This is a genomic window from Gemmobacter nanjingensis, from assembly GCF_014652195.1.
Classification (GTDB): Bacteria; Pseudomonadota; Alphaproteobacteria; order Rhodobacterales; family Rhodobacteraceae; genus Gemmobacter; species Gemmobacter caeni.
In genome coordinates this window covers 1-50675 of record NZ_BMYI01000016.1, presented here as the reverse complement: position 1 = coordinate 50675, position 50675 = coordinate 1, and the positions used below count along the sequence as shown (strand labels likewise).

At 62.0% G+C, this 50675-nt stretch carries 45 protein-coding genes and 2 pseudogenes; 24 read left to right on the top strand and 23 right to left on the bottom strand.

The window, feature by feature from the left end:
- Window positions 1-151: 151 nt before the first annotated feature.
- The 10 genes from IE126_RS19920 to IE126_RS19875 all read right to left on the bottom strand — a co-directional run bounded on the left by IE126_RS19920 (window position 152) and on the right by IE126_RS19875 (window position 12141).
- Window positions 152-1189 carry a DUF7146 domain-containing protein gene (locus IE126_RS19920; RefSeq protein ID WP_015740137.1) on the bottom strand — a complete coding sequence of 346 codons (1038 nt, stop codon included), beginning with the start codon at window positions 1187-1189 and terminating at the stop codon, window positions 152-154.
- Window positions 1189-5511 (bottom strand): strawberry notch-like NTP hydrolase domain-containing protein, encoded by a 4323-nt coding sequence (locus IE126_RS19915; protein WP_189381961.1) that lies wholly within the window; start codon window positions 5509-5511, stop codon window positions 1189-1191. Before IE126_RS19915 ends, IE126_RS19920 begins: the two co-directional genes overlap by 1 nt.
- A 159-nt stretch (window positions 5512-5670) precedes the next feature.
- Window positions 5671-6315 (bottom strand): antitoxin of toxin-antitoxin stability system, encoded by a 645-nt coding sequence (locus IE126_RS19910; RefSeq protein WP_066704137.1) that lies wholly within the window; start codon window positions 6313-6315, stop codon window positions 5671-5673.
- Window positions 6308-6724, bottom strand: coding sequence for a hypothetical protein (locus tag IE126_RS19905; RefSeq protein ID WP_066704139.1), 417 nt, complete (start codon window positions 6722-6724; stop codon window positions 6308-6310). Before IE126_RS19905 ends, IE126_RS19910 begins: the two co-directional genes overlap by 8 nt.
- 65 nt (window positions 6725-6789) lie before the next feature.
- Complete coding sequence (locus IE126_RS19900) at window positions 6790-7338, bottom strand: hypothetical protein (protein ID WP_066704141.1); 549 nt, start codon at window positions 7336-7338, stop codon at window positions 6790-6792.
- A 199-nt stretch (window positions 7339-7537) separates the two neighbouring features.
- Complete coding sequence (locus IE126_RS19895; RefSeq protein WP_009450567.1) at window positions 7538-7702, bottom strand: hypothetical protein; 165 nt, start codon at window positions 7700-7702, stop codon at window positions 7538-7540.
- A 417-nt stretch (window positions 7703-8119) separates the two neighbouring features.
- Window positions 8120-8425: a hypothetical protein gene (locus tag IE126_RS19890; protein WP_009450568.1), complete on the bottom strand. Its 306-nt coding sequence runs from the start codon at window positions 8423-8425 to the stop codon at window positions 8120-8122.
- A gap of 97 nt (window positions 8426-8522) precedes the next feature.
- Window positions 8523-10661, bottom strand: coding sequence for a ParB/RepB/Spo0J family partition protein (locus IE126_RS19885; RefSeq protein WP_066704144.1), 2139 nt, complete (start codon window positions 10659-10661; stop codon window positions 8523-8525).
- Between the two features lie 124 nt (window positions 10662-10785).
- Window positions 10786-11139 (bottom strand): DUF2958 domain-containing protein, encoded by a 354-nt coding sequence (locus IE126_RS19880; RefSeq protein WP_229825710.1) that lies wholly within the window; start codon window positions 11137-11139, stop codon window positions 10786-10788.
- Between the two features lie 39 nt (window positions 11140-11178).
- Entirely contained in the window at window positions 11179-12141 is a 963-nt protein-coding gene (locus IE126_RS19875; RefSeq protein WP_089220814.1) for an ArdC family protein, read from the bottom strand.
- A gap of 235 nt (window positions 12142-12376) precedes the next feature.
- Here IE126_RS19875 and IE126_RS19870 point away from each other — a divergent pair, with 235 nt between their 5' ends.
- Genes IE126_RS19870 through IE126_RS19850 form a run of 5 tightly spaced genes read left to right on the top strand, consistent with a single transcriptional unit; the run spans window position 12377 to window position 18232 of the window.
- A complete protein-coding gene (locus tag IE126_RS19870; RefSeq protein WP_066703993.1) occupies window positions 12377-12970 on the top strand; it encodes a DUF6088 family protein in 594 nt (197 codons plus the stop codon).
- Window positions 12963-13979: a nucleotidyl transferase AbiEii/AbiGii toxin family protein gene (locus IE126_RS19865; protein ID WP_066703996.1), complete on the top strand. Its 1017-nt coding sequence runs from the start codon at window positions 12963-12965 to the stop codon at window positions 13977-13979. Before IE126_RS19870 ends, IE126_RS19865 begins: the two co-directional genes overlap by 8 nt.
- Window positions 13980-14002: 23 nt before the next feature.
- Window positions 14003-15325, top strand: coding sequence for an SIR2 family protein (locus IE126_RS19860; protein WP_066704000.1), 1323 nt, complete (start codon window positions 14003-14005; stop codon window positions 15323-15325).
- Entirely contained in the window at window positions 15322-17352 is a 2031-nt protein-coding gene (locus IE126_RS19855) for an ATP-binding protein (protein WP_066704003.1), read from the top strand. The genes IE126_RS19860 and IE126_RS19855 overlap by 4 nt, the downstream gene beginning before the upstream one ends.
- A complete protein-coding gene (locus tag IE126_RS19850) occupies window positions 17339-18232 on the top strand; it encodes a 3'-5' exonuclease (RefSeq protein ID WP_066704005.1) in 894 nt (297 codons plus the stop codon). The genes IE126_RS19855 and IE126_RS19850 overlap by 14 nt, the downstream gene beginning before the upstream one ends.
- 275 nt (window positions 18233-18507) lie before the next feature.
- Here the strand turns inward: IE126_RS19850 and IE126_RS19845 are convergent, their stop codons facing one another.
- Complete coding sequence (locus IE126_RS19845; RefSeq protein WP_015740123.1) at window positions 18508-19017, bottom strand: GNAT family N-acetyltransferase; 510 nt, start codon at window positions 19015-19017, stop codon at window positions 18508-18510.
- Between the two features lie 4 nt (window positions 19018-19021).
- Entirely contained in the window at window positions 19022-19321 is a 300-nt protein-coding gene (locus IE126_RS19840; RefSeq protein WP_066478980.1) for a type II toxin-antitoxin system TacA family antitoxin, read from the bottom strand.
- 257 nt (window positions 19322-19578) lie between these two features.
- Here IE126_RS19840 and IE126_RS19835 point away from each other — a divergent pair, with 257 nt between their 5' ends.
- A complete protein-coding gene (locus IE126_RS19835; RefSeq protein WP_229825708.1) occupies window positions 19579-19815 on the top strand; it encodes a hypothetical protein in 237 nt (78 codons plus the stop codon).
- 19 nt (window positions 19816-19834) lie between these two features.
- Window positions 19835-21487: a recombinase family protein gene (locus IE126_RS19830; RefSeq protein ID WP_189381960.1), complete on the top strand. Its 1653-nt coding sequence runs from the start codon at window positions 19835-19837 to the stop codon at window positions 21485-21487.
- A gap of 200 nt (window positions 21488-21687) precedes the next feature.
- Here IE126_RS19830 and IE126_RS19825 read toward each other — a convergent pair whose 3' ends face one another.
- The 3 genes from IE126_RS19825 to IE126_RS19815 form a co-directional block, all read right to left on the bottom strand.
- Window positions 21688-22293: an SLOG domain-containing protein gene (locus IE126_RS19825; RefSeq protein ID WP_189381959.1), complete on the bottom strand. Its 606-nt coding sequence runs from the start codon at window positions 22291-22293 to the stop codon at window positions 21688-21690.
- The gene (locus IE126_RS19820) at window positions 22290-23447 is read right to left on the bottom strand and encodes a toll/interleukin-1 receptor domain-containing protein (RefSeq protein WP_189381958.1); all 1158 of its coding nucleotides are present in this window, start codon (window positions 23445-23447) and stop codon (window positions 22290-22292) included. The genes IE126_RS19825 and IE126_RS19820 overlap by 4 nt, the downstream gene beginning before the upstream one ends.
- Window positions 23448-23709: 262 nt before the next feature.
- Window positions 23710-24225: a TIR domain-containing protein gene (locus IE126_RS19815; RefSeq protein WP_229825706.1), complete on the bottom strand. Its 516-nt coding sequence runs from the start codon at window positions 24223-24225 to the stop codon at window positions 23710-23712.
- Between the two features lie 285 nt (window positions 24226-24510).
- On the opposite strand from IE126_RS19815, the gene IE126_RS19810 reads away from it, so the two are divergent.
- The gene (locus IE126_RS19810) at window positions 24511-25782 is read left to right on the top strand and encodes a tyrosine-type recombinase/integrase (protein ID WP_189381957.1); all 1272 of its coding nucleotides are present in this window, start codon (window positions 24511-24513) and stop codon (window positions 25780-25782) included.
- 3 nt (window positions 25783-25785) lie between these two features.
- On the opposite strand, the gene IE126_RS19805 is transcribed toward IE126_RS19810, so the two are convergent.
- Window positions 25786-26388, bottom strand: a complete 603-nt coding sequence (locus tag IE126_RS19805; RefSeq protein ID WP_189381956.1) for a hypothetical protein — start codon at window positions 26386-26388, stop codon at window positions 25786-25788.
- 624 nt (window positions 26389-27012) lie between these two features.
- Between IE126_RS19805 and IE126_RS19800 the strand changes: the two genes are divergently transcribed.
- From IE126_RS19800 to IE126_RS19730, 15 genes and pseudogenes are all read left to right on the top strand, one after another.
- A complete protein-coding gene (locus tag IE126_RS19800; protein ID WP_052176218.1) occupies window positions 27013-27261 on the top strand; it encodes a helix-turn-helix transcriptional regulator in 249 nt (82 codons plus the stop codon).
- A 2-nt stretch (window positions 27262-27263) separates the two neighbouring features.
- Complete coding sequence (locus IE126_RS19795; RefSeq protein WP_189381963.1) at window positions 27264-27497, top strand: hypothetical protein; 234 nt, start codon at window positions 27264-27266, stop codon at window positions 27495-27497.
- Window positions 27494-27889 carry a VRR-NUC domain-containing protein gene (locus tag IE126_RS19790; protein ID WP_189381955.1) on the top strand — a complete coding sequence of 132 codons (396 nt, stop codon included), beginning with the start codon at window positions 27494-27496 and terminating at the stop codon, window positions 27887-27889. Before IE126_RS19795 ends, IE126_RS19790 begins: the two co-directional genes overlap by 4 nt.
- On the top strand, window positions 27886-28893 hold the full coding sequence (locus IE126_RS19785) for a helix-turn-helix domain-containing protein (RefSeq protein WP_189381954.1): 1008 nt from the start codon (window positions 27886-27888) through the stop codon (window positions 28891-28893). Before IE126_RS19790 ends, IE126_RS19785 begins: the two co-directional genes overlap by 4 nt.
- A 5-nt stretch (window positions 28894-28898) precedes the next feature.
- Window positions 28899-29360 (top strand): annotated as a pseudogene (locus IE126_RS26400) (DNA cytosine methyltransferase); the annotation flags it as partial.
- Window positions 29361-29409: 49 nt separating this feature from the next.
- Window positions 29410-29982, top strand: coding sequence for a DNA methyltransferase (locus IE126_RS26035; protein WP_229825699.1), 573 nt, complete (start codon window positions 29410-29412; stop codon window positions 29980-29982).
- The gene (locus tag IE126_RS19775; RefSeq protein ID WP_189381952.1) at window positions 29979-30641 is read left to right on the top strand and encodes a hypothetical protein; all 663 of its coding nucleotides are present in this window, start codon (window positions 29979-29981) and stop codon (window positions 30639-30641) included. The genes IE126_RS26035 and IE126_RS19775 overlap by 4 nt, the downstream gene beginning before the upstream one ends.
- Window positions 30642-30761: 120 nt before the next feature.
- Window positions 30762-30971 carry a methylation-associated defense system helix-turn-helix domain-containing protein MAD1 gene (gene mads1 / locus IE126_RS19770; protein ID WP_101922923.1) on the top strand — a complete coding sequence of 70 codons (210 nt, stop codon included), beginning with the start codon at window positions 30762-30764 and terminating at the stop codon, window positions 30969-30971.
- Entirely contained in the window at window positions 30964-34029 is a 3066-nt protein-coding gene (locus IE126_RS19765) for a BPTD_3080 family restriction endonuclease (protein ID WP_189381951.1), read from the top strand. Before mads1 ends, IE126_RS19765 begins: the two co-directional genes overlap by 8 nt.
- Complete coding sequence (locus IE126_RS19760; RefSeq protein ID WP_189381950.1) at window positions 34026-34445, top strand: hypothetical protein; 420 nt, start codon at window positions 34026-34028, stop codon at window positions 34443-34445. Before IE126_RS19765 ends, IE126_RS19760 begins: the two co-directional genes overlap by 4 nt.
- 4 nt (window positions 34446-34449) lie before the next feature.
- On the top strand, window positions 34450-37383 hold the full coding sequence (locus IE126_RS19755) for a site-specific DNA-methyltransferase (RefSeq protein ID WP_189381949.1): 2934 nt from the start codon (window positions 34450-34452) through the stop codon (window positions 37381-37383).
- A 4-nt stretch (window positions 37384-37387) separates the two neighbouring features.
- Window positions 37388-37879, top strand: a complete 492-nt coding sequence (locus IE126_RS19750) for a GIY-YIG nuclease family protein (protein ID WP_143710478.1) — start codon at window positions 37388-37390, stop codon at window positions 37877-37879.
- A gap of 215 nt (window positions 37880-38094) precedes the next feature.
- Complete coding sequence (locus IE126_RS19745; protein WP_229825697.1) at window positions 38095-39966, top strand: 3'-5' exonuclease; 1872 nt, start codon at window positions 38095-38097, stop codon at window positions 39964-39966.
- 410 nt (window positions 39967-40376) lie between these two features.
- Entirely contained in the window at window positions 40377-41639 is a 1263-nt protein-coding gene (locus IE126_RS19740) for a site-specific DNA-methyltransferase (protein WP_036700968.1), read from the top strand.
- 219 nt (window positions 41640-41858) lie between these two features.
- Entirely contained in the window at window positions 41859-42941 is a 1083-nt protein-coding gene (locus IE126_RS19730; protein WP_081972910.1) for an HNH endonuclease signature motif containing protein, read from the top strand.
- Window positions 42942-42954: 13 nt separating this feature from the next.
- Here the strand turns inward: IE126_RS19730 and IE126_RS19725 are convergent, their stop codons facing one another.
- Window positions 42955-43515 carry a DUF3489 domain-containing protein gene (locus IE126_RS19725; protein WP_036700986.1) on the bottom strand — a complete coding sequence of 187 codons (561 nt, stop codon included), beginning with the start codon at window positions 43513-43515 and terminating at the stop codon, window positions 42955-42957.
- 116 nt (window positions 43516-43631) lie between these two features.
- On the opposite strand from IE126_RS19725, the pseudogene IE126_RS19720 reads away from it, so the two are divergent.
- A pseudogene (locus IE126_RS19720) lies at window positions 43632-43889 on the top strand (hypothetical protein); the annotation flags it as partial.
- Window positions 43890-44144: 255 nt separating this feature from the next.
- On the opposite strand, the gene phbB reads toward IE126_RS19720, so the two are convergent.
- The 6 genes from phbB to IE126_RS26030 form a co-directional block, all read right to left on the bottom strand.
- A complete protein-coding gene (phbB, locus tag IE126_RS19715; protein WP_036700970.1) occupies window positions 44145-44870 on the bottom strand; it encodes an acetoacetyl-CoA reductase in 726 nt (241 codons plus the stop codon).
- 23 nt (window positions 44871-44893) lie between these two features.
- Window positions 44894-45658 (bottom strand): enoyl-ACP reductase FabI, encoded by a 765-nt coding sequence (gene fabI, locus IE126_RS19710; protein ID WP_036700972.1) that lies wholly within the window; start codon window positions 45656-45658, stop codon window positions 44894-44896.
- Window positions 45655-46824, bottom strand: a complete 1170-nt coding sequence (locus IE126_RS19705; RefSeq protein ID WP_189381947.1) for an acetate/propionate family kinase — start codon at window positions 46822-46824, stop codon at window positions 45655-45657. Before IE126_RS19705 ends, fabI begins: the two co-directional genes overlap by 4 nt.
- Window positions 46821-48224, bottom strand: a complete 1404-nt coding sequence (locus tag IE126_RS19700; RefSeq protein ID WP_189381946.1) for a bifunctional enoyl-CoA hydratase/phosphate acetyltransferase — start codon at window positions 48222-48224, stop codon at window positions 46821-46823. The genes IE126_RS19705 and IE126_RS19700 overlap by 4 nt, the downstream gene beginning before the upstream one ends.
- A gap of 4 nt (window positions 48225-48228) precedes the next feature.
- Window positions 48229-49995 carry a PHA/PHB synthase family protein gene (locus IE126_RS19695; RefSeq protein WP_189381945.1) on the bottom strand — a complete coding sequence of 589 codons (1767 nt, stop codon included), beginning with the start codon at window positions 49993-49995 and terminating at the stop codon, window positions 48229-48231.
- Window positions 49996-50425: 430 nt separating this feature from the next.
- Window positions 50426-50675 (bottom strand): hypothetical protein (locus tag IE126_RS26030; RefSeq protein ID WP_229825695.1); only part of this gene is annotated, 250 nt, incomplete at its 5' end.

The window sequence follows — 50675 nt, the reverse complement described above, 5'->3', positions numbered from 1 at the left end:
CGGAAATCAGTCGGGCGCCGCCATTGCCTGACCGGAGCGTTTGTGGGCCGATCGCCCTCTCGGAAGGCCAAGGCGCGGTCCTCTGCTGATGACAGGATGCAGCCTATGCGCATGACAGGATCGGTACGCCCCGATCACGGTCTCGTGCCGGCTATTCTATTGAAGCCATGAAGCGGCTGACGTCCTCGGGAGCGATTTGCACCCGGATCTCTGCCCGAACGGCATCCAGCCCGTGAGTTGTGAGATCTTCGTTGAAGTCCCCCATCATGGGCGAGAGCGTGATGGTCTCGATCCCGACCTCGTGCGCCCGGTCCACCAGGCTATCGCGGGCGCTGTCACCTGCCGGATCGTTGTCGCGGACGATATAGAGCCTGCGCAGTTGCTGCGGGAACAGGATGGCAGCGAGATGCCCGGCCGAGAGTGCGGAAACCATTGGCATGGTGGGCAGAGCCTGACGCAACGACAGGATGGTTTCGATACCTTCCCCCGCTGCCATGACATCCTGCGCATCCCCGTAACGAACTGCATGTCCGAGCAGGTCGCCCATTGCCTTCCTCGGTGGATCGACGGGTGCCTTGCCGGAACCGTCAGGGGCCAGCCATGTGCGGTGTGCGCCGGTAATCCTGCCATCGAGGTCGGTGACGGCGGCGATCATGGCGGGCCAGGCTTGCGTCGGGCCATCGTCCTCGGGCCGCCAGTAGCAGTTGGGATGAAAGCGCAGATTTGCGGTCTGGCGTAAATCCGTAATGCCGCGTCCGCGTAAATACGCTTCTGCGGTGCTGCCGATCAGCGGCTGTGTCATGCGCCAGAGTCGGCGTGCGGCCTCCGATGATCCCGATGGTGCTGGCGGACGGGACTGACGGGGTGGCGGCTGTGGTTCAGGATGCGGCAGGCTGAGGAAGCGCCGGGCCTCTTCGGCAACGTCGGCGAAGTCGATCAGACCGAGCGAATCCCGGATGACATCGAGCAGATCGCCATATTCACCCGTGGCCGAGTCCTGCCATTTACCGGCAATGCCTTTCACGCTGTCGTGCAGCCGGACGAACATGGAGCGGCCAGCCGTGTTTCGGACATCGCCAACCTGCCAGTAATTGCCCTGTTTGCGACCATTCGACAGATAGTGACGGCACACCGCCTCGGCCTGTCGGCCGAGGCGGTGTGCCAGTTCGGAAGCGTTGAGACGCGCCATTATGCGGCCTCCCGCTCACCGATGCGCTCAACCGGGAAGCGGTCAAGCAGTTTACCGGTGATCTCCGGTCCCGTTGCATCGACAGGCACGAAGAAGCGCAGTTTCCACGAGATGATCTCGCTGAAGAGGCCATAGGCCCGCAACCGGTCGCGCATCGCGTCAGTAAAGCCGGTCAGTTCGATCCGGTTGGCGCCCATGACCCGGACGCGGCGCAGTTGCAGCCCCTCGGCGAGATCAAGGATCGTGCGACCTTCGATCAGCGCGGCATAGGCGGCATCGGGTGTCAGGCTGCTGGTAACGCCACTGGTCGAGGCATTGGCAGCCCATGCCGGCGATACCCGGCGACCGATGATGCGTTCGCCCTCGTCGGTCTGCAGCCGATAGACGCGGGAGGAGTCCTGCGGCAGCCGTTTCCAGATCGGCAGAAGCAGCCCAGTCACCATATGCAGAATGCTGTCGGTAAACTCCGGCACCTCGGCCAGTTCTGCCTTCCAGGCCACGGTGAAGTCGGCACGGTCGGCCTCGATCCAGTGGGTCTCGCCCATCGCCCGAACCGGAATGTTCATCGCCTCCATGGGCCGGATCAGCCGCACGCGCCGTTCGATCTCGCCATCATCCAGCATGACGCTGGTGGTCGGGATCTGCACGGCGGCACGACCGGATCGCTCGTTGATGAGCAGTTTGGCACGCGGATCATCCAGTTCAGCGACGGCCGCATCGAGCGTGACCGGCTGATTGCGTTTGCGCTCGGTGAGCGTCAGGAGCCGGGTTTCCGCGCCGGTGCCCGGATGGGTGTGGATCACTTGCCGGTCGGTGACGATGAAACTTTCGGCCTTCAGCGTTTCCAGCCCCATATCATAGGTGCCGGATGCAATCGCCCCGTCGATACGCGCCTGCAGAAGCTGCTCGAAGGCGGCGAACAGGATGCCCTGCAATTCGATGGTCAATGCTAGCAGGCGGTTGAGGAAGGTGGTGATCGGCGGCAGTTCGTCCTTCACACCATTGCTGTCCATCAGCTTCAGGCCGGTTGCGGATTCAAACCGTTCGAGCGAGCATCCCTCGACCTTGCCGCGCACAATCAGCAGATAGAGCTGGCGCAACGCATCGCGAGCATAGGCGGATTCCAGATTATCTTCGGGACGGAACAGCCCCTGACCGCCGGTCTGGCGCTGGCCGCGTGTGATCGCGCCCAGCGTGTCGAGGCGGCGGGCGATGGTCGAGAGAAAGCGCTTCTCGGCTTTGACATCCGTGGCGATGGGTCTGAACAGCGGCGGCTGCGCCTGATTGGTGCGATTGGTGCGGCCCAGCCCCTGAATGGCGGCATCGGCCTTCCAGCCAGGTTCCAGCAGGTAATGCACGCGCAGCCGCTGGTTTTTCGCAGAGAGTTCGGCGTGATAGCTGCGCCCCGTGCCACCGGCATCAGAGAAGACCAGAACGCGCTTCTGGTCATCCATGAAGGCCGAGGTCTCGGCAAGGTTGGCAGAAGGCGCACGGTTCTCGACCGCAAGACGTGCCGATACCCCGTCACCCTTGCGCACGATCCGGCGTGAGCGGCCTGTGACCTCGGCCACCATATCCGTGCCGAAGCGCTGCACGATCTGGTCGAGCGCTCCGGGGACAGGCGGAAGCGAACCCAGCTGCTCCAGCATCTCGTCGCGCCGCGCCACGGCTTCGCGGCATTCCACCGGCTGACCATCGCGGAAGACGGGGCGTGACGACAGGTTGCCCTCGCCATCGGTGAAGGGTTCATAGAGCTGCACCGGGAAGGAATGCTGCAAATACGAGCCGACATACTCCCTCGGCGTGACATCGACGGAAATATCGTTCCATTCCTCGGTCGGGATCTCGGACAGCCGCCGTTCCATCAGGGCTTCGCCAGTCGAGACGATCTGGATGACGGCGGCATGGCCCGCTTCCAGATCGGCCTCGATGGACCGGATCAGGGTCGGGGTTTTCATGGAGGTCAGCAGATGGCCAAAGAAGCGCTGCTTGGTGCTTTCAAAGGCCGAACGGGCGGCGGATTTGGCCTGCCGGTTCAGCGTCCCATCGCTGCCGGTGATGTTGGCGGCTTCCATCGCCGCGTCCAGGTTTCCATGAATGACAGCGAAGGCGGCAGCATATGAGTCGTAAATGTGCCGCTGTTCGTCCGTGAGCTGATGCTCGATCAGTTCATATTCGACGCCATCATAGGAGAGTGAGCGGGCGGTATAGAGGCCGAGAGATCGCAGGTCGCGGGCCAGGACCTCCATGGCCGCAACGCCACCGGATTCGATCGCCTCGACGAACTCGGCGCGGGTCTGGAACGGAAAGTCCTCACCGCCCCAGAGGCCGAGGCGCTGAGCATAGGCGAGATTATGGACGGTGGTGGCGCCAGTCGCCGAGACATAGACGACGCGGGCGTCGGGCAGCGCGTGCTGAAGCCGCAGGCCCGCACGTCCCTGCTGCGAGGCGGCGACATCACCGCGTTCACCTTTTCCGCCACCGGCATTCTGCATGGAATGGCTCTCGTCGAAGATAATGGCTCCATCGAAATCGGACCCCAACCATTCGACGATCTGCTTGACGCGGGAAACCTTCTCGCCCCGGTCGTCGGAGCGTAGCGTGGCATAGGTGGTAAAAAGGATGCCTTCCGACAGCGTGATCGGCTTGCCCTGCGGGAAGCGTGACAGAGGCGTGACCAGCAGCCGTTCCATGCCGAGCGCCGACCAGTCGCGTTGCGCGTCCTCGATCAGCTTGTCGGATTTGGAGATCCAGATCGCCTTGCGCCGACCGCGAAGCCAGTTGTCGAGAATGATGGCGGCGGACTGGCGACCCTTGCCAGCGCCGGTTCCATCCCCGAGCATGAAGCCCCGGCGAAAGCGGATCGATCCGGCAGCATCCTCGGGCGCGGCACTCACATTGTCGAAATGCTCGTCCACGGTCCAGGCGCCGGCGAGATGATCGGCGTGGGCTTCACCTGCATAGATCACCGTTTCAAGCTGGGCGTCCGACAGACGCGCGCAGATGTCGGGCGGCAGCATGGGCCGGTAGGACGGCTTGGGCGGTGCGACCGAGGCCATGGCGGCGGATTGCACCAGCTTGGTCGGATGCGGCTGTGCACCAGCGATACGCAGCGATTGCAGCGCATATTCCTCATAGATCGCGTCGGACAGGCGAGCGCCTTCCGGTGGCGTCCAGTCCACGGTCTCATAGGCGAGTTCGACGCCATCAGGATCATTGGCCGAAGCAGCGACAGATCGCGTAACCGCCGAGCGTGCGAGATAGCCCCGCACGGTCTTCGGCGCGGTGGCCGAAGCGGAAACCACGATCTTCGGCAATGACACTGGCAGGCGCGGCGGAACCTGTTCCTCGATCCATCTGATCAGCGTGGCAACATCAGGCGCGATCCCCGGCGAAGCCGGCAAACTGGCGGGATCGTCGGCGGGCAGTTTGTCGATCACGGTCAGCCGCGTGTCGATCGTGGTGCCGTGCTTTGCATAGACCGCGCCATCGACGGCAGCGCTGAACACCACGCGGCCACGGGCCTGCAAGCGGATGAAGGCGTCCCGCCATGCCGGAGCTTCGGGGCCAAAGCCAGCGCCGGTGATCGTCACCAACCGCCCGCCGGGAGCAAGACGGGCCAGTGCCGCGGCAACATGGCGATAGGCCGCATCCGCGACACGCCCGCTGACATTGGCCATGACCGAGAATGGCGGGTTCATCAGCACCACGGACGGGACAGCATCCGGAGCCAGATGATCATCGATCTGGGCGGCGTCGAAGCGGGTGACGGCAAAAGCCGGAAAGATCTGGGCAAGCAGATCGGCGCGGGTCTCGGCCAGTTCGTTGAGGATCAGCGAGCCACCGATGGTCTGCGCCAGGATCGCCAGAAGGCCGGTGCCCGCCGATGGTTCCAGCACCCTGTCATCGGGCGTAATCGCGGCAGCCGTCAGAGCGGTAAGGCCGAGCGGGATCGGCGTCGAAAATTGCTGGAGGTTTTGGCTTTCCTCGGAACGCCGGGTCTGCGTGGGCAACAGCGCCGCGATCTTTGCCAGCACGGAAATGCGTGCCGCCGGAGACGCGGCTTTACGGAAAAGCGCCTTTCCGTATTTGCGTAAGAAAAGGACGGTAGCGACTTCGCACGCCTCATAGGCCAGCTTCCAGTCCCAGACGCCAGTAGCGTCGGACGCGCCGAAGGCCGTTTCCATAGCACGGCGCAAGGTGGCGGCATCGATGCGTTCACCGCGTTCGAGAGACGGAAGCAAAAGATTAGCCGCAGCCAGAATCGCGGGCGCAGCCGCCAGTGGTGTGACCGGATCGGCCACGGGAAACACCATGTTCATGTCGGAAACCTCAGGAGAGCAGAAATGGAAGAGTCCGAACAGCGCTCTCTCTCGACCGCCCGGACTTAACCCCTTCCGGCCCGCCTCTGACTCTCAAAGCGCAGCATAAAAAAAGCGCCCCGACCGGACGGTGGGGCGCTTGTCAGTGTCTTCTCGGGATCATCCGAAGCGGCGACCAGCTGCGGTGAAGGTGTATTCATTGGCGGCAATGGTTTCATCGACAGCCTCGTCCGAGGACAGATAATCATACTCGCGCTCAAGCTGGCGGTAGAGCCAGCGGGCCAGATCGCGCAGCGCCTCGATGACCGCCTCCTCGGCATCAGCGGTCATGTCCTGCCAGGTCGGGCTGTCGCGCTCGACCGTGATCGACATGCAGTATTCGTGATAATAATGGCCGCGATGGCTGGCATCGGCGCGAAGCTGATAGAAGTTGCGGCGCTGGACCGCCTGAAGGGCATCGGCGATACGATGCAATTCGGTGTCCTGCGGTGCGTGCTCCCGGATAAGGCGCGGAGCATGTTTCCGGTAGGAATACCACGATTCAAAGCACGCACCGTCACCTTGTGAACAGAAGCCGCGGAACCAGATGCAGGGTTCCTGCCGGGTGCCGCCGCCCATCAATCGGACGGTGCGGGTCTTGAGGTTCAACCCGAGGATTTCCGCGATGCGCTGGAAATCCTCATAGACGGCATCGTACCAGTCATAGTCGAAGCCGCCCTCACGATACCAAGCACGGGCCTTGTCCTTTGCCGCATCAGACAATTCGTTGAGGCGATAGACGGTGGTTTCGATGACCTCAGGCATAGGGGGCTCTCCCTTCCAGAACCGAGGAAAGCCAGCCATCGGTATAGATCCAGTCCACTGTCTCGCCGGTGGCGAGATCAAGGACATGCGCCCCACCACCAAATCCGTCGATGCGCGGTTTCGAGCAGCTATTTGCGTACTGGAAACCCCACAATCCGCTCAGGCCAAATTCGGCAGCGCAGCGTTTGACGAATTGGATGACATGCTCAGGGTCACCCGTGACATCATCGCGCATCCAGAGTTGCGTACCGCCATGCTCTGGCTGGATGGAGAGCAGGAAGCCATCCGAGGGCGGATCCTCAGCGGCATTGTCATCTGCCAGAGCGTTGTAGAGATCGAGCGCGCGGGCGGCGTTTGCGGGGGTGCCTACGTCGAGCAGGCAGGAAAAGTGCATGTAATAGTCGGCCATGACGGTCTCCGGACATGACATGGCTCGGCGTATGGCCGAGCCGAATGGGATGAAATGGGTGAAGCTCAGGCGGCCTGTGGCAGGCGGAGTAGATCGGCCGAGGTTTCGCGCCAGAAGGGATCGACCAATCGGGCCTCCAGCGCAGCGGCGCGGTAACGCAGCCGTCTCGCATCACCGGGGTCCGAGGCCCGGAATGCCATACTGCGCAGGCGGCTGGCCTCGGTCACGATCCTGCGTGCCTCGGCATCGGATGCGACTGGCTGTTGCCAGAGGATAATGCCGGCGCGGATTTCACCGGCGAGGACCAGGCGCTGATCTCGGTCCTGAATGAGCATGATGCGCGGCTGAAAATACGGAAAGCTGTCCGGCCCCGTGCGAATATCACCGCGCGACAGGCGCAAGGCTGCGGCCTGGATGGCCTCTTCCGGTGACGGGCATTCGCCAAGCGGGATCACGCGGTCAAAACCGTTCGCCGCGTCACTGGCGTCATAACTGGCCACGCCAAGGCATGAGATACGCAGCGGCAGCTTTTGCGACCGATAAAGCGCGGGCAGAACATCGGCAGCCAGAATCTGGCCGATGGAACGGAAGGTTTCGGAACGGGCAAAGGTCATCGGGATCACTCCATGACGGGCGCCGGTGAGCCTCTCTCTCCGACCCTCAACCCGTCACGGCCGAACGGCCCGCACTCTTCCTCTCTGACCGGGCTCGTTCCCGGTTCCGCTGCCGGCGATGGGAACCATCGCGAGGCGCTGAAGGCCCGAAGCGCGGGCTGCCGCGCTCGGGCCGTCGGGGATGAGGCGCTTTCGCGCCTTATTCCCACGGGTCCAGCTCCAGCTTCACCATGTCGTCGTCGCCGTCGAACTCGGCGGCAGGGCACGCGGCGTGGGTGCCGTCTCCGGCCTGGAACACAACGATCGAAACCATCAGCGTGGCGGCAAGGCTGGCGGCGAAGGCGGTGGCATCTGCATAGGACATGGGTTCCGGCTCCTGTCTTTGGGAGGCGGGGGACCATCCCCCGCGCGACAGGCGCCCGAAGTGTCTGACCGGATCTGCAATCACCCGAGGGCGTTCGGACTTTTCCCGAATCCCCGAGGGCGGCACGCGCGCGTAAGCCGACCCCTTTGGGGTTGAATGTCAAAGAGACGGATCGGACCAAGGTTTGCGAATGGAAGCGGGGGTGGTTTTTCGCATCTGACAGGATGCCGGATACCCGTCGCAGATGCTCTGCCGCGTCAGCCTTGCCACCATGCTGGCATCAGGATCGTGTTCCTTCAGGCCAGAGATGGCTGCCGCTTGTCCTGATCGGGATGGCGGATTGCATGGTGAAGCCGGATTGGGCCCGTCCGGTGCAGACATCCCATCCTCACGGCCAGAGACCCTGCGATCGGGTCTTCAGCTCCAAAGCCCATCGGCAATTTCGCGGGCAACCATCGCGCGGGCTTTCATCATCAGATCGTCGCCCGATGTATCGATGTGACCATAGAAGCGCGCACGGCCGCCATGGGCAGTCCATTCGGCATAGCGGCAGTATTCACGGGCATCGAGCCGGAAAACGCGCATATCTTCGGCCCAATGGGGCTTTGGCTCCACAACAACGGTCATGCCGTCGCGGCTTTCCTCCCAGGGCAGTGTACGCTCCAGCGGACGGTTTTCCCGATCCTGAGCAAATATTTCATCAACGTCGATGCTGGCAGCCATGGCGGCTCTCCAAAGAAAAAGCCCGATCACGAGGATCGGGCGAGTTACGGAAACGGAGCGGTTAGAACGGGGCGACCGAAGCCGCCCCGCATGAGTGCTATTCAGCAGCGACCATATGCTGTTCTTCCTCATCGTCAGCGGGGTCGTCCTCGCCATCGCCGGAGAGGAAATCGGGCAGATTGTCGGCTTCCGCCGCAATGCCCGATGCCGGGTCGACTTCGATACCCTCGTCCGCCATGCGCAGCGGCTCAGGCAGCCAGCCGGTTTCCGCCAGCAGGCGTTCGGCTTCCTTGGCCATGTCGCCCTTCTTGAGATGTCCGATCAACTCGGCGGCCCGGTCTCCGGCCCCTTCACGTACAGCTTCAAGGATACGCGGCTTGGTCACGCGGCCGAGATAATTGCCGACCGTCGGCCGCCAGCCCACGGCCACCATGTCGAGGCCGGTCGAACGGGCCAGCCGGTCAGCCTGCGACAGGCGGATGTCCAGCCCGTGCTGGCTGACGCCCGTGCCACTGTAAGGGTTCGGCTTCTCATAGAGCGCATTGACACCGAAGCTGACGCAATGGGCGAGTAACTCCATGCGCGACCCATCGTCCAGATCGGTCAGCCAATCCCAGAGGGCGGCATCGTCTGCCGGGACATGATCGCACCAGCGTTCGTGGCGGTCAGCGATAGCCTTGGCCGACGCGCTGTCGCGCAGATCCTCGGCCTGTGCGGGCAGATGAACCTCCCGGACCTGGGCTTCGAGGCATCCCTTGCTGGAATGCGGCATGAAGCAATCCATGGCCAGCCTGTGCAGCAGTGCCGTCATAGCGACATGCGGGTTTACTGCCACCGCATCCCGCAGCGCCAGCGTGCGATGCGCGGTCAGCTCGCTGACCAGGCGATCGGGCAGCGGCTTGATGATGTCGGCCTCGTCTTCCTCCTCAGTTTCGACCGCCTGGCCGCCCAGCGTGATAACTGCACCCATGCGGCTTACCTCCGGTTCTGACCGCTGGATCACCTCGCCGGTTTCCGGGTCAACGATTTCAGCTTCCGGTTCCGCAGGCGTTTCATCTTCGGCGCGAACATAGCCGCGCTCGATCAGCAATGCGCCATCGGCGTCGATGCTGATGAAGACACCCGCCATGCTGATCTGGTCCGGCTCGAAGGTCATCGGACGGCGCTCGAAGGTTTCCAGAGCCAGTTCGATCTCACCCAAGCGGGCGTCGATCTCGTCAGGCAGCTCGTCCGCCTCGCCATATTCGACTTCAAGCCGGTCATACTCGTCGCGCAATGCTTCGCGGGTGGCGCGTTCCTCTTCGCTCAGATCGACCGTGGTGCCGACAATCTGGCGTAGGCCATGGTCGTGACCATAGGGGAAGGTGATGGCGACCTCGATCCATTTCCAGCCCTCGGCGGCGATGGCTTCGCCCTCGGCCTTCAGTTTTTCGCCCACCAACCGGTCGAGCAGCACCGGATCTTGCAGCCAGCCACCATCGTCCTGCTGAAAGAGATCACGCAGCACGCAGCCGCCAGCCTCTTCATAGGCATCGATACCAACGAACACCGCCCGTTTGTCGGCGGCGCGGACTGTGGTTTCGGTCAGCAGGCGTCGGATGTGGTAGGGTTCCTTCTGCCAGCCATCCCTGATCGCTTCCCAGACCTGCTCCTGACGGGCATGGTCAGAACTGACGCTGAAGGCCATGAGTTGTTCCAGCGTCATGCCGTCCTCGGCATAGACGTCGAGCAATGCCGGTGAGACGGAAACCAGACGCAGGCGCTGCTTCACCACCTTGGCATCCACAAAGAAGGCGGCGGCGATGGCTTCCTCGGTCATGCCCTTTTCGCGCATGGCCTGGAAAGCGCGGAACTGATCGAGCGGATGCAGCGGAGCGCGCTCGATATTCTCGGCGAGCGATACCTCGTCGATCAGCACATCGGCGCTGGCCTCCGACACCACGCACGGGACCGGCGCACTTTTGGCGAGGCGCTTCTGCTTGACCAGCAGTTCCAGCGCCCGGAACCGGCGACCGCCGGCGGGCACCTCGAACATGCCGGTTTCCTTGCCCCCGGCATCCACCACCGGACGGACATGCAGGGACTGGATCAGGCCGCGGCGGGCGATGGACTCGGCCAGTTCCTCGACCGAGATGCCGGCCTTGACGCGCCGGACGTTGGACTGGCTGAGCACCAGCTTGTTGAAGGGAATGTCGCGCGAGGACGACAGGGTGATCTTCTGAACGGCAGTGGCCATGTCAGTTACTCCATGACGGACGCCGGTGAGCCTCTCTCTCCGGCTATCAGCCCGTCACGAAGCGAAGCGCCGCCCTCTTCCTCTGAAGAGAGCGACGCCAGCCGCAGAACCTGAAACCCGGAAATCAGGCACTCCGGTTTTCTGTATCGGCGGATGTGCGGGAAAAGCTCGCGCCGACGCCGTAGAGCAAACGCTCGGCGGCGCGGATGCTGCCGGTCTCACGGGCGGCCTCGGCCCAGACCGAGATCGGGAAATCGCCGGTGAACAGCAGATCGCACTCGATGCCCATGCCGAATGGCAGCCGGACTGACTGCATCTCGCCAAGGCTCCACGAACCCAGTTCGGGATGGCCGAGATCCGCCAGGCCGAACATGATGTCGCCATCCTCATCCAGCTCGGTAGCGAGCCAGACGCCTTCACCGATGGGATTGAAGAACTTCACGACCGGGGATGTGATCTTGATCGCGCTGGCGACCATTGGCCAGCAGGCGGTCGTGCTGTGCGCCTGTCAGGAGGATCATGCCGCCGCCCTCCGGTCGGTTTCGCTCGCATCCGACTCCCCGGTGTCTTCGGCAAGCAGATGCGACAGCAGCCAGTCCGCCGCCTTGCTGGCCTGCGAGGCCGCGCGGACAATGGCGCGGGAATCCTCGCGCATGACCTCCAGCCACGATCCGATGTAATCGGCATGGCGGACGGTCGGCAGGATCCCGAGCGCGGCGCAACTGAAAGCTGCGGTCTGTTCGGCAATCATCTCCTCGAAGGCGTATTTCTTCGAACCGAACGAGCCGGTCAGATCGCGGTTGAGGCGGCTGTGATGGCCGCTGGCGTGCCCCAGTTCATGCAGGGCCGTCCTGTGCCAGTTGATCGGCTCGAAATAGGCTTGCGGAGGCGGCACCTGCACATAGTCGAGCGACGGCATATAGAAGGCGCGATTGCCGCCAATACGGAAGTCGATGCCGGTGGCCCGGATCAACGCCTCGACCTGAGGTTCGATAAGGCCCGGCGGCGGTGGCGGCGCGACTGCCGTGATCTCATCGGGTAGGCCATCGCATTGCGCGGCGTTAAAGACCGTGAACCGCTTCAGGAACGGAATGGCATGCGCATCCTCACCCGTTTCGCGGGCACGGCGCTTCTCGTCCTCGGGGGTGAAACGGTCGGCATAAACGACAGTCGTGCCACGTTCGCCCTTCCTGACATTGCCGCCAAGCGAAAGCGCCTGGCGGAACGTCAGCCACGCCTGAGCGGGGAAACCATGCTGGATGACAGCCCCCCAGAGGATGAGAATATTGATGCCGGAATAGGACCGGCCGGTTGAAGCATTTCTCGGCAGGCCCAGCGGGGCGGTATCAGGCGACGCACCCCAGGGCTGGACCCATGGCAACCGCCCTTGCTCCAGCTCGGCGATGATCTTGTTGGTGATGTCGTCGTAAAGGTTGCTGCGCGCGCCACCTTCCGCGAGGTTACGACCCTGTCTGGCCATCGGGATGATCTCCGCGACGGGTGCCGGAAGCCTCTCCTCCAGCTCTTAACCCGTCACGGAAAATCCGTCCGCACTCTCACTCTGAAGGGGGCGTTGCGGGGATCTCCCCGCAGAAGGGGTAGGTAGAGACCAAGGCTCGGCCGCAGGGGAAGGCTTTCCCCCTATTCGGTATGTTCCCCTGCGCTTCCTTGAAAACTGTCAGAAACCCGCGTATATTTCCAACAGGAGAAAGACGATGACACGGCTGACCGAACAGATTCTGGCACATGCGACGGGACTTCCCGAAGGGATGCCCGTGTCCGCCAAGGGCCTGCTCCACCTCGGAAACCGGGCGGCCGTGGATCAGGCATTGTCGCGTCTGTCCGAGCGCGGGCAGCTCATCCGCGCCGGTCGTGGCGTCTATCTGCGCCCCATCGCCAGTCGGTTTGGCACGCGCGCACCTTCGGTCAAGCAGGCTGTCGAGGCCCTCGCGACCCAAAAAGGGGAGATCATCGTCTCGAACGGAGCCGCCGCGGCGAACGCGCTTGGCTTGACGACGCAGGTGCCCGTCCGCTCGGTCTATCTGACCTCCGGACGCAGCCGAAAGATACACCTCGGCAAGCAGGTCGTCGAATTGCGGCACGCGCCGCGCTGGCAACTGGCCCTGGCCAACCGCCCCGCAGGCGAGGCCGTGCGGGCGCTGGCCTGGCTCGGCCCCGAAAAGGCGGAGGCCGCGCTCACGACCTTGAAGCGGAAGATGCCGCCCGGCGTGTTCGGCGAACTGGTCGCCGCCGCGCCGCAGCTTCCGACATGGCTCGCGCAGAGCGTCGGAAAGGCGGCCTATGGCTGACGTTTTCCTCCAGCTTTCGGCCGAGGATCGGCGTGACGCGTTGAGCGTCGTCGCCGACCGTTCGGGTCGTCCCACCCATCTTCTCGAAAAGGATGTGTGGGTGGTGTGGGCGCTGGCGACGCTCTACGCGGCACCGCTCGGCGAGCATCTGGTGTTCAAGGGTGGCACGTCGTTGTCGAAAGCCTATCAGGTCATTCGCCGGTTTTCGGAGGACGTGGATCTGACCTACGACATTCGGGCGATTGCGCCCGATCTGGTTGGGGACAATGGCGAGGGTCTGCCGAAGACACGAAGCGAGGAAAAGCGCTGGTCCAGCGAGGTCCGTCGGCGGTTACCGGCATGGGTCGCGGAAACCGTGCAGCCTGTGATCGAGACCGCACTGGCCGTCGAAGGTCTGGCGGCGGCCGTCCGCGTCGAGGATGAGAAGCTCTTCATCGACTATGAGGCGACCGCAGCCGGGTCCGGCTATGTGGCTCCAAGCGTCATGCTGGAGTTCGGCGCGCGCTCGACGGGCGAACCCGCGAGCTTGCGCGACGTCGTCTGCGACGCGGCCGGCCTGATCGAGGGGCTGCTCTTCCCGACGGCGCGGCCGCGCGTCATGCACGCGGAGCGGACGTTCTGGGAGAAGGCGACCGCCATCCACGTCTTCTGCCTCCAGGAGCGGCTGCGCGGCGACCGCTTCGCGCGACATTGGCACGATGTTGTCCGACTGGACGAAGCCGGCTTCGCGGAAGCCGCTTTTGCCGATCGCGACCTGGCCAACGCTGTCGCTCGGCACAAGTCGATGTTCTTCGCAGAGAAGGCCGCCGACCACACGCCGATCGACTATGCAGCGGCTGTCAGCGGCGGCTTGCAACTCGTGCCGGTCGGCGATGGCGCGAAGGCGTTGGAGGATGACTATGCCCGCATGGTTGAGGATGGACTGCTCTTCGACGACGAGGAGCCGTTCGAAGCGCTCATGGCGCAGTGCGCTGATATAGCCGCGCGCGCGAACAGAGCAGCCAAGTAAGAAACTGGGAGGACCGGGGGTATATGAGCGAAGTCGAAGAAGAGCGAAAATTCCAGTTTCTGCGGGACGGCGATGCCGAGCCATCTGAACTGGACTGGAACAAGGGGATCGAGAGCGCCCGCAAGGCGATTTCCGAGGCCGTGAACGCCAAGAACATCGCATTTCTGCTCGGCGCCGGATGTTCTTCCCTGATGAAGGACAAAAAGGAACTCGGCATTGCGACCATGGCGCCGCTGGCCAAGGAGTTTTGCGGCGAAACCATCGAGGCACGCGCGGCGGGATTCTACAGCGATCCGCCAACAGCCGGCGCTGTACCGGCACCGTGGCGGCTGACCAAAGACGAACTCGACTATCTCGACGCGCTCGGAGTCGACCTGGCGAAGGATTACAGCCGTAACCTGGAACGCTTGATGGAGGTGCTGTTCGCGCAACGGTTCGTGCTGCGCCAGAGCGAGAATCCCGATCTTCACCCCTATCGCGCTGTTCTCGACGGCATCATCAAGAAGGTCCAGGACTTCCTATGGACCCGTGTCACCCAAGGGGCCTTCGCCACGGAGGGCGACACGACCGTGCGCGACCTCTACGAGCGTTTCTACAAGAAACTGGTCCTACGCGATCGGTCCTTGCCCCGGCCCTGGGTGTTCACGACCAACTACGATCATTTCAGCGAATTGGCGATGGATCGCCTGGGCATTCCCTATGCCAACGGTTTTTCCGGCGTCGTGGAACGCCGCTTCAACCCGGCGATCTTCCGCTATGCTCTGGCCGAGCAGCTCGACGTCGCCAGCCGCAAGTGGACCGCCGTGGACGCCTTCGTCTATCTCTGCAAATTGCATGGTTCGGTCACTTGGACCGAGGACGATCATGGTCTCTTCCCGATCAAGGAAGTCTGGCCACCGGAATCCACGAACCAGATGCTGATCTATCCGACGCCGGCGAAGCAGAACTCTTCGCTCGGCTCGCCCTACGCAGACCTGTTCCGGGAATTTCAGTCCCGGATCGTGCGCGAGCAGAGCGTTCTCATCACGGCCGGCTACGCCTTCGGCGACGAGCACCTGAACAACATCATCTATCAGGCTCTGACGATCCCGACCTTCCGCTTGGTGATCTTTGCGGCGCCTGACACGGAGGGAGAGATCGCCAAGCTGCGGGCGCTGCGCGATCCGCGCATTTGGATCATTGGAGGCAATGGCCCTTCCGACGGGACGAGGGCGCACTACTTCGACATGATCGTCGAGCATTTCATGCCCCAGCGCCCCAGCGACAGGATTGATGACGCCGTCCGCAAGGTGTTGTCGGAGCTGGCGCCGAAAAGGGGCGACGAGACAAAGGATGGCGAGGCATGAGCCACGACGATCGCAAGCGGGCGATCGGCAAGGTGGTCTCGGTTGCGGCCGACCGCTTTGTTGTCGAGATGCATGTCGGCACCGACAACTTCACGGTCGTCGGCTTCGACGACGTGCATTATGTGGCGCGACTGGGATCATTCCTGATGATTCCGTCGCAGTCGGAATATGTCGTGGTCGAGGTTGTCGGCCTGCGTGAGCGCGACGCGAGCACGCCTTCCGAGCGGGGCGATTTCGACCGGGCCGGCTCCTCGAAATATCTGGACGTGGTGCCCGTCGGCATGTTGCCGATGCGCGGCGGCGCGTTCCGCTTCGGTGTGTCGGTTTTCCCGTCTCTGTATGCGGACGCACTGTATGCGCTGGATGGCGAGCTCGATCGCATCTTTGAGACCGAGGCCGCCGTCGAGCCGTCAGTCGGCCCGGATGGCGGCGCCTGCCAACCCGAAGGGGCCACGCGCTATCGGGTTCTACCGATCGGCAAGTCGGTGGTGTTCGAGGACTACGACGTCAAAGTTCGTCTGAACGAGTTCTTCGGCGGTCATGTCGCGGTCCTGGGCAATACCGGCAGCGGTAAATCCTGCACGGTCGCCTCGGTCTTGCAGTCCCTTTTCAGCAAACCGGACGAACATCACGCTCGCGGAGCGACGTTTATCGTCTTCGACGTGAATGGCGAGTATCACGAGGCGCTTTCTCCTTTGGCAAAAGACGGCGGCATCGGCGTCCATCGCGTAATCCTTGATGGGACGACCGCTGGCTTTCGGATGCCGCATTGGTTCCTGGAAATGGCAGAGTGGGAACTGCTTTTGCAGGCGAGCGAGCGAACGCAACTGCCGGTCCTTCGGACGGCGTTAGGTCTGACAAGTCTCTTTCATGCCAACACGCCAGACGCTCTGGCTCTGCGCGAGCACTTTGTCGCCACTTGCATCATCGAGTGCTTTCGAGGTGCGGATGGCGACTCCCCAGTGTCGAAGTTTCAGCGCGTCGTTTCTCTTCTTCAGAAGTATCCGACGAACGATCTGAATATGGCGTTGTTGAACCGCTTCAATCCGAATTTTCAATACGGAAATTTTTCTGGCAACAACCAATCGGCATTTCTGGATGAAGTAAGGAAGAAGCTCCGGGAAGATGCTCCCTTACCAGCCTACGATCGGACGCCGTTCTCTTTCGATGAGCTGCACGAATGTCTGGATTTCGCGATCCTTTATGAGGAGGCTCACGGCAACCGCCAAATCCGAGATTACTGCTCTTCCATGGTCACGCGGCTCAGATCTCTCCAGGAGAGGACCGAATATGCCTTTTTACGTCACGAAGGAGCTGACGTTGGTGCGGCTGTAAGCGATCTGGAATTCTTGACCAACATCGTCGGTCTGGGAAGGGTTGTTGGCGAAGCGTTCACCAAACGCAATCAAGTCATTATCATTGATCTGAACTCCGTCGAAGATGAAATCGTTGAGTTGGTCAGTGCGGTCATCGCACGCATGCTTTTTCGGTTCCTTCGCCATGCGGAACCAAGAAACCGTTTCCCGATACATCTGCTCCTCGAAGAGGCTCACAGGTACGTTGCCTCAACGCCCTCCCGGTTTTCCATCGACGCAACCAAGATATTCGAGCGCATCGCCAAGGAAGGGCGCAAGTACGGCATGTTCGTGCTCTTGGCATCGCAACGCCCGAGTGAACTGTCCAAGACGGTTCTCAGCCAGTGCTCCAATTTCCTGGTTCACCGCATCCAGAACCCCGACGATCTTTCTCAGATTCGGCAGATGACGCCGTTCATCTCGGATTCGGTCTTGAAGCGTTTGCCGTCATTGCCTCGGCAGCACGCGCTGGTGTTCGGAACATCGGTCAATCTCCCGACGACATTCAGGGTGCGGGAGGCATCACCGCGGCCGCGCAGCGACGATACCGCCGTGGTCGATTTGTGGTTCCACGAAGAAGGTCGAGCCGCCGACATTCGACTCGCTCCGGCCGATACCGCTGGAGGGGAGCCGATGGCAGTAAACGAAGCTTCAGACGATGACATCTTCTGACCATCTGGAGACCCTGGCGCAGGCGCTGGAGGCCACGGGAGACTACCGGGTCATCCGGCGTCTCAAACCGCGCCCTCGCATCGTTCCTCCGCCAGGCACGCCGCTGCGCCTCGGCCTGGTGGTCGATGTGGAGACCACGGGGCTCGACCCTCAGCGCGACGAGATCATCGAACTCGCCATGACACCATTCAACTACGGCTTGGATGGCACCATTTTCAGCGTGGGCGACAGCTTCCAAGGGCTGCGTCAGCCGAGCAAGCCTATCGCCCCGGAAATCATCGGGATCACGGGCATCACCAACGAGATGGTGGCCGGCCAGATTGTTGATCCCGCAGCGGTAGCCTCATTCGCAGCGCCGGCTTCGCTCGTCATCGCGCACAATGCGGCGTTCGACCGCCGCTTCCTCGAACGATTCAACGACGTGTTCTCGACGAAGCCGTGGGCATGCTCGCTCAGCCAGATCGATTGGGCAGCAGAGGGGTTCGAGGGCACGAAACTCGCCTATCTCGCTCAGGCCGCCGGCTTCTTCTACGACCGCCACCGCGCGATGCACGACTGTCTTGCTACGGTCGAGTTGTTGGCGATGTGGCTGCCCCGATCTGGCGCTACAGGTCTCAGCCGTCTCCTGGACGGCGCTCGTACCGTTTCTTGGCGAATCTGGGCGGAGAACGCGCCCTTTGACCTCAAGGATGTCCTTAAAGCGCGGGGGTACCGCTGGAACGGCGATCCCGGCCCGCAGCCGCGCGCCTGGTATATTGACGTTCCCGAGGCTCAGTGCGAGGCCGAACTACGGTTCTTGAGAACGGAAATCTATCGGTATGAGGTCGATCCCCCGGTTCGGCGGATCGATGCTTATGATCGGTTTTCAGACAGGATCTGAGTGCCGTCGAACGCCGGGCTATTGCATGCCCTTCCGGCACTTCTTGGCAAGCGTGGCGGAGACGAACTTTTCCCTTTTCGTCATGTCGGCGCGCTTTTCCACCATGTAGTGCCTAGCAGTCATGCTTCTCGCAGCTGGCATCCTGCAACGCGTGGTTCTGGAGGCGGTCGCGGATTTCCTTCGAGATCCTCGCCTTGCCGGTCACCGTCTTGAATGTCCGGCGCAGGTCCTTGCCTCAATTTAGCAAGGAAGACGTCCACCAAACATGGGGCTATTCACCTTCCAGCCTCACGGAGCGACGCAGCAATATCGCTGATCGAGCGAAACAGGACCAGTTCATCATCTCTGGTAGGCTCAAATCCTCGGCGCTGCCAGAATTCGGCAGCCTCCCCGTCGACGGCGTTGACCATCAATGCCCGCCCACCGATCAGCGATGCGGCCTGAACGCACCGTTGGAGGGCGTGCTTCACAAGGCCAGTCCCGATACCCAACCCGGCCGAGCCGATATCGGTCGCGAGCTGACCAAGCAGCATGCAGGGAATTGGATTAGGCGGCTGTCCCGTCCGGATGGAGCGCGGTAGCACCGATGGCACAACGGCTGTTGGTGCAAGGCCGTAATATCCCACCACACGCCCTGCCTCATGCACGACGAGAACGGCGGTAAAGCCCTTCTGCTGATTGGAGAGCGCGCGGGTCTTCAGCCAGTGGTCGAGCGTCGGCTTGCCACAGGAAAACTGGGAAACATCGTGGGCGGCGGAAAGCAGCTCGGGTCCTGAAAGCAGCAAGGGATTACTGTTTCGCTGCGTAGCCGGGCTCCCACGGCGCAGGCCGCTTAAGCACTTCAACCATCTCCGGAACAGGAGCAACCGGACGCGACAGCACATCCATGAACTGGGCAAAGCCTTCCGGGCTCATCCGGATCAGGCCCTGCTCCATGACGACCTCCTCGGCCGCGCGCACAGCGGCGTCGCGCACGAAATCGGTGCGCGAGCGGCCGCGCAGGCTGGCAGCACGATCGATCATGGCAACATCGGCCTCGGGCAGACGCATTGAGATCGGATATTCCTTGCGTTCGGCAGTGTTGGCCATGGCGATTCTCCTTGGTCGGAAGATGGCATCTTGTATCTCTAAATACAATACGATAAAGTCGCATCCACAAGCAACAGCTTCCGATGGGGTAGTATCGAGGCGAAAGATGACGGCGACAGCGATCGATTCCGACAGGTCATTTCACTATGCCACGGCTCGCCAGACTACGCCCCCGCACGCCATGACACGCGTCGGCATACTGATCGCCGCCGAATGTTCGCCTGTAAATTCCATTGCTTATGCCGAGCATGGGACGAATGCTGTCAGTTATGACCTTGCGAGCCCCACAAAACACAGCAAAGATTACAGGAGCCGAGCGCGAAGCGCTGCTCGAATCTTTGCTGCTGGACGAGCCGGAGTTGACGTTTACGCCGCGCGGCATTCCCGACCCTCGCCTTCTGCGTCTGGTCGGCATTCTGGCAAAGCAGGCGGCACGGGAATGCTTTGCAGAGGAAGTGACGTTATCCAGGCAAAGGAGGAAGCGCACCTCCTGATGCGGATAGGAGCCATGTTTTGAAAGTCGCGATCTACGCCCGTTATTCTTCCGACAATCAACGCGACGCTTCCATCGCCGACCAACTTCGCATGTGCCGCCTCCACGCCGAAAAGCAAGGCTGGCACGTCGTCGAAGAATATACCGACCACGCAATCTCTGGCGCTTCGCTGATCCGTCCGGGTATCCAGGCTCTGATGACCGACGCCATGGCCGGTCGTTTCGACGTGATCCTCTCAGAGGCAATGGATCGCCTCTCGCGTGATCAGGAAGACATCGCCGGAATCTTCAAACGCATGTCCTATGCGGATGTGAAGATGTTCACCCTGTCGGAGGGCGAGGTCAGCCATCTGCATGTCGGCCTCAAGGGCACAATGAATGCCCTCTTTCTCAAGGATCTTGCCGACAAGACCCGCCGCGGCCAGCGCGGCCGTGTCGAGGCTGGCAAATCGGGTGGCGGCAATTCCTATGGTTACGATGTGGTCAAGAAGCTGGACGCCAATGGCGAACCCATTCGCGGCGACCGCACCATCAACGAAAACCAGGCCGCCGTCGTTCGCCGCATCTTCCACGACTACGCCGCCGGCAAGTCGGCCAAGACCATCGCCTTTGCACTGAACAAGGACGGCATTCCGTCCCCTTCGGGCGGCGACTGGGGTTTCAGCACGATCAACGGTAACCCGAAGCGTGGCAACGGCATCCTCAATAATGAGATGTATGTCGGCAAGATCGTCTGGAACCGGCAGCGCTTCGTAAAGGACCCGAACACCGGAAAGCGGCAGGCGCGCCCCAACCCGGAATCGGAATGGGTCATCCAGGAGACGCCAGAGCTCCGGATACTCGACGACGATCTCTGGAATGCCGTGAAGGCACGGCAGGAGAAGAACAAGCTCACCCGCGACGACAACGGAAGCACAGATGTCCGCACCGTCAATCATCGGCGGCGCCCCAAATACCTCTTCTCGGGCCTCACCAAATGTTCATGCTGTGGTGGCGGGTACTCCGCGATCTCGGCAACGCTGATCGGATGCTCTACAGCTCGAAACAAGGGCACCTGCGACAACCGCGTCAATATCCGTCGCGACGAGTTGGAATCGCGCGTGCTGAATGCGCTGCGCACCAGACTCGTTGACCCCGAGCTGTTTGCCCATTTCTGCGAGGTGTTCACGCAAGAGATGAACCGCCTACGAATGGAAGGCCGCGTCGGTATTGCCTCAGCGGAAGCCGAGATCGCGAAGATTGATCGGGAACTCGAAACCCTTCTCAACCTGATCCTTAAAGGCGGCGCTGCAGACGCTCTCAATGCGAAGATGGTGAGCTTGGAAAAGCGGAAGAAGGAACTGGAACTGTTCCTGGCCGAAGCTGACGAGCCGCCGCCCCTGCTGCACCCGAGCATGGCGCTGCAATACCGCAAGCGCATCCAGCAGCTCTACGAGTCGCTTCAGGATGAAGAAGAGGGCAAGCGGGTAGAGGCAGCGGACACCATTCGCTCGTTGGTAGATCAGATCGTGCTGACGCCTGTTGAGGGCAAGGTGGAGATCGACGTTCAAGGCGATCTTGCTGGAATCCTTACGATTTCTACGCAAACGAAAAACCCCGCCTCGGGGGCGGGGTCTTCGCAAGTAAAGATGGTTGCGGGGGCAGGATTTGAACCTGCGGCCTTCAGGTTATGAGCCGAAGTCCACGCATTCACGCCAGCCCAATCAAATCAACGACTACGACGCAGGCATTTGAATTCTTTGAACTACTCGATGCTTCTCGACGGATGAAGACGGATTTCGACGGAAGTGGAAGCACCAAAACTGACGCCACGGGTTGACCAAGCGTTGACAAGCGCTCTCGTTCGATCCGCCTAAGTGCAATCGCATGAATGTCAGTGCCCGGCTAGCTCTCTTGGTTCGTTTGGATCTATCGCCAAACGGTCGAACAGCAGCGCGACGTAGTCGAGCTCGTTAGCGAAGTCGCTGCTAGCCATGATTTCTTTGCCCAGAAGGGCCGCAGCACCGCCGGTCGAAACGATAGGCAAGACAGCAGCGCCTTCGGCCAGCTCAACGAACAGTCGATACTCATCGAATATTCCCGCCATGCCTCCAGCGAAAACTGCAGCTTCAAACTCATTCTCAGAAAGCATACGCCGCCTCATCACCGCGAGACTCTGCTCTCGATCACCGTTCACAGCCTCGGTCACGATCACGTTTCCAAAACGATTGTTCTCCTCCGGAAAATCGTCCTGAAAAAACTCGCTTTGGTAGAGCGTAATCCATTTACTGTAATCAACATTCAGAGCCTCCGCATAAGCCCAAACCATGGGCGTTATGGCCGGGTGTCCGCCCCATACGATAGGACGGCGCCCTAGTGCGACAAAGAGAAGTGCACTGACCAAAGCGGAAATCGCTGCTGTATCGCCTTCCCCCATAAAGTGCTTCGCACTTGGGTCAGGCACACCTGCCGAAAGGAAAATCGACCGATGCTGTCTCATTCATCCCACTCCACCAGTTCCCAGCCCGCATCCGAGACCTTCAAAGTGCGCACTGAAGATATCTGGGCGTCCAGCCAACGCAGGTGCTCGATCCAAGCGGGACGTATTCCAATGTGATTGTAAACCAAGCAGGGAAACCTGCCATGGCCAGCCTTGCCAGCTTTGTCTTGAATGTCGTTCAGCATCTCTGCAGTGGGCACACCCACCATCGGATAGGCCTCCAACCTGCGACCGCCAGGTAGCGTCAAGCTTACCGAACGGTAAGCACCGATGCCCTCAAATTGACCGCCTATTCGAACCACTTCGCTCTTAAGTCGTCCGACGAGATCGAGGTGCCGGGTCGCAATGCTGCGGCTTCGAAGCGCCTCGGCTTTCTTCGCAATGAGCGCCAGGAGTTCTGGTCGAAGCCTATTACTTGCATCGAGATCGTCCGTGGCAAGCCGAACTGTGTCGCTCAGCGACAGATGTCGCGATCCGCTGTGTTCAGGCCAGACGATACGGAGAATCTGGATACCAAGAGCTTGCGAGCGCCCGAGTTCTTGCGCTGTCCACTTGCTTCCAAAGTAGTCTTTCGTGTCAAGCATGACGGTTACGTCACAGTCTGACAAACGATGCCACAGCATTTCTTGGAAAGCTTCGGCCGGACGGATGTCGTGGGTGTCCAAGAATACGTCAAAGCCCCGACTGGACAGCTCGTCGAAAAGCTGAAGAGCTGCCTCACGAGAGTCAGTTCGCCGGTAGCTGATGAAGATACGGCGCTGCCGATGCAGAAGTCCCAAAACCTCAAGAGACACTGATGCAAGAGCCTCCAGAGTGTCATCACCAACATCAATGAGGCAAGCGTTCGTGTGTGCAATTTCGTGCGGCACTGCTGCAGTGACAGACTTGCCCTTTTCAACAACGGGCACGATGGGCACTTTTGCTGCCTCGAGTTGATTTACTGCATCGACGTCGACCGTAGGGTCGCCACCGAAGTACAGTGCTACTGTCGCGGCTTTTGGGCTACGCTTTTGAAGGTCCACTGTTGTCAGTATCGAAAGATCTTCTGGAACGTCGAGTGACATGACTTTCGCCACATCTTCAAGCTGCTTAGTAATTGCCGCGATCTGGTTTGCTTCGGGTGAGCCGATGATCAATACTTCATAGAGCGCCATTGAAAACCTATCTTGAAAGCCCGTCCTCCGTGATCGCTCCAACGAAGGACACGACAAGTGGCAATCGAGAGCCGAAGCCACTTAGAGTTGCCGCTCGCTGGCCATAGCAGTGCAGGCATCTAAGCACCTACTATTGGATATTTCGCCGCGCTCATCCACCTGATCACACTGATACTGTCATGTTTTGCACGCAAACCGACACTCTTGGCCTACTGACACACATTGCGACAATAACATCACGCGTTAGGTGCCGACACCGATCCTAGTTTGCATTCCGAATCTTGATCGCCTCTTCGACAGCAGCCGAAAGGTTGTTAGAGATCCAGTCGTAGCGTGCTTTGCTGTCGGCACCTTGCGGATCATAGCACTTAACGATTGACGACAGCATTTTTCCAGTATTTCCGTACCCAATATAGTCGAAGGGATTGTTTCCTTTTGCAGTCGTGTTTCCGTTCACGTCCTTGATCCCGTGGACGTAAATTCCCACAACCCCTTTTCCATCATCCCATGACTTGATGATCTCGTGATTGATCCACTTCCTATTAGCCGTCTGAGACCCAACGAGAACAATCGTGCAGGTACGACCCGCCATCTGATCTGCAATCCATTTCTTGATTGCTGCATCGCCTCCTTTGGTTACTGTCTCCCAGTCGTTATCCGAGGCTGGTTTGTTGCCCTCGATCGCACCAATATTACGCACCGTCGAAGCGCGCCAATTATCGGGAGAATAATGGAAACTATAGAAACACTTCCGAGCCAACCTAAGTCCCTCCTGCACGACGCGATTCTCAACTAGAGCGAGCCTAGTTGAGCTGCGCAAACAGGTAAAGCGGGTGGCCTACGCAGTGAGTGCATCCGGCAGACGCTGGAACTCTTGATCCGCGAATCCAGTCCATCGTTAGTGCAACCGTGCTCTCACCCCCTATCGCTTTGAACCGCAAACCCGGAACGCCCCTCCCCGCCCCAGTTCCACCTTCCGCCTGTATTCCGGCCGCCGCCCCATGCTCCGACTTGATAGTGGCGCGGGTCTACGCCTGTGTCGTCGGGCAAGGAGGCGGAATGGATGGTCAAGCGACTGAAACTGAATGAAAAAACCCTGCGCGAGGCGGAACCGAAGCCCGGCGTCAGCTATCAGATTTTCGACACGGAGGTGATCGGCTTCGCCGCCCGGGTGCAGGCCTCGGGCGCGCGGACCTTCACCATCGACTACCGGTACGCCGGGCGGCAGCGGCGGATGACCATCGGGCGCTGGCCGGAGTGGAGCGTCACGGCCGCGCGCGAACGCGCCAAGGAACTGCGCCGCGCCATCGACGAAGGGCAGGATCCTCTGGCGGCGCGCGACGAGCGGCGTGGGGCCCCGCGCGTCACGGACATGATCGACCGCTACATCGCCGAACATCTGCCGAAACTGGCGAAGACCAACGCGGGCGACCAGGTGTCGATGCTGAAGAAGATGGTCGAACCGGCCTGGGGCAACCAACTGGTGTCGGAGATCACCAAGTCCGACGTCGCGAAGTTCCTCGATTTCGTGGCCGAGGGTCGCCCCCGCCCCTGCAAGGCGAAACCAAACAACCGGGCGCGCAAGCTGCAGGGTCACAAGCCCACCCCGATCCGCGCCAACCGCATGGGCGAGGTGCTGCGCAAGATGTTCACGCTGGCCGTGGAATGGGAATGGCGGACGGATAATCCGGCACAAGGCTTCCATCGGCGCATCGAGCATGCCCGCGAGCGGTTCCTGTCGCCCGAGGAGCTGACACGGCTGGCATCCGTGCTGGATGCCGCCGAGGATCAGCGCGCCGCGGCGATCATCCGCATGTGCATGCTGACCGGCGCCCGGGTGGGCGAGGTCCGGACGGCCCGGTTCGAACAGTTCAACCTCGACTATGCGATCTGGTCGAAACCCGCCTCGACCACCAAGCAGCGCAAGATCCATCGCGTCCCGATTTCGCAGGACGTCGCGGCCATCGTGCGCCTGCGCCAGCACGCGGTACCGCGGGGAAACCCGTGGCTGTTCCCCGGCGACACCATCGGCCAGCCGGTACGGGAAATCCGCCGCTTCTGGGCAAAGGCACAGAAGGACGCCGGACTGGCCGACGTCCGCATCCACGACCTGCGCCACACCTTCGCCTCGCTCCTCGTCAGCGGCGGCGCGTCGCTGGAAATGATCGGCAAGCTCTTGGGCCACAGTCAGATGCAGACCACCCAGCGCTATGCGCACCTGATGGACTCCCCCCTGCGGGCGGGCGTCGACACGGTGGCCAGCCTCCTGCGCCCGCGGCCGCGCCTTGTGCATGACGCAGCGCAGGACGGGACCGACCTGCCGAAATCAGCCTGAGCCTCACACGGTTTCCTCGCCGCGAAGCTTGCGCCAGAGCGAGGTAAGCCGCTTGCGGATGGTGCTCTCATCTGGCACCTCGCCCGACTTCGAGTTCTGCACGAACCAGTCCTGCACCAATGTGACCAGCGCGGTTTGGGTGTCGGGCACGCCCTTTTCGAACAGGAACCACGTCAGCCACGCGTACATCGCGTCCCAATCGTAGCGCGGGCTGGCCCCGATGGTGGAAGCCGGGCGCCGCAGCAGATCGCGTTCCTCCTCGAATGCCTGCAGTGTTCCGGAGTCCAGTAGCAGGTCAGAGGAGCGGACCGGCACACCCTCGGCCGGATCGGTGATCTTGAGCCAGGTCTTGCTGCCGAGCGGCATGACCCGCCTGAGCCGCGCCTGCTCGTCGCTCGGCCCCATCCGCCGGAACATCCCCATCAGTTCCGCCATCGGCACCTGAACCATCCCGGCCACTGTCTCGTCGCCGCAGAGGACCGGAGGGATGCCCGCCACCACATGCAGATGGCCCGCCGCCGCCCAGCCCGCCACATCGGCCGGGTGACAGCCCCAGCGCACGGCGATTTCGTAGATCGAGAAGAAGGCAACGGGCGGAAGCGGCATGAAACAATCTCCTTTCAGACGTGCTCCATCGATCGGCCAAGGCCGTCGGCGCGCGGGTTACAAATGACCCATCGCGCGAGGCGCGCGGGCCTACGGGGTGGAGAGCACGTCGTCGAGGAAAACCGCCTGTACGCCAGAGCCACACCGTCACCGGCGCAGGCATCCGACTGTGTTCGTCTTTTCGATTCTTATGGACTGCTCAGCCAAAAGTTTACGCATCCAGAAGGCGAGCGCGCAACCACAAACCTGTGATGCGCCACCCGAACAAAGAAAGAACATGTGGATATCGTCGAGCGCCTGCGGAACCCGACCGGAACATCCCATTCCGGCAATTCCGCTCCCCTGAAAAGCGGCGAATCCGTCCGAAGGCCGGTCAAATCGCCCTCCCCGTAGGGAACGGTGATGCACGCGCATACATCGCCGCCCGGAACCGCCTTGGATGACGGGCGCGGAGGTTTCTGCCTTGGGTGGCCCGGACTGGCAAGAGCCAAGAAAATCCAATGAAACATGGGGTGGAACGAGGTGGCGCCCCTCTATTCCACCTTCCGCCTGTCTTCCGGTCCTCGCGCTCTGCTTCGCTGAACCGACCCCCACCAGAGGGGCGCCGCGCGAATGGAGCAGCCGATGAAGGACATTCAGACCGATCTTGACGAGGATATCCCCGACCTCCTGGCTGACTGGATCAGCCGGGAGCAGCTGGCCCGGGCGCTGGGCCTGACGGCAGACACGCTGTCCCGGTGGGAAGCCCGCCGCCAAGGGCCGCCCTGCACACGCATAGGTCGAAAGACCTTCTACCGCCGCGCCGCCATTCAGGAATGGATCCGCGCGCAGGAACAGGCCCATCCGGTGCGCAAGACGCGGGGGCGGTCGTGACCATGCAGCACCGTAGTTCCGCTTGGCCCGCCGACCGCGTCGCCGAGGCCCGCGCCGTCATCGCCGACGTCGCGCATCACAGCGATCTCCTCATCCGGCTCGCCTGCAACGTGCTTGCCCAGCATGGCGAGACCCCGGGCGAGCGTGCTGATGCCCAGCGCCTGCTGGTGGTCGTTGACGCACGGCGGCCGGTGCGGCGCGCCCAGCGCGAGGATCAGGGGAGGGCCGCGCGATGAAACGCCGCGGCACTCCCGAGGCCGACCTGCAGCGCGCCGTGGTGCAGGCGCTGCGCATCGCTCTGCCCCGCACCGCCATCATCCACCACTGCGCCAATGAGGTGACCGAGGCCGGGCCCCGCGGGGCCAAGCGCCAGGCGATCTTGGTGGGCATGGGCGTCCATGCCGGGTTCGCCGATCTGATGGTGATTTTCGACGGCCGCATCCTGTTCCTCGAGTTGAAGGCGCCGAAGGGGCGATTGCTGCCGGAACAAGAGGCGTTCCGCGATGCGGTGCAGGCGCAGGGGTTCGGCTGGGCGCTGGTACGCAGTCTCGACGACGCGCTGGGCGCGCTGGCCGATCGCGGCTTCACCACGCGCATAGCACCAGCCCTGCGGAGACCCGCGCCATGAGCCACGAGGCCACCAACTGGGCCATCAAGCAGCGCGGGCTGAAGCCGACGACCAAGATCGTGCTCTGGCACCTCTGCGACCGGTTCAACCCGGACTACGGCTGCTTCCCCTCCCAAGGTCGGCTGGCGCATGACTGCGAGATCAGCCGGTCCACGCTGAACGATCACCTTGGCCAGCTCGAGGCGGTCGGCCTGCTGCGGCGCGTGCCGCGTCTCGATCCCGTGACCAAGCGCCAACTGCCGACCCGCTACATCCTGGGGTTCGAGCCAGGCTTTACACCTTTGGCTGTGGTGCCGTGTCCGGAAATCGGACACGGGGCGTGCACCCATGCAGAAATCGCCGAGATGGCAGAGGGTTCGCAATTGGATGCCGCGGCCGTCGCCCTGCCGTGTCCGAATTTCGGACACGGGGATTGTGCCGGAGCCGTGTCCGATTTTCCCACCGAGCCGTGTCCGGAAAATGCCGAAAGCCGTGTCCGGATTTCGGACACTAACCCTGTAAGGGAACCTCTAAGTAAACCAGTAAAGGAGGAGGAGGGCGCGCAGGCGCGCGCGGCGATTTCCGATGAGGTTTTCGGGGACCTGCTCGGCGCGCTGAGCCTCGATCCCGCCGCCCTGCCCGGCTGGTGGCAAGGCTGGCCACCCCGGCTGCACGTTCAGCGCTGGCGCGACGAGCTGGGCCTGACCGAGGCGGAGATCATCGCCGCGGCCGAGGCCTCCCGCCAGGAACACCCCGAACCGCCAGACGGGCCGAAGGCACTGGACCGGGCGATGCAACGGGCAGCCCAGCGCAAGGTCGAGGATGTGGGCCGGAAGCGCAGGACGTCCAAAACACCCCCTGCCCCGGCGGCAAAGCCGATCACCGACCTGCCCGCCTTCTACGCCGATCTGGTCAACTCCGACCGCTACCTGCCGGTCAGCGCGATCAGCAACACGATGCGCGACGCCATGTTGGCGAGGGGACTGGTGACGGCCGAACGCCTGCGTGAGCGGGGAGTGCGGTGAATGGCATGGTGCTTCGTCCCCGGCACGGATTGTCCCTCTGCGCAGGCGGCGGAGGCCTTGATCTGGGCCTCATGCTCGCCGAGCCCAGCTATCACACCCGCGCCTTCGTCGAGTGGGAAGACTGGCCGCGCACCGTCCTCCTCGCGGCCCAGCGCGCGGGGTATTTCGCCCCGGCCCCGATCTGGACCGACCTGCGCAGCTTCGACGCTCGCCCCTTCTGCGGTGCGTTCGATGCTGTCCTCGCAGGCTATCCCTGCCAGCCCTTCAGCGCGGCCGGAAAGCGTGGCGGCGCCGACGATCCCCGCCACCTCTGGCCCGACGTCGCCCGCGTCATTGGCGAATGTCGCCCGGAATGGGTCTTCCTCGAAAACGTCGCCGGTCACGTCACCCTCGGCCTCGAGACCGTCCTGCGAGAGCTTTGGGCAATGGGCTACTCGCCTGCGGCGGGCCTCTTCTCGGCGGCAGAGGTCGGCGCGCCGCATGAGCGGCTGCGGATCTTCATCCTGGCCCACACCGATGAGCCTGCATCCCGGCACCGGCCGCTACAACCCGGCCGGGAACAGCGACTTCACCCGCAAGGCAGAGGCCTTGGCGCTGGGTATCGCGAAGGCCCTGCCCAACCACTGGCCGACCCCGGCGGCGCAGAACTGGAAGGGCAGCAGCGAGGCCAGCATCACCCGCACCGACGGCAAGTCCCGGATGGACCTGCTGCACTATCGGGCGGAGCAGGGCTTCACCCGCCCGGCCCCGGCGATCTCGCCGGATGGGCGACGGTCCTCGCCGCACGCCCCGATCTCGCGCCCGCTCTGGGCTTCGATGATTGCCTCGCATGGGCGCGCCGTCTCGCGGCGGATCCTGAAGGGCCGGTCGCGGCGGCGGCTGAACCCGCTCTTCGTCGGATGGCTGATGGGCTGGCCCATCGGGCACGCGCTCTGCGGCTGCTCGGCAACGGAGTTCACCCTCTGGCAGCAGCACATGCGTGGCGCGCTCTCGCAGCTGCCCATGGCCTCGGGCCCGTGGATCTGGCGGCCGACGGATGCAGCCCAACGCCCAGCGCAGATGGATTTCCTTGAAGGATTGCAGCCATGAGTTTCCACGGCCGCGTCAGCGGCACCAGGATCAAGCGCGCGCTGGGCGTGCAGGCGGCGCTGGAATGGGCGTTCCGGGTGGAACAGGCGCAGCTGGAACTACCCCTGCGTCAAGACGTCATTGAGGAAGGTTTCGGCTTCGGCCTCGAATACGTCCTGCTGCAGCGCGCCGTGCTAGGCTGCAAGATCGACGGCGGCCAGCACAAGATCGGTGACTACACCCACGAGGACGCCGAGGTGATCGCCGCTACCGTCGCCAGGATCCCCGACAGCCTCGGCGGCAAGCGCATGGCGATCCGGGTCGCCGAACTGGCCCGCGCCGGGCTGACCCCGGACTGGATGCCCGGCGCCGTCCCGCGCTGCGTGCCGACCATCGTCAAGCAGAACCAGCACGGCACGCACGCGGGCGCCATCGTCGTAGGTACCGAGCGCGTCCGCGTGCGCGGCCCGGGCGCGCGCGCCACGTGGAAGACCGTCGATATCCTGGCCTGCCCCGTCACCTTCTCTCCCCACCCGCAGCAGATCGACGCTGCCCGTCGCGGCTATGACGACTGGTGGCAAGCGCTGGGCTGGGTCCGCGAGGGACTTATCGCGGGCGGGATGCTACGCGAGGTCGAGGTGACGGTGGCGATGCCGAAGGCGCGGCCGTGGCTGAGGTAAGGGGATCGTAGGCTCGAAGAAACTGATTGGCCTGCGCGCAACCTGTAGCAATCATATCCTAGTAATGTTTGGCGAAGTCTGGCACGCTCCCCCTCATCACATTCGAGAGGGAGCAGGTCCATGACGGACCCCATTCTCACTTTGCCAGAGGTCGCCATTTTGTTGAAGGTTGCAGAGAAGACTGTCTACACGATGGCGCAAACAGGCCAGATCCCGGCGTTCAAGGTTCGAGGCCAATGGCGGTTCAAGCACGACGATATTGATCAGTGGATCGACGAACAGAAGGCGGTGGTGAAGGGGAACGCTGCAAAGGACTCCCCCAATGTCTGAGCAGTTCTTCGAAAAGCCGATCCTGAATTCCCCCTACGAATACCCCGGCCGCCATTGGGAACTAGACACTGACGGTCAGCCGACGAACCGCATCATCGAGACCAGGCGCCGCTCAGACCTGATTACGCCGGTCCCCAAAACGAAAAAGCAACGGCAAAGCAAGAAGCAGGGCGCTCTGCTGCTCGGTGCCGATGACGATCTTTCGACCGCAGATCAGGAGTACAACCCCACCCCGATCATCAACGAGGTTCGGGGATATGTCGAAACGTGGCGCAATCTTCCGAACCCTGACCAGTGGCTCGTGACACCGGAAACAGCCCGACTGCTGCAACATTGGCGACACCACAAGTTCGAGGGCGTCCGCCCCTTCTTCTGCCAGATCGAAGCCGTCGAAACCGCGATCTGGTTGACCGAGGTCGCGCCGAAGATGGGGCCGCGCGTCGCCAAGTTCTGGGCGCACATCAAGGGGGCCAATGAGCAGGCCAATCCCGAACTGATGCGCCTTGCGTTGAAGCTCGCGACCGGGGCGGGCAAGACCACCGTCATGGCGATGCTGATCGCGTGGCAGACGGTTAACGCCGTGCGTCACCCGAACAGCAAGCAGTTCTCCAGCCGGTTCCTGATCGTCTCGCCTGGCATCACGATCCGGGACCGTTTGCGCGTCCTGCTGCCGAACGACCCTGAAAGCTACTATCGTTCGCGCGAGATCACGCCGCCCGACATGCTGCGCGACATCCAGGCAGCCAAAATCGTGATCACAAACTATCACGCATTCAAGCTGCGCGAAAAACTGGTGATCGCCAAAGGCACCAGGCAGGCACTGGAGGGCTGGCGCGGCGAAAAAGTCCAGACGCTGGAGACCGAGGGCGAGATGATCCAAAGGGTCATGGGTGACCTGATGGGCCAGAAGAACATCGTCGTTCTGAACGATGAGGCGCATCACTGCTATCGCGAGCGGGTAAAGGATGCCGTTGGCGAAACCGAAGACGACTTGAAGGGCGACGAAAAAAGCGAGGCCAAGGAGAACAACGAGGCCGCCCGCATGTGGATATCCGGCCTTGAAGCGGTCAAGCGGAAGCTTGGCATCAGCCTCGTCTACGACCTATCGGCCACACCGTTCTTCCTTCGAGGCTCAGGATACATCGAAGGCACGCTGTTTCCCTGGACGATGTCCGACTTCTCGCTGATGGACGCCATCGAATGCGGGATCGTAAAGTTGCCGCGCGTGCCGATTGCAGACAACGTGCCGGGCGGCGATACGCCAAAGTTCCGCAATCTCTGGGACCACATCGGCAAGAAGCTCCCCAAAAAGGGACGTGCGGCAGGCAAGGCGCTTGATCCGTTCAGCCTGCCGGTCGAGCTGCTGACCGCATTGGAAGCCCTCTACGGTCATTACGAAAAGACCTTCCAGCTTTGGCAGGACAAGGGGATCGGCGTACCGCCGGTGTTCATCGTCGTCTGCAACAACACGGCGACTTCAGAACTGATCTACAAATACATCTCGGGTTTTGATCGGGTCAGCGACGACGGCACCGAGACCACCCTTGAGAATGGCCGCCTTGCCCTGTTCCGGAATTACGACGACTTCGGCAACCGCATGCCGCGGCCGAACACAATCTTGATCGATAGCGCTCAGCTCGAGTCCGGCGAGGCGCTCGACAAGGATTTCCGCGAAATGGCGGCTGTCGAAATCGAGCAGTTCAAGCGCGAGATGGTCGAGCGGACGGGCGACATCACGGCTGGCGACAAGATCGACGAATCCACCCTGCTGCGCGAGGTCATGAACACCGTCGGCAAGAAGGGTCGCCTCGGGGAACAGATCCGCTGTGTAGTCTCGGTCTCCATGCTGACCGAAGGGTGGGACGCGAACACCGTCACCCACGTTCTTGGCGTCCGCGCCTTCGGCACGCAGCTCTTGTGCGAACAGGTGATCGGCCGCGCGCTGCGCCGCCAATCCTATGAACTGAACGACGAGGGGCTCTTCAACGTCGAATATGCCGATGTCCTGGGCATTCCATTCGACTTCACCGCGAAACCGGTAATCTCCCCCCCGGCGGCTCCGCGCGAAACCGTCCGCGTCCACGCCGTTAAGCCTGATCGCGACGCGCTGGAAATCACCTTCCCCCGTGTCGAAGGCTATCGGGTCGAATTGCCGGATGAACGGCTTGAGGCAAGTTTCAGCCCTGACCATATCCTGGAACTGACCCCGCAGCTTCTCGGCCCCTCCACAACCACTAACCAGGGGATCATCGGCGAAGGCGTTGACCTGACCCTGGAGCAGCCGGAGGACCTGCGCCCTTCCACCATCATGTTCCGCCTCGCACGCCACCTGATCACTCACAAGTATCGCGACCATGGCGAGGCCCCGAAACTTCACCTCTTCGGCCAGATGAAGCGCATCACACGCCAATGGCTAGATGGCGGCTACCTGCGTTGCACAGGCGGAACCCACATGGGCCAGGTTCTCTATCCGGAAATCGCCGACATGGCGGCCGAGCGGATCAAGGCGGCCATCACGGAATCCCTCAAGGGCGAGAACCAGATCAAGGCGATCCTCGACGCCTATAATCCCACCGGCACGACCGCCTACGTCAACTTCACCACTTCCAAGGCGCTGCGCTGGCAGACCCGCCCCGACAAGTCCCACGTCAACTGGGTCGTCTGCGACAGCGATTGGGAGGCCGAGTTCGCCCGCGTCGCCGAAAGCCACCCGCGCGTGCTGTCCTACGTCAAGAACCAGGGGCTTGGCCTCGAAGTGCCCTACCTCTCCGGCTCCACCCCGCGCAAATACCTGCCTGACTTCATCGTCCAGATCGATGACGGCAAGCCTGACCCGCTGAACCTGATCGTCGAGATCAAGGGCTACCGCGGCGAGGATGCCAAGGACAAGGCGAACACCATGCGCGCCTACTGGGTGCCGGGCGTGAACAACCTCGGCAAGTTCGGGCGCTGGGAGTTTGCCGAGTTCACTGCGGTTTACGAGATGGAGGAGGAGTTCGACAAACTACTCGAAACGCTCGGAGCTGGCCCCGCCCGTCAGGGAGACCTGATCGAATGAACTTCCATGACGCCCGCGAGATCCTCAATAACTGGTCTTCATTCTTCGACCCGAGCCTTTCGGAGGCATCGTCCAACAAGCGGCTCGAGCCCGCACCGCGAAGCGAAGCCGCTCGCAAAGCCTGGTGGTACGAAAGCGACCGCGTCATCGATTGGCGCAGCCCCCGTTGCTCGGCCTATCTCGTGGCATACCTGCAAATCGCAGATGGACCGATTCCACTTACCGGCATTCCACTTGACGACGGCTTCATCCACCCGGATCGCTCCGTCATGCAGGCGCTTGATCATGCTGGCTGCATTCGCATGGACGACGGCATGTTTCACCTGACGGATAAGGGCGAAGCACTGGTGACCCCCTGGCTTCAGATCGACCGCGCGACCGGCTTTTCAGTAACTGTGCAAAGAAGAAGAGGCTGACCCCATGGCCAAGAAACCCATCGAGGTCGAAACCCTCACCCACGACGCCACGCGCAAGAACATCCCGACGGCCGAGTTCGAAAGCCTGATGCGCGATCAGGACAAGACGCCCATCCAGCTCGCCTACGAACGCCGCAACCGCGATCTGGATCCGCAGCTGGTCTGGCGCGGCAAGGATGAGCAGGACTGGTCCGACCTGATCGTTCAGGCCCCGCCGCTGTATATTCAGGAAAAGGTCCACCCCAAGGTCATCATCGACGACCTGAAACGCGAAAGCGCGAACCGGGCCAAAGCGGCGAAGGACGCGCCCCAGTTCGACATGTTCGCCGATTTCAACGGCCTGCCGGATGCCGAGGCCGCGACCGAGTTCTACCAGCACGACCAGCACTGGTCGAACCGGATGATCTCGGGCGACAGCTTGTCGGTGATGGCCAGCCTCGCCGAGCGTGAGGGGCTGCGCGGTCAGGTACAGTGCATCTATTTCGACCCGCCCTATGGCATCAAGTTCAACTCCAACTTCCAGTGGTCCACCACCTCGCGCGACGTCAAGGATGGCGACAAGACCCATGTGACGCGCGAACCCGAACAGGTCCGCGCCTTTCGCGACACCTGGAAGGACGGCATCCATTCCTACCTGACCTACCTGCGCGACCGGCTGACCGTTGCGCGTGACCTGTTGACCGACAGCGGAAGCGTTTTCGTTCAGATTGGTGACGAGAACGTCCACCGCGTGCGCGCGCTAATGGAGGAGGTGTTTGGGGAAGACAATTTTGTCGCGCAAATCCCATTCGCCAAAACTAGCAGTAGCACTGGCGACTACCTTGGAAACACCATCGACTTTATTGTTTGGTTCGCAAGGCGAAAAACCCACATCAAGTATCGAACTTACTGGCTCGAAAAGAAACCTGGTGAGAAGGGTGGGACTGGATATCGAACTATCCGATATCCCGATGGCAGTAAGCGCCCCATGACAAAAGAGGAAATCCAAGGAACACGGGAAGTACCCGCTGGAACAAAGATTTTCTTCCGAGACAATCTGACCAGCCAGAGCATGGGGCGCGAAAAAGGGGAAGGCGCAGCATCTTGGTTTCCTGTGAGCCTTCTTGGAAAGGCGTTCAAGCCCTCCCTCAGTGTACGCTGGAAGACTAATGAAACGGGCATGGAAAGACTTCTAAAGGCAGACAGAGTCGAGCCCTCAGACAACAATATAGGTTATGTCCGGTTTCTCGATGATTTTTCGGCATATTCACTAGGTGACTTTTGGACTGACACCCTTGGTCAGAACCAGTTTGGGGGCGAAAAGACGTATGTTGTCCAGACTGCCCTGACTGTCGTCCAAAGGTGCATGCTGATGTCAACCGACCCAGGGGATCTGGTTCTTGACCCGACCTGCGGCTCAGGCACTACGGCATATGTAGCTGAGCAATGGGGCCGCCGCTGGATCACCATCGATACGAGCCGCGTCGCCATTGCGCTTGCCCGCTCGCGCCTAATGGGCGCGCGCTATCCATATTACCTGCTAGCTGACAGCCCTGAAGGTCAACAAAAGGAGGGTGAGGTCACCCGCACGCCGCCGAAGACAACTCCCACCCAAGGAAGCATCCGGCAGGGCTTTGTCTACCATCGTGTGCCGCACATCATGTTGAGCAACATTGCGGCAAACGCTGAGATCGACGTGATCTGGGACCGGATGCAGCCCGTTGTCGAAGACGCCATCACCGCCCTGAACGCCGCCCTTGCGGGCCACCCCACCCCCTTCAAGGTGGAAACCGGCGGCCGCGCGGGCGCCAAGATCGACTTCACCGCGAGGGGTGAGGTCAAGCTCCCCTCCGGCGAGATGGCCCCGGCGAACGGCCTGATGGAATGGGAAATCCCGCGAGAGGCCCCCTCAGACTGGCCCGCCCCCGCGCAGGCCGCTCTGAAACGGTTCTGGGAGGCGCGCATCGCCCGCCAGCGCGAGATCGACGCCAGCATCGCCGCCAAGGCCGAATTCGAATACCTTTACGACAAGCCCTACGACGACAAATCTAAAGTCCGCGTCGCAGGCCCCTTCACCGTGGAAAGCCTGTCGCCCCACCGCACCCTCGCCGTCGATTGGGACGACGAGCTGATCGACACCTATGAAGCCGCCGAGGGCAAGCGCAAGGCCGTCGAGGCCCCGCGCGACTTTACCGACTTCGCCCACATGGTCCTGGAAAACCTGAAAGCCGCAGGCGTGCAGCAGGCGCACAAGGAGGACCGGATCACCTTCACCAGCCTGAAGGGCTGGCCCGGCAAGTGGGTGGCGGCCGAGGGCACCTTCATGGAAGGCGACACCCAGCGCCGTGCGGGCGTGTTCATCGGCCCCGAATTCGGCACCGTCTCCCGCCCCGATCTGGTCGCCGCTGCGCGCGAGGCTGGCGACGCCGGTTTCGACGTACTGATCTGCTGCGCTTTCAACTATGACGCCCACAGTTCCGAGTTCGACAAACTTGGCCGCATCCGCGTGCTGAAAGCCCGGATGAACCCCGACCTGCACATGGGTGGCGATCTGAAAACCACCGGCGCGGGCAACCTGTTCGTGATCTTCGGCGAACCGGATATCCGGATCACCGATGCAGGCGACGACATGGTGCAGGTCCAGGTCTTCGGCGTGGACGTGTTCAAGCCCCAGACCGGCGAGGTGCAGAGCGAGGGGACCGACGGCATCGCCCTGTGGATGCTGGACACCGACTACAACGAGGAGTCGTTCTTCGTCCGCCACGCTTATTTCCTCGGCGCGAACGACCCCTACAAGGCGCTGAAGACCACGCTGAAGGCCGAGATCGACGAGGAGGCCTGGGAGAGCCTGTATTCCGACACATCGCGGCCGTTCCCAAAGCCGAAGTCGGGGCGGATCGCGGTGAAGGTGATCAACCACCTCGGGGACGAGGTGATGAAGGTGTTTGCGGTGGAGTGAGGGAATGCTGATCAGGAACTACGGTCTCTTTTGGGTCCGAGACGACGTCGACTGGGGCGGTCGTGGCCGTGGTAATGGCGGACAACTTTTGGGCTGGACTGGCCGAAGGGGCGCTGCTGCTGTTGATTTTCGGCAGCAGCGAGGCATTTACGTCCTCTATGACGACAACTTCAAGATCGTCTACATAGGCCAAACAGGAGCAGGCAACCAAAGGCTCTTGGTGAGGCTAAGAAATCATAGATTCGATCACCTTGCACAGAGATGGAGCCGATTTTCATGGTTCGGCACTTCTCCTGTTGCTGGCGGTCAACTCGACCTTAATGCTGCGGTTAGGCCGCCAGCCATCAACGAGATCCTCAACCATATAGAGGCAATTCTTATTGCATCGGCTGAACCCCCTCTCAATCTTCAGCGAGGCCGATTTGGGGAAGAGGTCGAAAGATATATTCAGTTTGTCGACGATGACGACGACGGCATTGACGACGAGGACCAATGAATTTCCGGATAGCCGACACCTTCACAGACAGCCTTGGCCGCTTGACTGCTCAAGAGCAGAAAGCTGTTAAGACGACTGCCTTTGATCTTCAGATCAACCCTTCGGCACCGGGCCTGTCCTTTCACAAGCTGGACCGCGCCAAGGACTCGAACTTCTGGTCGGTGCGGGTGAATGCTGACATCCGAATCATCGTACATCGCACCCCCGCCAGCATCTTGCTGGTCTATGTCGATCACCACGACGACGCCTACAAATGGGCTGAACGGCGGAAGATCGAGCGCCACCCGACGACGGGCGCCATGCAGTTGGTCGAGGTGCGCGAGCGGGTCGAAGAGGTGGAAATCTTCAAGGCCAAGGAGGTGGCCGCGACACCCGCGCTTGCCACCACGCCCGCAGCCCGACTGTTCGACAATCTGCGCAAGTTCGAACTGATGGCCTTTGGCGTGCCCGAGGAATGGGTGAATGACGTCCGGGCGGCCACCGAGGACACGCTGTTCGACATCATCGAGCACTTGCCCCAAGAGGCACAGGAAGCTCTGCTGAAACTGGCTGTGGGCGAGAAACCGCAACCGCCCGAACCTGCTCCGGTCGAAGCCGATCCCTTTGCTCACCCGGACGCCCAGCGCCGCTTCCGCGTTCTGGCCAACGCAGAAGAACTGAAGCAGGCGCTCGACTATCCGTGGGACAAGTGGGCGGTCTTTCTGCATCCGGCCCAGGCTGACCTTGTCGAGCGATCCTTCTCCGGTCCGACCCGAGTTTCGGGTTCGGCCGGGACAGGAAAAACCATCGTGGCGCTGCATCGTGCGGTCCATCTTGCCCGCGCCAATCCTTCTGCCAAGGTCTTGCTGACGACGTTCTCCAAGCCGCTGGCGAATGCCCTGCGCAGCAAGTTGGCCAGCCTCGTGGGCAATGAGCCCTTGGTTTCGGCGCGGATTGTCGTGAAGGCGGTCTCGGCAGTTGGGTATGACCTTTATTCCGAGCGGTTTGGGCAGCCGCAGATCGCACCTGCTGCATTGGTCAAGTCGCTGATCGCGAAAGCAGCGGCTGAAGTCGAAGGACACAGGTTCTCGACCCAGTTCCTGATCGGAGAGTGGAACGACGTCGTGGACGCCTGGCAGCTTCGGTCGTGGGAAGATTACCGTGACGTCTCGCGGCTCGGTAGGAAGACTCGGATCGGCGGCAAACAGCGCGAAGCCCTTTGGACCATCTTTGAACGCGTCCGTGCTGGGCTAAGGGAACGCGGCGTTGTAACATGGTCGGACGTTTTCGGCCGTCTGGCAGACAGTTTCGGCCAAGGCAGCGCACGCCCTTACGACTTCGCCGTGATCGACGAGGCGCAGGACCTGGGTGTGACGGAGGCGCGGTTCTTCGCCGCCATGGCAGCAGGGCGAAGCGACGGTCTCTTCTTCGCCGGAGATCTTGGCCAGCGCATCTTTCAACAGCCCTTTTCCTGGAAGGCGCTTGGCCTTGATGTCCGCGGCCGCTCTTTCACCCTGCGCATCAATTACCGCACGTCACATCAGATCCGCACACATGCCGATCGACTCCTGCCGTCAACCGTTTCGGATGTGGATGGCAACACGGAAGGGCGGCGCGGCACTGTGTCGATGTTCGACGGACCTCCGCCGATGGTCTTGGCCTGCAACGATGAGGGTCACGAATGCCGCGCGGTTGCAGGATGGATCACGGATCGACTGAAGGAGGGCTGCGCACCGCGCGAGGTTGGTATTTTCGTCAGGTCTGACGCGGAACTGAAACGTGCGCGTGCTGCCGCGAAAGCTGCGGGCGTTCGCGCGGTCGAATTGAGTGAAAAGGTCGAAGTGGAGGACGGGGCAGTCGCCATCAGTACAATGCACTTCGCGAAGGGGCTGGAGTTCCGGTCGGTGGTGGTCATGGCCTGCGACGACGAAGTGATCCCGCAATCAGAGCGGATCGAGTCAGTGGCTGACGACGCGGACCTCGAGGAAGTCTACAACACGGAACGGCACCTGCTCTATGTTGCCTGCACAAGGGCGAGGGATCACCTGCTGGTGACCGGCGTAACTCCCGTGTCGGAGTTCGTCGACGACTTCCTCAAGGGCAACTGACCGACGAGGTCGGACCGCCCCCCTCCTTTGGTTCCTCCCCCGCCCTCAACGTATGCGGGGGGGCGCAGCGCGGCGGTTCGCTAGCGTGAGGCATTTTCACCGGGGAATCCACTTGGAAGCCACCCGCCGGGCGATCTTCGGAAAACCGACTCATTATCAAAGGCTTGCGGAATCACGATCTGGACGTGCTGGATTCTTTTGCGGAATCCAGGGAATCCACTTCGGGGAAGCCAGGTGGCCGGAAGCCTCCACCGGAAGCCACCTGCGGGGACGCTGTTGAATCCGCGTCATTTTTCCGATTGACAGACCTGCCCCCGTTGACCTACCCCTTGATCATCGAAGAATAGCGCCCGGAGGAACCCCCTCGCGGGCGCTTTCGTTTTCAGCCCCCACATCCCGAGCCCCGCCCCATGGACCTCGTCTTCGCGCCGAGCCAGATCGAAACTTGGCCGATTGCCCGGCTGCGCCCCTATGCCCGCAATGCCAAGATGCACGGGCAGGACCAGGTGGCGAAGATCGCCGCCAGCATGGCCAGGTTCGGGTGGACCATGCCCTGCATGGTCGCCGACGACGGCGAACTGATCGCGGGCCATGGCCGGGTGCTGGCAGCCACCATGCTGGGGCTGACCGAGGTGCCGGTGATCCGGCTCAGCCATCTCGACGAGGCCGAACGCCGGGCATACCGGATCGCCGACAACAAGCTGACGGAACTGGGCGAGTGGAACGAGGCCATACTGCGCGACGAGATCGCGGTGCTTCTGGCAGATGATTTCGACGCGACGCTGCTTGGCTTCAGCGACGATGATCTCGACGCGCTGCTGCGAGATCCCGAGGCGCTGGGCGTCGAGGGCCCTGTCGAGGGCGAGGACGATGTTCCGGACCTGCCGGTCGCGCCGGTGTCGGTTCCGGGCGATCTGTGGCAGCTGGGTGCGCATCGGCTGATCTGCGGCGACAGCACCGCGGCCGATGTTGTCGGGCAGCTGCTGGGCGATATCCGCCCGCTCCTGATGGTGACCGACCCGCCCTATGGAGTGCAATACGATCCGTCCTGGCGCAACCAGGCGGGCGCGGCCAGGACAAAGCGCACTGGCAAGGTGCTGAACGATGACCGGGCCGACTGGCGCGAGGCATGGGCGCTGTTCCCCGGCGACGTCGCCTATGTCTGGCATGGCGCGCTGCATGCCTCGACCGTGGCCGAGAGCCTGGTGGCTGCGGGTTTCGCTATCCGGTCGCAGATCATCTGGGCCAAGGACCGGCTGGTGCTGAGCCGCGGCGATTACCACTGGCAGCATGAACCCTGCTGGTATGCGGTGCGCGCCAAGGGCAAGGGCCACTGGGCTGGGGACCGCAAGCAGACCACGCTGTGGCAGATCGCCAACCGGGATCAGGATGCCGACACGGTCCACGGCACCCAAAAGCCGGTCGAATGCATGCGCCGCCCGATCCTGAACAATTCCAGTCCCGGACAGGCGGTCTACGAGCCCTTCATGGGATCGGGCACCACGCTGATCGCGGCCGAGACCACCGGCCGGGTCTGCTTCGGCGTCGAGTTGAACCCGGCCTATGTCGATGTGGCCGTTGAGCGCTGGCAGTCCTTCACCGGCCAGGAGGCGCTGCTGGCGGAAACCGGTGAGACCTTCGCCTCCATCAGGGCCAAGCGGCACGCGGCATGAACGCGCCCCTCCTGCCCGGCCGGATCGAACATTGGCCGCTGGCGCGACCGCGCCCCTACGCCCGCAATGCAAAGACCCATGATCGCCGCGGAACGCACCGGGCGGCGCTGCTGCGCGGTGGAACTGGACCCGGCCTATTGCGATGTTGCGGTGCGGCGGTGGGAGATGGCGACGGGGCGGACTGCCAGCCGCGATTGACCAGTTGGCTCGAACTTGCGAATGTTTGCCGAGAAGGAGAATGGGAACTCGGCCTACCGCCTTCGGTACTTGAATGGTCGAATTTCCCCGGAGCAGTTGATGCGTAGCCCTTCACCTTCTTCGTCCCGCAACGGTAAGGCTGACCAGCTTATCGACATCTTTGAGCGCGAGATGGAGGTCGAATACCGGGGCGAGCGTTATCGTGTCCGTGACAATGGTTCCGCGCATCGCCTGCCCCAGAAACGGCAGAAGACCAGACCACTTGATGACCAATGGACGTTTGGGCGGCAGGGGTTGTCGACCGGCTACATGTATCTGAGTGGCGTGCCCGTCCATCGGATTGTCTGCGTGGCATTTCACGGCGAGCCACCCACTGATCGACATGTCGTTGATCACATCGACACAAACAGGGCGAACAACCGACCGGAAAACCTGCGGTGGGTCACCCGCCTGGAGAACGTTCTACTCAACGAAATCTCGGCACGGCGCATTGAACTGGTCTACGGCTCGATTGAAGCCTTCTTCGCCGACCCAAGCCAGGTTCAGACCGACAAGGCGTTTCCCGACATATCCTGGATGCGCACCTTGTCGAAGGACGAGGCAGCAGCCGCAAAAGCACATTTGCAGGAATGGGCGAAGAGTGGCGCTGTCCCAAGCGGCGGCGCGCTGGGCGAGTGGCTGTATGGGACAAGAGATCGGGCGAGCTATGAACCGCCACCGGCGGAATATGAATCACTGACGCCGTCCGTCGTGCAGGTCAAATGGAAGGTGCCGACGGAGTTCCCGCTCTGCCCGGAAGCTGTGACCGAAGACGCGCTCCAACGCTACGCGGAAAACCTGAAGTTCGGTCGTGTTTTCGCGCGAAACCATCTCTACCAGAGCTTGGTCGTCCAACATGGCATGACCGAGGACAGTCTCGTGGTCATTACACACGATCCAAGCGACAATGCGATCAAGGACTGGGCGGTCGCGCATGTCGGTGTCCGCGGCGAATTCTTCTACCACCGCAGCGAGCACCAGTATTTTACACTTCAGGGGGCCCTCAAAGCCTTCTGTGAACTGACGGGTGAGAGTTACGACGACTGCATGGACGACTACTGCTGAACGACCTGCTACTTCAGGGGAGCCGGTAAACCGTCCCCCTGCCCTCGACCTTCTCGGCAGCGACGGGCAGGCCCAACTTCTTCTTCAAAGCGCCAGAGATCGAGCCCCGGACAGTATGAGCCTGCCACGAAGTGGCCTCGACCATCTCAGCCACCGTCGCCCCCTCGGGACGCTGCAGCATCGCGATGATCCGCGCCTGCTTGGTGCCCGCGCGGATGGCGACGGGTTTCAGGGTGGCGGTGCCGTCGGGCGTCCGCTCCGCCTGCGGACTCGGCTTCGCCTTCCGCGCGCTAGCGACGGCGCTGGCCACCAGCGGCTCGATGCCGATGGCGTCCAGCCCTGCCTCGGTGGCAATCAGCGTCGTGCCGTGACCATCCCCAGTCTCGCGCCACAGAGGTTCACGGCGAGTCAGATTTGCTTCCACTTCCTCGAGCCAACCACGGACGATCATCTTTCTGACGACCATCTTCGCGGCGGCGCCGGCCAGCCCCTCGGGCAACGGCACGGCGAGGTTACCTGGCCGCGTGGCGGCGCGGGAAAGGATCAGGGATTGGGTGTCAGACGGGGTGATCATGGGGGTCCCTCCGGGGCCGAGTTGCATCGTTTCCTTGCGATCAGACTCGCTCTGTCGCGCCCTCCAATCAACTCAATACCAAGCGATATCATCGCCTTGATCGGAACATCCGCGCCATGAAGGGCATGAGCGAACGCGAGTACGCGGCCCATTCCGGCCTCTCCCGCGGCGGGGTGCAGAAGGCGCGCAAGAACGGCCGGCTGGTCGTTTACGACGACGGTTCGATCAATGCCTCGGCCTCGGATCTGCGACGGGCGGAGATGACCGACCCGGACCAGCAGCGCCGGTCTCTTGGCGGTGACACCCTCGCCAGCGGTCCGGGCGAGACCACGTCCTATATCAAGGCGCGCACCGCGCTGACGGTCTATGCGGCGCATGGGCCGGACTCTAATCGCAGATGGAGGAAAAATCCCGAGGCAGGTCAGCAAGATTCAGCGTGAGGATCTTGCCCGCGATCAGCAAGACAGCCGCGAGATTGAACGAAAGGAAAGGGTGTATTGAGAAGGTTTCCACGAAATCCAGCAGCCAAAGCGTAATCAACACAAGTTGATTACGCTTTGGCTCGTATCTTTCCGTGGGTCAAGGCCGTCCGGCAATCACATAGCCTGAAAAGGTTGTGGCAGGGTCACTCAAACAAAAAACTGGCCACCATTGGCAGTGATGGTCGAGCCAGTGATGAAGCCCGCCTCATCCGAGGCAAGGAAAGTGACACAGCGGGCAATCTCTTCAGGCTCCCCAAGACGACCCACCGGGATTTGCGGCAGAATGCGGTCTGTCAGCACCTTTTCGTCCATGGCGCGGACCATCTCGGTGCCAATATAGCCGGGGCAGATCGCATTGACCGTAATGCCCGCCCGAGCGCCTTCCTGCGCGAGAGCTTTGGTCAAGCCCAGATCACCGGCCTTGGCTGCGGAATAGTTGACCTGGCCGGCCTGACCTTTTTGACCATTGATGGAGGAAATGGTGATGATACGGCCGAATTTGCGTTCTCGCATACCCGGCCAGAGCGGATGGGTCATGTTGAATACGCCCGAAAGATTGGTGTCGATCACCTCGCGCCACTGTTCGGGCGTCATCTTATGGAACATAGCGTCACGGGTGATGCCTGCGTTATTCACCAATATCTCAACTGGGCCATATTGGGCTTCCACACGTTTTACGCCTTCGGCGCAGGCGTTGTAGTCTGCCACCGACCATTTGACTGCGGGGATGCCACTCGCGATGGTAAAGGCCTCGGCTGCCGCGTCGTTTCCAGCGTAATTGGCAATGACCCTGTAGCCAGCCGCTTTCAGCGCAATCGAGATCGCGGCTCCAATACCGCGCGTTCCACCCGTGACCAATGCAACTCTGCTCATCTTCTTCATCCTGTCTGCGACCCTCAGGCCGTGGTGTGAAATCCGTTATCGGCATAGATCACCGATCCGCTCATCGGACTCGCGGCCTCGGTGGCCAGAAACGCCGCCAGCGCGCCGATCTCTTCGATACTCACCAGTTTGCCGGAAGGCGTGCGTGCGCGAACCTCATCCATCAGCACATCGAACCGCTCGATCCCCGAGGCGGCGCGGGTCTTGACCGGACCGGTCGACAGCGAAAAGGCCCGGATCCCTTCGCCCGCGAGATCGGCCGCTGCATAGCGGACCGAAGCCTCCAGTGCGGCCTTCACCGGACCCATGAGGTTGTAATTCTCCACCACCCGATCTGCGCCGTAAAAGCTGACGGTGATCAACGAACCACCCGCCTGCATCAAAGGCCGTGCCAGCCGCGCCATACGCAGGAAGGAATGGCAGGAGACATCCATTGCGGTCGCGAAACCTTCGGCCGAGGCGTTGACAACGCTGGTATGCAGATCTTCACGTGGGGCAAAGGCGATGGCATGAAGCAGGAAATCAAGCCGCCCCCATTCAGTGGTGATGCGGTCAAACACGGCTTCCAGCTGACCCGGTTCGCGCACATCACAGGAAAGCAGCAGCGGCGCACCCACCTCCTGCGCCACGGGCGCGACCCAGGGCCGGGCCTTTTCATTGAGACAGGTCAGCGCCAGCTCCGCCCCTGCAGCACGAAAGGCTCTGGCGCAACCGGCGGCGATGCTGGCCTCATTCGCCACACCGACTACGAGACCGCGTTTGCCGTTCAGATCAATCATATCGCCGTTCCTTCGCTGATGGCCTCGCGTGCGATGATGATTTCCTCATCGGTCGGAATGATGAGGAGTTTCACCCGGCTGCTGGCGGTGCTTATGCAGCGCCGCCCCGCTTCATTGGCCTTCGGGTCAAGCTCTGTCCCAAGCCAGGCCAGCCGCGCGGCGACACGGGCGCGGATGCCGTGCTGGTGCTCGCCGATCCCTGCGGTGAAGATCAGCGCGTCGATCCCGCCCATGCTGGTCGCCAGCCGTGCGACCTCGCCCGCGATACGCAGGCAAAAGAGGTCGATCGCCTCCGCCGCCTCCGGGCGCGAGCTGGCCATCAGCTCGCGGCTGTCAGCCTCGAACCCCGACACGCCGAGAAGGCCGCTTTCACGGTAGAGCATGGTCTCGACCTGTTTCAGGCTTTGGCCCATTTCGCCCATCAGGTGCAGGATCACGCCCGGATCCAGCGCACCGGACCGCGTCGCCATAGGGATGCCATCCAGCGTTGAAAACCCCATTGAGCTGTCGATACTGATGCCGCCATGAATGGCGCAGAGGCTCGCGCCGCTGCCCAAATGCGCTGCGACCACCTTTGCATCGGGGACCAGATCGCCCAGTTGACCGGCGATGTAGCGGTAGGACAGCCCGTGAAAACCGTAGCGCTTGATCCCCTGATCATAAAGTGCGCGCGGGATAGCAAAACGGCGCATCAGGGGCGGGTTGCTCGCATGAAATGCGGTGTCGAAAGAGGCGGTCTGCGGCACGTCCGGGTAGAGCGCCCGCATTGCCCGGATCAGCGCAAGGCTTTGCGGTTGATGCAGTGGCGCGAGCCGCGCCAGAGTGTCGATCTGCGCAATCACCTGATCGGTGATCCGCGCCGGGCCTGTGAATACATCGCCGCCATGCACCACGCGGTGGCCGATCACCGCGAGTCGCGACAGATCAAACTGCCCGGCCAGCCAGGCAAAAGCCTGGTTCAGAACCGCCGTCAGATCGCCGGGATCAGCGGTGATCGTGCCAGACAGGGCCTCATCCTCCCGTTTCAGGCGGATCGCAAAAGGCTCATCACGGAAGTCGATCACGCCCGAGGCAAGCGGGCGGGGCCCGGCAATCTCCAGTGCATAAAAGCCGAGCTTGATGGTCGAAGAGCCGGCATTGAAGGTCAGGATCAGATCGCGCGTCACGCCTTCACCTCCGCCTTGCGGATCGCAACCAGCTTTGCCAGCGCGGCCGAGGCGATGCGGGCCGACAAGGGATCGGCGCGACTGGTCAGCACGATCGGCACCCGCGCGCCCAGCACCAGTCCCGCCGCCGTGGCACCTGCGAAATAGATCAGCTGCTTGGCGAGCATATTCCCGGCCTCAAGATCCGGCACCAGCAGGATATCGGCCTCTCCCGCCACTTGCGAGATGATGCCCTTGGTCGCTGCCGCCTCGGGGCTGATCGCATTGTCAAAGGCCATCGGCCCATCGACCAGTGCGCCGGTGATCTGGCCACGCGCCGCCATCACCGTCAGCGCGGCGGCATCCAGCGTTGCGGGCATCATCGGGTTCACCGTCTCGACCGCCGCCAGCACCGCGACCTTCGGCTGCTTGCGCCCGAGTAGCCGCATCAGATCGACCGCATTCTGGCAGATGTCGCGCTTGTGCTCCAGGGTCGGCGCGATGTTGATCGCGGCATCGGTCACGATCACCGGCTTGCCATAGGCGGGCACATCCATCGCATAGACATGGCTGATGCGGCGCCCGGTGCGTAAACCCCCGGTTTTCGATACCACCGCTGCCAGGAGCTCATCCGAATGCAGGCTGCCTTTCACCAGCACCTGAACCTCACCGCAGGCCGCGAGTTCCACCGCCCGCGCCGCCGCCGCATGGCTGTGTTCGGTCTCCTCGATCTGGAAGCCATCGAGCGAGACTCCGGCCTCGGCCGCCGCTGCACGGATCTTTGCGGCGGGGCCAATCAGGATCGGATCAAGCAAACCCTCGTCGCGGACCTCAACCGCCCCCAGGATCGCGGATTTCGAACAGGGATGCACCACCGCCGCCCTGACCGGCGGCAGCGCGCGGGCCTCTTCGACAAAGCCCTGCCAGCGCCCTTTCGGCAAGATCACCGCCTCGGGGAGGTTTCCTGGTACCCAGGTCAGTTGCTCAAGCGGTGCCAGCACCAGCGCCTCGCCCGAAAGCACCACCTCGCCCAGTTGATTGCGGGCGGTGGTCGCAAGGCGGACACGGTTCTTGCCTTCGATCAACTCGATCACTTCAACCTCGGCAGTCACGGTGTCGCCGGGAGAGACCGGCTTTTGAAAGCGAACCTGCTGGTCTAGATAGATAGTTCCCGGCCCGGGCAGGCGGGTGCCCAGCACCGCCGAGATCAGTGCCGCTGTCCACATGCCATGGATCACCACATGGCCAAAAGGCCCATGCGCGGCGAAGTTGGCATCCAGATGGGCTGGGTTCGCATCGCCGGAAACGGCGGCGAACAGCTCGATATCCTCGGGGCCGACATGACGGCTGAGACTGGCGTGGTCGCCGATTTTCATCTGATGAAACAGGTGGTTGGTGAGGCTCTGGGCAGGGGCGTTCATCATATCACCTTTGAAAGACGTAAGTGCCGGGTGCATCTTCCAGCGCCTTTCCCATGGCGGGCGGCGCGGCGGGTGCAGAGGAATGCACGGCCAGCCAGGCCTGCCACGGTGTCCACCAGGAGCCCTCCGTTGTGGAGTTGGCGTCAGCCCAGGTTTCCGGCGGCAAAAGTGCATCCCCATGGGTTCGGGTGGCCAGCCGGTAACGGCGGCGCGGATGGCCGGGTGGCGAGACGATGCCGGCATTATGTCCGCCCGATGTCAGCGCGAAGGTCACATCGCAATCAGTAAACTGGTGGATCTTATAGACCGATTTCCACGGTGCGACGTGATCGCGTTCGGTTCCGACCGCAAAAGCCGGTACGCGGATATTCTGCAGCAGCACCGTCTTGCCCCCCGCAGCGAAACGGCCTGAGGAAAGCTCGTTCTCGAGATAAAGCTTACGCAGATACTCGGCATGCATGCGGTAAGGCATGCGGGTGCTGTCGGCGTTCCAGGCCATGAGATCATTCATCGCCGTCCGCTCGCCCATCAGGTAATCATGCACCATCCGCGACCAGATGAGGTCATTCGACCGCAACAGTTGAAACGCCCCGGCCATCTGATCGGCGGAAAGATAACCCCGGTTCCACATCATGCTTTCAAGGAAATGTAGCTGGCTCGGATCGATGAACAGCGCAAGTTCCCCAGGCTCGGTGAAATCCACCTGAGCGGCGAGCAGCGTCAGCGAGGCGAGGCGGTCATCGCCCTCGCCGGCCATCGCGGCTGCCGCAATCGACAAGAGCGTGCCGCCCAGGCAGTAGCCGGTGGCATGGATCTTCTGGTCGGGCACCAGGCGGCTGATTTCATCCAGCGCTGCCATCGTCCCTTGTAGCCGGTAATCTTCCAACGTCAGATCACGGTCTTCCGCGCCGGGATTGCGCCAAGAGATCGCAAAAACCGTATGGCCCTGGGCCACCAGCCAGCGGATCAGGGAATTCTCGGGGCTCAGGTCGAGGATGTAATATTTCATGATCCAGGCCGGGATGATCAGTACCGGCTCAGGATGCACGGTTTCGGTCACGGGCGCGTATTGGATCAGCTCGATCAGATGATTGCGGAAGATCACCTTGCCCGGCGTCACCGCCACATCGCGGCCCGGCGTAAAAGCTTCGACCCCTTCGGGCGGTTCCTGACTGATCTGGCGGGTCGCGTCCTGCAGCCAGTTCTGCCAGCCCTTCACCAGGTTCATGCCGCCCGTGGACCAGGTCCGTGCCAATACTTCGGGATTGGTGAATGGGTTGTTCGAGGGGGAAAACACGTCGAGCATCTGCTTCGCGGCAAAGGACACCACATCCTCGTGGTGTTTCGTGACGCCGGGTACCTCATGGGTGACGTTATGCAGCCATTGCTGTTGCAGCAGAAATGCCTGCGACATCCAGCTGAATGGCGGTTTTGCCCAGGCTTCATCTGCGAAACGGCGGTCCCCGGGCAAAGGCGTGATGACCGGGACGGCCTCTGGGTCCATCGCGGAAGACATGAGATGCGCCAACAGACGCTGCCATTTGCGCCCCGCCTTGACGCCGAGTTCCATCCGTTTGCCAGGTGCCTGGGCCAGATGAAAGATCCAGTCCGACCAGGCCAGCATCAACGAGCCCGGCGAGATGCCGCCGCTCAGTTGGGCTGAAAGCGCCTCGCGGATGCGATCAACCGCGTGAAAGGCCTCAATCCCAAGGTTTTCACCGGCCTGGGCCGGGGAAGCACCCGGTAGGTCTGATTTCGGCGGAAGTGCCATGCCGCGTCTCCACTTTGTTGTGTGAGGCTAACACATGATGATCAACGTGCGTTGATCGAGATCAATAAATGTGAGGTTTGTTTTTCGCGCGTTCATTGTGTGCAAGTCCTTATCCAGGAGGCAAAGAAAAATGAGCTGTCAAGCCACTGAAATAACCGCCGCAGGTCCGACAAGGGATCCGCTGAACCTGCTCCGGCAGATGCCTGACGCTGTGAGAAAAAACGCGCACCTCACCCCCCCGGATATGATAGGAGAGTTTTAGCCTCTTCCCCGAGACCGTCGATGAACAGACAAGGCTTTTTTCACTTTCTCGCCATCGCCAATTCCCGGCTCGCGGCGTCGGCCATTATGAACGATTACTTGCGAAACAGCACGGAGTGAGGCTATGTGGCCATGGCCTGACTTCTGATGCTCAAGTCTGTCTGACATGTCATTCCGTCAATGCACCGCCAATCCCAGTAAATACACCGCCAACCTGGTTGAAAACGAAGGCCCCTGCCTGACGCATCCCGCCGAATAGGGTATTGTTGTCCATCGCCCCGGCCTCACCGGAGAGAAGGCCGACATAGCGGCTATGTGTTCCATCCCGGATGATCACATAGACCCTCGCCGTTCTGCCCTGTTCATGGCAAGATCGATCCTGCGCGAGGTTCGGGAGGGGGTGGGGACATGCTGATCTC

Bases quoted from the DNA above. Each gene is read 5' to 3' on its own strand.
- IE126_RS19740 (WP_036700968.1), top strand. From the start codon at position 40,377: ATGGACCTCGTCTTCGCGCCGAGCCAGATCGAAACTTGGCCGATTGCC.
- IE126_RS19790 (WP_189381955.1), top strand. From the start codon at position 27,494: ATGAAACGCCGCGGCACTCCCGAGGCCGACCTGCAGCGCGCCGTGGTG.
- IE126_RS19810 (WP_189381957.1), top strand. From the start codon at position 24,511: ATGGTCAAGCGACTGAAACTGAATGAAAAAACCCTGCGCGAGGCGGAA.
- IE126_RS19760 (WP_189381950.1), top strand. From the start codon at position 34,026: ATGAACTTCCATGACGCCCGCGAGATCCTCAATAACTGGTCTTCATTC.
- IE126_RS19870 (WP_066703993.1), top strand. From the start codon at position 12,377: ATGACACGGCTGACCGAACAGATTCTGGCACATGCGACGGGACTTCCC.
- IE126_RS19755 (WP_189381949.1), top strand. From the start codon at position 34,450: ATGGCCAAGAAACCCATCGAGGTCGAAACCCTCACCCACGACGCCACG.
- IE126_RS19775 (WP_189381952.1), top strand. From the start codon at position 29,979: ATGAGTTTCCACGGCCGCGTCAGCGGCACCAGGATCAAGCGCGCGCTG.
- IE126_RS19850 (WP_066704005.1), top strand. From the start codon at position 17,339: ATGACATCTTCTGACCATCTGGAGACCCTGGCGCAGGCGCTGGAGGCC.
- IE126_RS19865 (WP_066703996.1), top strand. From the start codon at position 12,963: ATGGCTGACGTTTTCCTCCAGCTTTCGGCCGAGGATCGGCGTGACGCG.
- IE126_RS19800 (WP_052176218.1), top strand. From the start codon at position 27,013: ATGAAGGACATTCAGACCGATCTTGACGAGGATATCCCCGACCTCCTG.
- IE126_RS19750 (WP_143710478.1), top strand. From the start codon at position 37,388: ATGCTGATCAGGAACTACGGTCTCTTTTGGGTCCGAGACGACGTCGAC.
- IE126_RS19805 (WP_189381956.1), bottom strand. From the start codon at position 26,388: ATGCCGCTTCCGCCCGTTGCCTTCTTCTCGATCTACGAAATCGCCGTG.
- IE126_RS19910 (WP_066704137.1), bottom strand. From the start codon at position 6,315: ATGCCTGAGGTCATCGAAACCACCGTCTATCGCCTCAACGAATTGTCT.
- IE126_RS19725 (WP_036700986.1), bottom strand. From the start codon at position 43,515: ATGATCACCCCGTCTGACACCCAATCCCTGATCCTTTCCCGCGCCGCC.
- IE126_RS19920 (WP_015740137.1), bottom strand. From the start codon at position 1,189: ATGGCGCGTCTCAACGCTTCCGAACTGGCACACCGCCTCGGCCGACAG.
- IE126_RS19820 (WP_189381958.1), bottom strand. From the start codon at position 23,447: ATGGCGCTCTATGAAGTATTGATCATCGGCTCACCCGAAGCAAACCAG.
- IE126_RS19700 (WP_189381946.1), bottom strand. From the start codon at position 48,224: ATGAACGCCCCTGCCCAGAGCCTCACCAACCACCTGTTTCATCAGATG.
- IE126_RS19695 (WP_189381945.1), bottom strand. From the start codon at position 49,995: ATGGCACTTCCGCCGAAATCAGACCTACCGGGTGCTTCCCCGGCCCAG.
- IE126_RS19875 (WP_089220814.1), bottom strand. From the start codon at position 12,141: ATGGCCAGACAGGGTCGTAACCTCGCGGAAGGTGGCGCGCGCAGCAAC.
- IE126_RS19785 (WP_189381954.1), top strand. From the start codon at position 27,886: ATGAGCCACGAGGCCACCAACTGGGCCATCAAGCAGCGCGGGCTGAAG.
- IE126_RS19840 (WP_066478980.1), bottom strand. From the start codon at position 19,321: ATGGCCAACACTGCCGAACGCAAGGAATATCCGATCTCAATGCGTCTG.
- mads1 (WP_101922923.1), top strand. From the start codon at position 30,762: ATGACGGACCCCATTCTCACTTTGCCAGAGGTCGCCATTTTGTTGAAG.
- fabI (WP_036700972.1), bottom strand. From the start codon at position 45,658: ATGATTGATCTGAACGGCAAACGCGGTCTCGTAGTCGGTGTGGCGAAT.
- IE126_RS19855 (WP_066704003.1), top strand. From the start codon at position 15,322: ATGAGCCACGACGATCGCAAGCGGGCGATCGGCAAGGTGGTCTCGGTT.
- IE126_RS19915 (WP_189381961.1), bottom strand. From the start codon at position 5,511: ATGAACATGGTGTTTCCCGTGGCCGATCCGGTCACACCACTGGCGGCT.
- IE126_RS19860 (WP_066704000.1), top strand. From the start codon at position 14,003: ATGAGCGAAGTCGAAGAAGAGCGAAAATTCCAGTTTCTGCGGGACGGC.
- IE126_RS26035 (WP_229825699.1), top strand. From the start codon at position 29,410: ATGAGCCTGCATCCCGGCACCGGCCGCTACAACCCGGCCGGGAACAGC.
- IE126_RS19765 (WP_189381951.1), top strand. From the start codon at position 30,964: ATGTCTGAGCAGTTCTTCGAAAAGCCGATCCTGAATTCCCCCTACGAA.
- IE126_RS19825 (WP_189381959.1), bottom strand. From the start codon at position 22,293: ATGAGACAGCATCGGTCGATTTTCCTTTCGGCAGGTGTGCCTGACCCA.
- IE126_RS19890 (WP_009450568.1), bottom strand. From the start codon at position 8,425: ATGGCTGCCAGCATCGACGTTGATGAAATATTTGCTCAGGATCGGGAA.
- IE126_RS19885 (WP_066704144.1), bottom strand. From the start codon at position 10,661: ATGGCCACTGCCGTTCAGAAGATCACCCTGTCGTCCTCGCGCGACATT.
- IE126_RS19730 (WP_081972910.1), top strand. From the start codon at position 41,859: ATGTTTGCCGAGAAGGAGAATGGGAACTCGGCCTACCGCCTTCGGTAC.
- IE126_RS19900 (WP_066704141.1), bottom strand. From the start codon at position 7,338: ATGACCTTTGCCCGTTCCGAAACCTTCCGTTCCATCGGCCAGATTCTG.
- IE126_RS19835 (WP_229825708.1), top strand. From the start codon at position 19,579: ATGCTGTCAGTTATGACCTTGCGAGCCCCACAAAACACAGCAAAGATT.
- IE126_RS19895 (WP_009450567.1), bottom strand. From the start codon at position 7,702: ATGTCCTATGCAGATGCCACCGCCTTCGCCGCCAGCCTTGCCGCCACG.
- IE126_RS19905 (WP_066704139.1), bottom strand. From the start codon at position 6,724: ATGGCCGACTATTACATGCACTTTTCCTGCCTGCTCGACGTAGGCACC.
- IE126_RS19880 (WP_229825710.1), bottom strand. From the start codon at position 11,139: ATGGTCGCCAGCGCGATCAAGATCACATCCCCGGTCGTGAAGTTCTTC.
- phbB (WP_036700970.1), bottom strand. From the start codon at position 44,870: ATGAGCAGAGTTGCATTGGTCACGGGTGGAACGCGCGGTATTGGAGCC.
- IE126_RS19795 (WP_189381963.1), top strand. From the start codon at position 27,264: ATGCAGCACCGTAGTTCCGCTTGGCCCGCCGACCGCGTCGCCGAGGCC.